A 56633-nucleotide genomic window follows, 5' to 3' on the forward strand; every position below is an offset into this window, starting at 1 on the left:
GCCTATTGCCTCCGCGGGGCGGGCCGCTTACCTCCGTGGGGCGGGCCGCGCCGAGGCGGCCACGGGGGCCCCCCGCCCCCGCACGGGTGCCGGGCCGCCCCCGCGCGGATGCCTGGCCGCCCCCACCGATACCGCCCCTCAGGCCCCCGGCGGGCCCGGCTCGTCGTCCGGCCCCTGGTGGGGCAGGGCGGGCTGGAGCACCAGCATGCGCTCCACCAGGCGCAGGAACATCGCGGTGGCGCGCAGCAGATCGTCCGCGTCCCGCGGGCTCGCGGCGCCCTGTATCCCCGCCTCGGCGCGGGCGCGGCGCTCGGCGCCGGAGGCGAACAGGGCGCTCCACTCGGTCAGTTCGGGCGCGACCTCGGGCAGCACCTCCCAGGCGCTGCGGATCCGGACGCGGCGGCGCGCGGTGGACTCGGGGCGACCGCGCACGGCGAGCACGGCGGCGGCCGTGCGCAGCGCGGCCAGATGCGCGGCCGCGAAGCGCTCGTTGGCGGTCTCGAGCGCGGCGGCCTCCTCAAGACCCTCATGGGCCTGGGTGAGGAGGGCCGCGGCGGCGGGCGGGGCGGACGCGCGGCGCAGCACGGGGTGGACATCGGTCGCGGGACCGGTCAACGAGGGGGCAGGGGCGGCGGCACGGTGCCGGCGCGCTGCGGCGGTACTGGCCATGACGAACCTCCTGTCGTCGCGTGACGGCCGCTCGTGTGGTAGAGCGACCGCCGTATAGGGCCATCGTGGGGCACACCACTGACAATCGGCCCTGACCAGCGCGAACGACCCGGTCTTCGGCCTCGCCCCGCCATGCTCCATACTTGTTTTTGCACTGACCAGTCAGTTCAAAAGTCAAGGAAGTGATCTGTGTGGGGGGCACCCCAGAAGCGGAGACCGGGGCGGCGGTGACGGCCTCGGGGCTCGGCGTCAAGGGGCCGCGCGGCTGGGCGTTCCGCGGTGCCGACATCGCCGCCGACCCGGGTGCGCTGATCGCGGTCGAGGGCCCGTCCGGCTCGGGCCGCACCTCCCTGCTGCTGACGCTCACCGGCCGGATGCGCCCCACCGAGGGAGACTGCGGTGTCGATGGCTTCCGGGTGCCCCAACAAATGGCGCGCATACGCCGGATCAGCGCGCTCGCGCACGTGCCGGGCGTCTCCGAGCTCGACCCGGTGCTCACGGTCGCCGAGCACCTGCGCGAGCGGGCCCTGCTGCGGCGCCGGTTCGCCGACTCCCCGCGCGGGCTGCTGCGCCCGCGCCGGGAGCGGGCCGCCGCGTCACGGGCCGCGATCGACGCCGCCCTTACGGCCGCCGGGCTGAACCTCGACACACTGCCCAAGGGGCCGCGTACGGCCGTACGGGACCTGGAGCGGCTGGAGGCGCTGCGGCTGTCGATCGCCCTCGCGCTCATCGCCCGGCCCCGGCTGCTGGCCGTCGACGACGCCGACCTGAAGCTCTCGGACGCCGACCGCGCGGTGGCCTGGGCGCTGTTGCGCGGGGTCGCAGAGGACGGCACCACGGTCCTCGCGGTGTGCAGCCAGGCCCCGCCCGGGGCGGTCGTGGTCCGCACCGCGCGCACCAGCGCCGCCGAGAGCGGCGGGACGGCCCGCCGGACCCAGAAGGCCGACGCGCCCGCCACCGACGAACACGAACACGAAGAGAACGAGGAGGGGTCGGCGGATGCGCTCGCCGAAGCTCGCCGCGCTTGAGCTGAAGCGGTTCGGGAGGGGCAAGCTGCCGCGCGCGGCGCTCGCCGCCCTGCTCCTGCTGCCGCTGCTCTACGGCGCGCTGTACCTGTGGTCCTTCTGGGATCCGTACGGCAAGCTCGACAAGATCCCGGTCGCCCTGGTCAACTCGGACACCGGCGCCACCGTGAAGGGCGAGCGCCTCACCGCGGGCGACGACATCACCGGCAAGCTGCTCGACAGCGAGACCTTCGACTGGCGCCCCACGAGCGCCGCCGAGGCCCGTAAGGGCGTCGCGAACGGCACGTACTACCTCTCGCTGACCGTCCCCCCGGACTTCAGCCGCCAGATCGCCTCCAGCTCCGGGAAGTCCCCGGAGACCGGCGCCCTCAAGGTGCGCACCAACGACGCCAACAACTACATCGTCGGCCAGATCTCCCGCTCGGTCTTCGCCGAGGTGCGCTCCGCGGCCTCCACCAAGGCGTCCCGCGGCTTCTACGACAACATCTTCATCTCCTTCGCCGACATCCACGGCGAGACGGAGAAGGCGGCCAAGAGCGCCGACAAGCTCGGTCAGGGCATCGGCAGGGCCAAGAAGGGCGCGGACGACCTCGCCAAGGGCCTGGTGAAGGCCAAGGAGGGCAGCCGCGATCTGAAGTCGGGGCTCGGCACGCTCTACAAGGGCTCCGGGACGCTCCGGGCCGGCGCGGGCGGGGTCGCCGACGGCACCCAGTCCCTGTCCGACAAGGTCAACGACGTGGCGGCCAAGGTCCGCCCGTTCCTCAAGGAGCACGGCAAGGAGATCGGCGACATTTCCCAACTGGTCGCCGACGCCTCCCAGAAGGCGTCCGACAACCTCGACACCCTGCCCGAGAAGACCTCCACGGCGGCCACCAAGGCCCGCAAGGCGTCCGATGGCCTCGCCGCCGACTACCGGACCCGCTGCGAGGGCGCGGTGTCCCTCGGCCCGGACTGCCCCGCGCTGAAGAAGTCGGTGACGGCGGCCGACACCGCCGCCGATGTGGCCGAGGACGTCAACGAGCTGGTCCAGGACCACACCGGACAACTCGACACCCTGGGCGGCCAGCTGGACGATCTGCACGGCCAGGCGCTCTGGCTCGCGCACCACGCCCCGCACCTGGACACCGACCTCGACTCCGCCGTACGGAAGATCAACACCCTCAACTCCGGGGCGCGGAAGGTCGCCAAGGGCGCCGGAACCCTGCACACCGGGCTGAGCACCGCCAAGACCGGCGCGTCCGATCTCGACAGCGGCGTCGGTAAGGCGCGCGGCGGCGCGGACACCCTGGGCGGCGGGATGTACCGGCTCGTGGACGGCTCCGGGAAGCTCTCCGGCGGTCTGCACGACGGCGCCGCCAAGATCCCCGACTACGGCAAGCAGGACCGTGACGCCCGTACGGAGGTCATGTCCGATCCGGTACGGCTGGTCAACCAGGCGCTGCACAAGGCGCCCAACTACGGCACGGGCTTCGCCCCGTACTTCATCCCGCTCTCCCTGTGGGTCGGCGCGATGGTGGCCTACATGCTGATCCAGCCGCTCAACGGGCGCGCGCTCGCGGCGGGCGCCTCCTCCTGGCGGATCGCGTTCGCGGGCTGGCTCCCGGTCGCCGCGATCGGCGTGTTCCAGACGCTGGCCCTGATGGCGGTGTTGCACTGGGCGATCGGCCTCGACATGGTGCGGGCCGCCGGCACGCTCGGCTTCCTGACGTTGGTGACCGTGTGTTTCGCGGCGATCGTGCAGTGGCTGAACGCCCGCTTCGGACCGGCCGGCCGGATCCTGGTGCTGGCCCTGCTGATGCTCCAGCTGACCTCGGCGGGCGGCACCTATCCGGTACAGACCAGTCCGCGCTTCTTCAACGCCATCCACCCCTTCCTGCCGATGACCTACGTGGTGGACGGGCTGCGCCGACTGATCACCGGCGGCGGGCTGGGACCGGTGTGGCTGGCCTGCGGAGTGCTCATCGGATTCACCGTGGCCGCCCTGGCGCTCACCGCGTGGTCGGCACGGCGCCGACAGGTGTGGACGGTGGACCGGTTGCACCCGGAGCTGAGCCTGTAAGCGGGAGAACAGCGGCAACGGGCAGAATCGGCGCCATGGACAGCAGCACGCGCCGCCAGGCCACCCGGCAGAAACTCTTCGAGGCAGCGGTCACCCTCATCGCCGAACAGGGCTTCTCCTCCACCACCGTGGACGAGATCGCCGAGCGGGCCGGGGTGGCCAAGGGCACGGTCTACTACAACTTCGCCAGCAAGACCGTGCTCTTCGAGGAGCTGCTGCAGCACGGCATCGAGCTGCTGACCGCTTCCCTCCAGACCGCCGCCGACGAGAACGCCGAGCGCGGCGGCAGCCATGTGGACGCCCTGGACGCCATGGTCCGGGCCGGGCTGGACTTCATCTCCCGCTATCCGTCGCTGACCCAGCTGTACGTGGCCGAGCTGTGGCGCACCAACCGCGCCTGGCAGTCCACCTTGATGATGGTCAGGCAGCGGGCCATAGCGGTGATCGAGGCCGAGCTGCGGGCCGGGGTGGCCGCGCGGGAACTCAGCGAGGACATCGACATCCCGCTGACGGCCTCGGCGCTGTTCGGGATGGTGCTGGTGGCGGCGCTCGACTGGCAGTCCTATCAGCCGGAGCGTTCGCTGGAGGATGTGCACGCGGCGCTGTCACGGCTGCTGCAGGGCCGCGTCGGCGGGACCGTGGCCTCGGGGTGAATCCGTGGGCCCCGGGGTGAAAGCAGAAGGCGCTGTTCCGGCAGACCGACTCTCATCGGCCTGACCGGAACAGCGCCTCCCCCCGTAACTCCCCCGTACTTCCCCCGTTGGAGGCTCCTGGTCCAGAGACTCCCGGTGACTCCCACCTTTCGTCCGGGCCCGCGCCGTTCCGCCGCCCCGTGCCGGCGGTGCGGCGCGTGGCCCTTCCGTGGTCCCCACTCTCCCGTCCGCGCAGGTGGCGGCCCATCCGCACGGCTACTCATCTCCCCGGCTGAGTACGCGTACTCAGCTCTGCGCGCTCGTCCCCAGGCACGGTGACCCGGCTGTCGGTGGGGGCGGATACAGTCACGGTCATGGCACGGATTGTGGTGATCGGCTCCGGGGTGGGCGCCATGGCGGCGGCCGCCCGGCTGGCCGTGGCGGGCCACCGGGTGGTGGTGTACGAGCGCGGGCGCACCCATGGCGGCGGGGTCGGCCGCTTCGAGCGGGACGGCTTCCGCTTCGACACGGGCCCGGGGCTGCTGCAGCTGCCCGCCGTCCACCGGGACCTGTTCGTGAAGACGGGCAAGCAGACCCTGGAGCAGAGCGTCGAGCTCGTCCAGGTCGACCCGGCGGTCCGGCACCTCTTCGCCGACGGCACGGACGTCCGGCTGCCCAACGCCTCGCGGGCCGGGGTGGTCCGGGCGCTGGACGCCGCCTTCGGCGCGGGCGCGGGCGAGCGCTGGAGCGATCTGCTCAACCGGGCGCGCGAGGTGTGGGACGCCACCCGCAGACCGCTCCTGGAGGAGCCGCTGCGCGCCGACTGGCGGGTCCTGGGCCGCGATCCCTATCCGGCCGTCCCCGTGCGGCGCGGCCGGTTGGGCGGGCTGTTCCGCCGGGGCGGCGCCGACGGGCCGCCCACGCTCGCCGAGGTGGCCCGGCGCGAGCTGGGGGATCCGCGCGCGGTGGCCCTCCTGGAGAGCCATGCGCTGGCGCACGGCCTGGACCCGCGCGCCGCCCCCGCCGCGGCCACCGTGCTGCCGTATGTGGAGCAGACGTTCGGCACCTGGTACGTGCGCGGAGGGATGCGGGCGCTCGCCGATGCCGTCCATGAGCGCTGCCGCCAGCGGAAGGTGGAGTTCCACTTCGAGGCCGAAGTCACCGGCATCGTGGAGAAGGACGGCCGTGCGGCGGGTGTGGAGCTGGCCGACGGCACCGTCGCGGAGGCCGATTCGGTGATCTCGGGCATCGACCCCGCGCTGCTGCCCCCGCTGCTCGGCGGGGCGGGGCCCTGGCGGGAGGGGGACGTGCGGCCGGAGCCCGGTGCGGGCGGCGGCACACCGGGGCGGCTGACCGTCCTTCTGGCGCTGCGCGGCGCCCGCCCCGAGGGCACCGCGCACCGCACCGTGGTCCACGCCCCGGACCGCGACGCGGAGTTGGCCGCCGTCTTCGGCGACGGCCCGGGGCTCCGCGAGCCCTGCCCCCGCCCCACGGTGACGGTCTTGCGCCCGGACGACCCCGCGGTGCGCCCGGACGCGGAGCACGAGGCCGTCACCCTCACCGCGGTCGTCGCCCCGCACGGCCCGGTGGACTGGACGGACCGCGCGGCGGCGGAGCAGGACGCCCAGCGGCTGATCACGGCCGCCGAGGTGGCGATACCGGAGCTGCGGGGGCGGCTCCTGTGGCATGAGGTCCGCACACCCGCCGACACCGCGGCGCAGACGGGCGCCCGGGGCGGTGGCGTTCCTGGCCCGGTGCTCGCGGGAGCGGACGGCGCGTTTCTGCGGCCCGCCAACGCCACCCGGATACCGGGCCTGTATCTGGCGGGCGGCTGGGCCCACCCGGGCGGCGGGCTCGCCCACGCCGGGATGTCGGGCGCACTGGTGGCCGGGCTGATCGTCGAGGGCAAGGACTGGCACGGCTCCCAGTGACAGCGGCTCCCCGCGGCGCGGGGCCGAGCGGCGCCTCCCCGCCGTAGGGCGGGCCTCGGCGGGGCGGACCGGCCGTAGCGCGAGGCCGAGCGGCGCCTCCCCCGCGCAGCGCGGGGGCCGGGTGGCGGGTCCCCGCCGTGGCGGGCGGCCGGGCGGCGCGGTCTGACCGCAGTGCGGGACCCGGCGGGGCAGCGAGCGCGAGCCCCGCAAAACGCGTGGGCGGGGGCCGCTCGCCGGAGCGGCAACTACCTGTCGGGGGAGGTCAGTAGCGGTATTGCTCGTCGAACCCCTGGGGGTAGCCCTGCTGCTGGTACGGGTACGCCTGCTGGTCCGCCGGGGGTGCGGCGTCGCCCTCGCGCTGCTGTGGCACCCAGGGCCCGCCGGACTGCATCACGTCGTACGCCGGGTCCGGCGCGGGGTAACCGGCCTCGGCCGCCCAGTGGTCGCCACCGCCGTAGGCCCCGCCGTACGGATCCTGCTGACCGTAGGCCGCGTACTGGTCGGCGTACTGCTGCTGGCCGTACGCCTGTTGGTCGTACGCCTGCTGGTCGTAGGCGGACTGGTCATAGGGCTGGGCCTGGGGCTGGGCGCCGCCGTACGGGTCCTGGCCGTAGGCCGCGTACGCCTCGTTCCCATAGCCGTACTGCCCGGCCTGGCTCATCTGGTCCGCGTAGACGTCCTGGCCGTAGCCGTGGCCCTGCCCCTGGCTGTGGTCCTGCTGCTGCGCGCCGTAGCCCCCGTACGTCTCGTACGGGCTGTAGCCGTCCGCCGCCGCGTCGCTGTACGTGCCCGAGGCCGGGGTGAAGGGCGACGGCTCCTCGTAGACGCCGTACTCACCGGTGTCGTCGGGCATCGGCTGCGGCTGGTAGGCGGGCGGCTCCGGCTGGGGCTGCGGCTGATAGACGGGCCGCTCCGGCTGCGCCGCCGGAACCGTCTCCAGGTCGGAGACCTCGAGGATCGGCTCCTTGTCCGCGTCGTCCGGCCGGATGCTCCTCCCCTCGCGCCCGAGCAGCCCCGGCAGCCCGCCGCGCAGCGCCCAGCCCGCCGCGAAACCGCGCCGGAAGGAGAGCGTCACATACGTCTGGCCGATGGCGAAGGCGATCGCGCCCACCCCGATCACCGGAACCGACGGGATCAGCACACCGACGACCACGCCCAGGAAGCCGACGAAGGCCAGCAGCCGCCAGCGGAGTCGCGCCTTGTACTGCAGGAGGACCTCTCCCAGCAGCCACAGCGCGACGACGCCGAATGCGATGTAGAGGACCGTCCAGCCCATGCCCGCCCCTCTCAGTGCGGCCGCCCGTCGGCTGCCGTCATCAGGACCGCTGATGCAGTCCCAGATTCTCGTAGATTTCCAGCGTCGCCGTGGAGTGGTTCAGGGTAATGAAGTGCAGCCCGGGGATCTCCTCGGCCATCAACCGCGCACACAGCTTCGTGGCGTAGTCGATCCCGATCGAGCGTACAGCCGCCGGGTCGTCCTTCACCGCCAGGATCCGCTCAGCCAGTTCGGGCGGGAACGCCGCATTGCTGAGCTGCGCGAACCGCTCGATCTGCTTGACGTTCGTGACCGGCATGATTTCAGGGATGATCGGTGTCGTACAGCCCGCTGCGGCGACCCGGTCACGCAGCCGCAGATAGTCCTCGGGGTAGAAGAACATCTGCGTGATGGCGAAGTCGGCGCCCGCGCGGCACTTGTCGATGAAGTGACGGATGTCGGTGTCCCAGTCCGTCGAGCGGGGGTGCATCTCGGGGAACGCGGCCACGCCGACGCAGAAGTCGCCGGACTCCTTGATCAGCCGGACCAGATCGGCGGCGTAGGTGAGACCGTCGGGGTGCTGGATCCACTCCCCCAGGGGGTCGCCCGGCGGGTCGCCGCGCAGGGCCAGCATGTTCCGGATCCCGGCGCCCGCGTACTGCCCGATGATGTTGCGCAGCTCGGCCCGGGAGTGATTGACCGCGGTCAGATGGGCGACGGGGGTGAGCGTGGTGTCCGTCGCGATGCGCTCGGTGGCGCGCACGGTGCCCTCGCGGGAGGAACCGCCGGCTCCGTAGGTCACGGACACGAAGGTGGGCGAGACGGCTTCCAGCCTGCGGATGGCGTTCCACAGCGTCTGCTCGCCCTTCGCCGTTTTGGGGGCGAAGAATTCGAAGGAATACGACTGCTCGCCCGACGCGAGCAGATCGCGCACGGTCCGGGCGCGATCGGTCCTGGTGGAAGCGGTGCCTAGGGCCATATGTGCAGGCTATCGACCCGGCCGGGCTACGCCCACCCGGCCCCGGAGATATGGGGGTTTTGCCAGCTCACTTTCCCGCAGCGCGGACGGCTCTGTCCGGGCCGGACCCCGGTCAGGTCGCCGTACGGACCCCGGTCAGGTCGCCGTACGGACCCGCTTCGCCAGCTCCGCCGTCGCCCCCGCCGGATCGTCGGCGGCCGTGATGGCCCGGACCACGACGATGCGGCGGGCGCCCGCCTCCAGGACCTGGTCCAGGTTGGCGGCGTCGATTCCGCCGATGGCGAACCACGGCCGCTCCGTGCCCAGCGCGGCGGCGTGGCGCACCAGGGACAGCCCCGGCGCCGGGCGGCCCGGCTTGGTGGGGGTGGGCCAGCAGGGGCCGGTGCAGAAATAGTCCACACCGGGCTGGACCGCCGCCTCGTCCACCTCGGCCTCCGCGTGGGTGGAGCGCCCTATCAGCACGTCCTCGCCGAGGATCGCGCGCGCCGCTGGCACCGGCAGATCGCCCTGGCCCAGATGAAGCACGTCCGAGCCGATGGCATGCGCGATATCGGCCCGGTCGTTGACCGCCAGCAGCCTGCCGTGCCGACGGCAGGCGTCGGCGAAGACCTGGAGGTGGTCCAGCTCCTCCGCCGCCTCCATCTCCTTCTCCCGCAGCTGGACGATGTCCACCCCCGCCCCCAGGACGGCGTCCAGGAACTCCTGCAGATCGCCCTGGCGCTTCCGGGCGTCGGTGCACAGATAGAGGCGGGCGTCGGCCAGCCGCTCCCGAGCGGAGACGGTGGCGGCAGTGGCGCTGGCGGACATGGGCTCCCCCGGAGGGTCGGGCGGCGTACGGGCCGTGATGGAGCCCGGCCCGTACGCCAGGTGCGAGGCGATCAGCTGCGATCAGGTGCGATCAGGTGCGATGACGACGGCGAGGGTCAGACGGCGAGAGCCTGAGCGCGCCGCTTCACTTCCGTGCCGCGATTCTCGCTCAGCGCCCGTGCCGGGGTGCCGGGCAGGCTTGGGTCAGGGGTGAAAAGCCACTCCAGCATCTCTTCGTCGCTGAAGCCGTCGTCCTTCAGAAGCGTCAAGGTCCCCACGAGGCCCTTGACGACCTTTCCGTCACCGATGAACTCCTCGGGCACCTGAAGGACCCGGTTCTCACCACGGCGCACGGCGATCAGCTGGCCCTCCTTGACCAGCTGCCGGACGCGCGTCACCTCGACCCCCAGCCGTTCGGCGACATCGGGGAGGGTGAGCCAGGCGGGGACGAGAGCATCGATCTTTGCGTCAATCTCGGTCACGGAACAAGCCTGCCATCTGGGACTGACAGTGGGTAGCCGGGCGCCCGCCACGCGGACCGCCCGCCCCGCCCCGGGCACCCCGGCCGACGGCCGACCGGCGGTCGGTCCACCGGTCAGAGTACGGCCGACTTCAGCGGCACCGAGGGGTCCTCGGCCCGCGTCCGGTCCAGCCAGGCACCGCGCTCGATCAGCTTGCGCCCCTGGGCCAGATCGCGCGGACGGCCGACGGCCAGCAGGGCGACCAAGGCGCCCTCGCGCAGCCAGCACACCGACCAGGCGGCACCGGCCGGATCGCCGCGCCAGACCAGCTCGTCGGCCTCCGAGTGGTGCCCGGCGTACTGCACGAAGCGCCCGAACTGCTCGGACCAGAAGTAGGGCACCGGGTCGTAGACCACACCGGGGAAGTGGGCGGCGGTCCGGCTTCCGACCACGTTGGCGGCGACGGTGCGCGGCCCCTGGAGCGCGTTGTCCCAGTGGTGCACCAGCAGTCGCGTTCCGTAGCGGGCGGACGGGAAGGAGGCGCAGTCGCCGACCGCGTAGACGTCCGGCGCGGAGGTGCGCAGCCGGTCGTCGGCGGCGACGGAACGGTCCCCGGCCAGCTCCACGCCCGAGCCCGCCAGCCAGTCCGTGGCGGGCCGGGCGCCGATCCCGACGACCACCGCGCCCACGCGCAGCCGGGTGCCGTCGCCGAGCAGCAGCCCGTTCTCGTCCACGGCGGCCACTCGGGCGCCCGTGACCAGCCGGGCGCCGTAGTCCGCGTACCAGGCCGCCATGGGGGCCGCGACCTCGGCCGGGAGCGCGCCCGCCAGCGGCCGGTCGGCGGCCTCGACGACGGTGACGGCGCAGCCCGCCTCGCGTGCGGCGGTGGCGAACTCGGCGCCGATCCAGCCCGCGCCCACGACCGCGATCTCGCGCTGCCGGGCGAGCACCGGGCGCAGCCGCTCGGCGTCGTCCAGCGTGCGCAGCAGATGGACGCGGGGCTCGGCGCGGGGCTCGGCGCCGGGCTCTGCTTCGCCGCCCGGCAGCGGGATCGGCTCGGCGCCGGTGGCGATCACCAGGACGTCGTACGGAAGCTGGCCGGTCGCGGTCTCGACGAGTCGCTTGTCCGGGCGCAGGCCGGTGACCTGGACGCCCAGGCGCAGGCCGATGCCGAGCCCGGCGAAGTCGACGTCGAGCGTCGAGCCCTCGGCCTTTCCGAGCAGTACGGCCTTGGACAGCGGCGGCCGGTCGTAGGGCTGGTGGGGCTCCGCGCCCAGCAGGACGATCTCCCCGGTCCAGCCCTGTTCGCGCAGCGCGACGGCGGTTTGTACGCCGGCCATGCCCGCTCCGACGATCACCACGCGCTGTCCGCCGCCGTTCGAGGACGGCTTCGTCGTCGTCTTCGTCGTCGTCTCATCGTCGCTCACACGATCACTGTATTGCGGCTGGTGGGGCGGACTGGAGAGCGGCTTGCGAGAGGTCGGACACAGAGCGGTTCCCGAGAGGGGGCTCCGCCCCCTTCTCCCCCGCCGGGGCTCCGCCCCGGACCCCGCTCCTCAAACGCCGGAGGGGCTGAAATATGCGGCTCACGTCCCAGACCCGGCTCAAACGCCGGAGGGGCTGAAATATGCGGCTCACGTCCCAGACCCGGCTCAAACGCCGGAGGGGCTGAAATATGCGATTCACGTCCCGAACCCGGCTCAAGCGCCGGAGGGGCTGGATAGACGCGCCCGGGGGCTGGGTCTCCTGGGGTGTGGTCGCTCTTTCGGGTCATTCGGGGCACGTACTAGGGTGGCGGCACAGAGCACTCGCGGGAGCCCGGGCGGACCGGGCTGAGAGGGAGGCTGGAACGGCCTCCGACCGTACGAACCTGATCCGGGTCATGCCGGCGAAGGGAGGGGCAGCGTGTCCACGCACGCACCAGGTCACGACGACGGGCCTCACACATCGGGCGGGTCGCCACCCGGCGGCGGACGCTACGACGCCCTCGTCAGACGCTACGACGCCCTCGTCATCGGAGGCGGCGTCATCGGGCTGGTCACGGCCTGGCGGGCGGCCCAGCGGGGGCTGCGTACCGCGCTCGTCGACCCGGCGCCCGGCGGCGGAGCCGCCTGGGTCGCGGCCGGGATGCTGGCGGCCGTCACCGAGCTGCACTACGGCGAGCAGACCCTGCTCGGCCTCAATATGGCCTCCGCGCGCCGCTATCCGGACTTCGTGACCGAGCTGGAGGAGGCCAGCGGCCAGGACGTGGGCCACCGCGCGTGCGGCACGCTCGCCGTCGCGTTCGACGCCGACGACCGCGCCCATCTGCGCGAGCTCCACACCTTCCAGCAGGGGCTCGGGCTGGAGTCCGAGTGGCTGACGGGTCGCGAATGCCGCCGTCTGGAGCCGATGCTCTCGCCGGGCGTGCACGGCGGGCTGCGGGTCGCCGGTGACCACCAGGTGGATCCGCGGCGGCTGACCGCGGCGCTGCTCACCGCGTGTGAGCGGGCCGGGGTCGCCTTCCACCGCGACCGCGCGGAGCGGCTGCTGCTGAATGGCAACGGCGGCGGTGACCGCGCCGCCGGGGTCGAGCTGACCGGGGGTACCCGCCTGGCCGCCGAGCGCACCGTACTGGCCGCGGGCAGCCTCAGCGGACGGTTCGCGGGCGTCCCCGACGACGTCCTGCCGCCCGTACGGCCCGTCAAGGGACAGGTGGTGCGGCTGTCGGTGCCCGAGCGGTACGCGCCGTTCCTCTCCCGTACCGTACGGGCCGTGGTGCGCGGCGGGCCGGTCTACCTGGTGCCCCGCGAGAACGGCGAGCTGGTCATCGGCGCGACCAGCGAGGAGCTGGGCTGGGACACCACGGTCACCGCGGGCGGGGTGTACGAACTGCTGCGGGACGCCCATGAAGTGGTGCCAGGCATCACCGAACTGCCGCTGGTGGAGACGTCCGCCGGGCTGCGCCCCGGCTCCCCCGACAACGCCCCGATGCTCGGCCCGACCGCGCTGCCGGGGCTGTTGCTGGCCACCGGCCACTTCCGCAACGGGGTGCTCCTCACCCCGATCACCGGCGATGTCATGGCCGAGGCCCTGACCAGCGGAGAACTCCCCCCGGAAGCCCGGCCGTTCACCCCCCGGCGCTTCACGGCCCCGCCGGACACCGCGGCGGCCCCGGCCGCCCCCGGTGCCGCGCACTCCCCCGTAGGTGCCGCGCACTCCCCCGTACAGGAGCAGCACACATGACCGTCTCCGTCAACGGCGAGCCTCGTGAGGTGCCCGAGGGCACCACGCTCGACCGGCTCGTCGCGACCCTCACCCAGGCGCCCTCGGGCGTCGCCGCCGCCGTCAACGAGACGGTCGTCCCGCGCACGCGGTGGTCCGAGACCCCGCTCGGCGACGGTGATCGCGTCGAGGTCCTCACCGCGGTCCAAGGAGGCTGATCCCACCCATGGCTCCCAGCACGAGCACTGTGAGCAGCACAGCCATCCCCGCCGCCCACGGCGCCGCCGACCGCGCGTCGCTCGCCGTGCCCGATCCGCTCACCATCGCCGGGACCGACTTCGGCTCCCGGCTGATCATGGGCACCGGCGGTGCGCCCAGTCTGGAGATCCTGGAGCGTTCGCTAATGGCCTCCGGCACCGAGCTGACGACCGTCGCGATGCGGCGGCTCGACCCCACGGTGCAGGGGTCGGTGCTCTCCGTGCTCACTCGGCACGGGATCCGCCCACTGCCCAACACCGCCGGGTGTTTCACCGCCGGTGAGGCCGTACTCACCGCCCGCCTCGCCCGGGAAGCCCTGGGCACGGACTGGGTCAAGCTGGAGGTGGTCGCCGACGAGCGCACCCTGCTCCCGGATCCGATCGAGCTGCTGGACGCCGCCGAGACCCTGGTGGACGACGGGTTCGCGGTCCTGCCGTACACCAACGACGATCCGGTCCTGGCCCGGAAGCTGGAGGACGTCGGCTGTGCCGCGATCATGCCGCTCGGCTCCCCGATCGGCTCCGGGCTCGGCATCCGCAATCCGCACAACTTCCAGCTGATCACCGAGCGCGCCACCGTGCCGGTGATCCTGGACGCGGGCGCGGGTACGGCGTCGGACGCCGCGCTGGCCATGGAGCTGGGGTGCGCGGCGGTGATGCTCGCCTCGGCCGTCACCCGGGCCCAGGAGCCGGAGCTGATGGCGGCGGCGATGCGGCACGCGGTGGAGGCGGGGCGGCTGGCCCACCGGGCGGGCCGGATCCCGCGCCGCCACTTCGCCGAGGCGTCGAGCCCGGCCGAGGGCCTGGCCGCCCTGGACCCCGAGCGCCCGGCCTTCGGCTAGGCCCCGGGCGCTCGCCCCCGGTCTCCCGGCGCGGCGAGACCCTACCGTGGAGGGAGGGAGCAGCCCACAGCCCGGAGGTGGTCACCGTGACCCTGACCGTGGACGACCGGATCGAGCGCGAGGTGTACGTACCGGCGCCGACCGACCGGGTGTGGCGGGTGCTGACGACGCCCGAGCACATCCGCGCCTGGTACGCCCCCGGCGGCTGCGAGATCGACCCCCGCCCCGGCGGGCGGCTCCGGTTCCGCTGGGACGAGCGCGGAGAGTTCCACGGCCGGGTCGAGCGCGCGGTCCCGGACGCCCTCTTCCGGTTCCGGCTGGCCCTGGAGCCCGATCACGCCCCCTCGGACCCCGGCGCGGCCACCCTCGTGGAGTTCGCGCTCGCGCCCGAGGGGCGGGGCACCCGGCTGCGGTTCGCGGAGAGCGGCATCCGCGCCCTGGCCATCCCCGACGACGCCAAGGCCAAGCACGCCGAGTACGCCACGCTGTCCTGGACCTCCGCCCTGGAGGAGCTGGCCGCGATCGCCGCCGCGTCGCACAACTGACCCGCCGCGGCAACCGTCCCCGCCTCCCCGCGACCACCGTCCCCGGTTCGCCGTGGCTGCCGTCCCCGGTTGGCCGCGGCCACCGATTCCGGCTCGCCGCGGCCGCCGTCCCCGACCCGCCGCGGTCACCGGAACCGGCCCGTCCCTGTCACCGTTCCGCTGCAGTACCCGTCCCACCTGGGGCGGGCGGTCCTGGCCGATATCGGCGCCTCGTAGACTTCCCCCGTGGATACGACCCTCCAGGACCCCCTCGTCGGGCAGGAGCTCGACGGCCGCTACCGCATCGAGGCGCGCATCGCCGTTGGCGGGATGGCGACGGTCTACCGGGCCGTCGACACCCGGCTGGACCGTGTGCTCGCGCTGAAGGTGATGCATCAGAGCCTCGCCTCCGACGCCGCCTTCGTCGAGCGCTTCATCCGGGAGGCGAAGTCCGTCGCGAGACTCGCGCACGCCAATGTGGTCGCCGTCTACGACCAGGGCACCGACGGCAGCCATGTCTATCTGGCCATGGAGTACGTCTCCGGCTGCACCCTGCGCGATGTGCTCCGCGGGCGCGGGGCCCTGCGTCCGCGCGCCGCGCTGGACATCCTGGAGCCGGTACTGGCCGCGCTCGGGGCGGCCCACCGCGCCGGTTTCGTCCACCGCGACATGAAGCCAGAGAACGTGCTGATCGGGGACGACGGCCGGGTCAAGGTCGCCGACTTCGGCCTGGTCCGGGCCGTGGACACCAACACCAGCGCCTCCACGGGCAGCGTCCTCGGCACCGTCTCGTATCTCGCGCCCGAGCAGATCGAGTACGGCACGGCCGACACCCGCGCCGATGTCTACGCCTGCGGTGTGGTGCTCTACGAGATGCTGACCGGCGCCAAGCCGCACGGCGGCAGCACCCCGGCGCAGGTCCTCTATCAGCATCTGAACGAGGACGTCCCGCCGCCCTCCGCCCTCGCGCCCGGGGTCGCCCCGGAGCTGGACGCGCTGGTGGCCTCGGCCACCGCGCGCGCCGTCGAGGGGCGCCCCGCCGACGCCGTCGCGCTGCTGAGCACGGCCCGGGCGGTACGGGCCGCGCTGACCGACGCCCAGCTGGACGCGGTGCCGCCGCAGGCCAAGGAGGACCTCTCGGCCGGATCCGAGAACCGTACGGCGGTGATTCCGCGCCCGGCGGGGGCCGTCGACGACCAGGACCAGTTCCACCACACCAGCCGTCTGGAGCTGCCCCTGGAACCGCCCCGGCAGGAGGGGCACCGCCGGGGCGGCCGCGGCGGCCGGGGCCGGTTGCCGCGCCGCGCGATCGTGACGATCGCCGCCGCGGTGCTGCTGGCGATCGCCCTGGGCATCGGGGTCTGGTACGTCAGCGCGGGCCAGTTCACCGAGGTCCCGCCGGTGCTGCGGAAGACCCAGGCGGAGGCCGAGAAGAAGCTGCACGGCGCGGGTCTCGAGGTGAAGGTCGTCAATGAGTTCAGCGACGTCATCCCCAAGGGGAAGGTCATCGGCTCCAAGCCCGGCCCTGGTGACCGTGTCCGTGACAGCGGCACCGTGACCATCCGGGTATCCCAGGGGCCGCCGCGGGCCGAGGTGCCCAATGTGGTGGGCATGCCGCTGGCCGAGGCCAAGCGGAAGATCGCGGACCAGGGGCTCACGGTCGGCAAGGTCACCGGCAGCTTCAGCAGTGAGACGGCCCAGGGCTCGGTCCTCTCCACCAGCCCGCGCCCGGACTCCGTGCGCCGCCCCGAGACGCCCGTGTCGATCGTGGTCAGCAAGGGCCAGCCGATCGACATCCCGGACGTGGTGGGCGATTCGGTCGACGAGGCCCGGTCCACGCTGGAGGACGCGGGCTTCAAGGTGAAGATCGCCGAACGGCAGGTGTTCTCGGAGGAGGACAAGGGCTCGGTCGCCGAGCAGTCCCCGTCGGCGGACGACGAGGACGCCAAGGGGGCCAAGGGCGACACGGTGACCCTGACGGTCTCCAAGGGTGCGCAGATGGTCGAGGTGCCGGACGTCACGGGGATGAACGTGGACGACGCCAAGGCGGAGTTGGAGGACGCCGGGTTCGAGGTGGACGTCAAGAAGGCGCTGCTGTTCCCCGGGGATACGGTGCGGGACCAGTCGGTCGAGGGCGGCGACGAGGCGCCCAAGGGCAGCACGATCACCATCAGGACCAAGGGCGGCGTGTTCTGAGGCCCCACGGCGGGCCCCGGCCCGGGGGCCATCACCTCGCACAGGACAAGACGAGGGACAGCGCGGGCCCCCGCACCCCGTCGCACCTGGGACCCTTGATGACGTGAGCACACATCGCATCCGCAACCCCATCGGTGGCCATATCCGGGTGGCCGGTGGCCTCGCCACCGTCGGTCTGGCGCACGCCGCCGACATCGGCGCCGAGACCGTCCAGGTCTTCGTCGCCAATCCGCGCGGCTGGGCCACCCCGGCCGGTACGCCCGCCCAGGACGAGGCGTTCCGCGCCGGCTGCGCCGAGCGGTCGATACCGGCGTACGTCCACGCCCCGTACTTGATCAACTTCGGTTCGCACACCGGGGCCACGGCCGAACGCTCCGTGGAGTCCCTGCGCCATTCGCTCCGGCGCGGCCGGGAGATCGGCGCGCTGGGCGTGGTCGTCCACACCGGCTCGGCGACCGGCGGACGCCCCCGCGCCACGGCGATCGCGCAGGTACGGGAGCGGGTGCTGCCGCTGCTGGACGAGCTGACCCGGGACGACGACCCCTGGCTGCTGCTGGAGCCGACCGCGGGGCAGGGCACCTCGCTGTGCGCGCTGGTGGAGGACCTGGGCCCGTATGTCCAGGCGCTCGACCGGCATCCCCGGCTCGGGGTCTGCCTGGACACCTGCCATGTGTTCGCGGCGGGCCATGACCTCGCCGCCCCGGGCGGTGTGAAGCAGACCCTGGACGAGCTGGTGGCCGTCGCCGGTGCGGGGCGGCTCAGGCTGATCCACGCCAATGACTCCAAGGACGTGGTCGGCGCCCACAAGGACCGGCACGCGAACATCGGCGCCGGGCACATCGGGGCGGAGCCGTTCCGCGAGCTGTTCACCCACCCCGCGACCGACGGGGTGCCGCTGGTGATCGAGACGCCGGGCGGTACGGAGGGGCATGCGGCGGATGTGGCCCGGCTGAAGGAACTGCGCGCCGGGGTGGCCTGAGAGCGCGCCCGGCGCAACGCGAAAGGAATACCCCTAGGGGGTATAGCGTTGACAGTGGTCGACTGATCCGCGATCGCCGCTGGGGGTATGGACATGCGACAGCATGAGCAGCACACGCAGAGCGGACCTCATGAGCGCCATGAGCGCCATGAGCGCCATGAGCGCAATGAGCGCAATGAGCGCAATGAGCGCAATGGGCACGATGGGCACGATGGGCACCGCGTGGGCGCGACCAGCTGGCCGATGGCCGCCCAGGCCACCCTGCACTGCCTCACCGGCTGCGCCATCGGCGAGGTCGCGGGCATGGCCATCGGCACGGCCCTGGCCTGGCACAACGTCCCGACCATGGTCCTCGCGATCGTGCTCGCCTTCGTCTTCGGCTACTCCCTGACGATGCGGGGCGTGCTGCGGGCGGGGCTGGGGCTGCGCAGCGCGCTGCGGGTGGCGCTGGCGGCCGACACCGTATCGATCACGATCATGGAGCTGGCCGACAACGCGACGATCGCCGTCTTCCCTGGCGCGATGGACGCGACGCTGTCGGACGCCCTCTTCTGGCTCAGCCTGGCCCTGTCGTTCGTGGTGGCGTTCCTGGTCACCACGCCGGTCAACAGGTGGATGATCGGGCGGGGCAAGGGGCATGCGGTGGTCCACCAGTACCACTGACTGGGCCCTGCAACCGGGGCCCCGCCCCAGACCCCGGGAACCGGGGGCGAGGCCCCTGCCGTACGGCGGAGCCCCTAGAACTCCGGGCCGTCGCCCGGCTCCTCCTGGTAGGAGTAGCGCTGCTCCGCCCAGGGGTCGCCGATGTTGTGATAGCCGCGCTCCTCCCAGAATCCGCGGCGGTCGGCGGTCATGTACTCCACCCCGCGCACCCATTTCGGGCCCTTCCAGGCGTACAGATGGGGCACCACCAGTCGCGCCGGAAAGCCATGCTCCGCGGTGAGCAGCTCGCCGTCCTTGTGGGTGGCGAAAATCGTGGACTTCGCCATGAAGTCCGCCAGCCGCAGATTCGAGCTGAACCCGTATTCGGCCCACACCATCACATGGGTGACGTCGGGCGCGGGCGGTGCGAGCTTCGCGATCTCCAGTGCGGAAACCCCGCCCCATTCGGCGTCGAGCATGCTGAATTTGGTGACGCAGTGCAGATCGGCGACGACCGTCGAGTACGGGAGGGCCGAGAACTCCTCATGCGTCCAGCAGTGTTTTTCGCCATCGGCCGTGGCGCCGAAGACCCGGAACTCCCAGCGGTCCGGCCTGAACTTGGGAACCGGCCCATAGTGCGTAACCGGCCAACCGCGCTGCAGTCGCTGCCCAGGGGGCAGCTTCGCGAGCTCCCCCTCGCGGCTTTCCGACTGACCCATGGGCTCCATGGTCTCAGACCGCCAGGGGTGGTCGTGACCAGGGCATCAAGGACAGGCACAACTCGTACTAAGCGTGCACTTACTGGACGCCCCAACAGGCGCGGTGCAACGATGCGCGGAACCTGCCGTTCCCGATCGGATTGGAAGGAGCCCCTCCGATGCAGGGTGACCCCGAGGTCCTTGAGTTCCTCAACGAACAGCTGACCGGCGAGCTGACCGCCATCAATCAGTACTTTCTGCACTCAAAGATGCAGGACCACTTTGGCTGGACTCGGCTTGCCAAATACACCCGGTCGGAGTCTTTCGACGAGATGAAGCATGCGGAGATCATCACCGACCGCATCCTTCTTCTGGACGGGCTGCCCAATTACCAGCGGCTGTTCCATGTCCGGGTGGGCCAGACGCTGACCGAGATGTTCCAGGCCGACCGGCAGGTGGAGATCGAGGCGATCGACCGCCTCAAGCGGGGCATCGAGCTGATGCGCTCCAAGTCGGACATCACCTCGGCGAATCTCTTCGAGTACATCCTCGCCGATGAGGAACTCCACATCGACTATCTCGACACCCAGCTGGAGCTGATCGAGAAACTCGGTGAGCCCCTGTACATCGCCCAGCAGATCGAGCAGCCCAGCGATAGCGGCGACAACTACTCCGGGAGCGGCAAGGGCCACTGAGCCCGCGGCGGCGGAACGCTCGGCGGCGACCGGACCGGTCCGCCGGTCAGGCCGCCTCGGCCGCCGCCGTCACGGATGCCGCCGTCACAGCCGTGGCCGTCGCAGCCGTGGTCGTGGCCGTCGTCAGGACGACCGGGTCCGGCGCCTCGCGCCGGGGGCACCCGCCGCGGCCCAGCAGCGCCTGGATCTTCCGCACACACGATCCGCAGTCCGTGCCCGCCTTACAGGCACCGGCGATCTGGCGCGGAGTGCACGCGCCCGTATCCGCGTGCTCACGCACCTGCTGCTCGGTGATCCCGAAGCATGAGCAGACGTACACGGGCTCTCCAGCGGGGCGTCGACGATGGCGTTGATCAGTGAGGTAACCCTTACCTTACCTGTCGCGCCGGACCCCCACAACGCACGGCGGGCGCGGATCCATGTGATCCGCGCCCCACCCGCGTCCATGCGGTCTCTACCGAAACAAGATCTCTACTGGTCCCGGTACATCTCCGCCACCAGGAACGCCAGGTCCAGCGACTGGCTGCGGTTGAGCCGCGGGTCGCACGCCGTCTCATAGCGCTGGTGCAGATCGTCGACGAAGATCTCGTCGCCACCGCCCACGCACTCCGTGACATCGTCGCCGGTCAGCTCCACATGGATGCCGCCCGGATGGGTGCCCAGCTCCTTGTGGACCTCGAAGAAGCCCTTGACCTCGTCCAGCACATCGTCGAAGCGGCGGGTCTTGTGCCCGGACGCCGCCTCGAAGGTGTTGCCGTGCATCGGGTCGCAGACCCAGACGACCTCCGCACCGGAGGCGGTCACCTTCTCCACCAGGTTGGGCAGCTTGTCGCGGATCTTGTCCGCGCCCATCCGGGTAATGAAGGTCAGCCGTCCCGGCTCGCGGTCCGGGTCGATCCGCTCGATCAGCGACAGCGCCTCTTCCGGCGTGGTCGTCGGGCCCAGCTTCACGCCCACCGGGTTGCGGACCTTGGAGGCGAACTCGATATGCGCCCCGTCCAGCTGCCGGGTGCGCTCGCCGATCCAGACCATGTGCCCGGAGACGTCGTACAGCTCACCGGTGCGGGAGTCGGTGCGGGTCATCGCGGTCTCGTAGTCGAGGATCAGCGCCTCGTGCGAGGAGAAGAACTCGACGGTCTTGAACTCCTCGGGGTCCACCCCGCAGGCGTTCATGAAGGACAGCGCCCGGTCGATCTCGCGCGCCAGCGCCTCGTAGCGCTGGCCCGAGGGCGAGGACTTCACGAAGTCCTGGTTCCAGGCGTGCACCTGCCGCAGGTCCGCGTAGCCGCCGGTGGTGAAGGCGCGCACCAGGTTCAGCGTGGAGGCCGACGCCTGGTACATCCGCTTCAGCCGCTGCGGGTCCGGGATCCGCGCCTCGGGGGTGAACTCGAACCCGTTGACGGAGTCGCCGCGGTAGGTGGGCAGGGTCACACCGTCCCGGGTCTCGGTCGGCTTGGAGCGCGGCTTGCTGTACTGCCCGGCGATCCGGCCCACCTTCACCACCGGGACCGACCCGGCGTAGGTCAGCACGGCGCCCATCTGGAGGAGGGTCTTGAGCTTGTTCCGGATCTGGTCGGCGCCCACGCCGTCGAACGCTTCGGCGCAGTCTCCGCCCTGCAGCAGAAACGCCTCGCCCCGCGCCACGGCCCCCAGGCGGTGCCGCAGCGCGTCGCACTCGCCCGCGAAGACGATCGGCGGATAGGACTCGAGCTCAGCGATCACATCGCGCAGAGCCGCTCGGTCCGGCCAGTCGGGCTGCTGCGCCGCGGGAAGAGACTGCCAGGTGTGGCCACCGGCGTGGGTTTCAGCGTTCACGGTCACCCGCACAAGGTTACGGGGTCTTCATGGCCGTCCAGCCCGCTGCCCAAGGGATGAGACACCTTTCCGTCACGCCGTGGACCGCCCGTCCCGTCCGGGATCATCGGCACGCACTCCACCCGACCCGGCGGCCGCCCCTGGGGTACAGTCCGTTCCATGTTCGCGCGACTGACCATGACCTGGTGGTGGACCGCTCATCCGGCGGCCCACTGATATCGCGCACTCTCAAGAGATCTCGCGAAGGCCGCCCGAGGGGCGGCCTTCGGTGTTTCCGCGGGTCGTTCCTTATTCCGGAAGGAATCATCCGCCATGCAGAACCCTGATGCTCAGGCCGTCGTCGCACGACTGCTCTCCGACGACGCGCCGCCCTTCGCCCTGCTGCACCGCCACACCCCCGGCCGCGCGCCCGACACCGTCGAGGTGCTGCTCGGCCCGGTCGGCGAGGTGGAGCGGCTGACCGACATCCCGCTGCCGACCGGGGCTCCACGGGGCGGCGCCCCGGTGGCGGACGCCCTCGCGCTGGTGCCGTTCCGGCAGATCCGCGAGCGCGGGTTCGAGGTGCGCGACGACGGGACGCCGCTGGCCGTGCTGCGCCCGGAGGAGAGCTACGAGCTGCCGCTCGCCGAGGCGCTTGAGGCGCTGCCCGCCCACCCGGTGCGGGTCGAGGACGGGGCGTTCGACGTGACCGACGACGCGTACGCGGAGATCGTGAGCCGGGTCATTGAGGACGAGATCGGCACCGGCGAGGGCGCCAACTTCGTCATCCGGAGGACGTTCCGGGGCGAGATCCCGGGGTTCGGGAGTACCGACGCGCTCGCGCTCTTCCGGCGGCTGCTGGCCGGTGAGCGGGGCGCCTACTGGACGTATGTGGTGCGGCTGGCGGACGGGCGGACGCTGGTGGGGGCCAGCCCCGAGGTCCATGTGCGGATGTCGGGGAGAACGGTCGTGATGAACCCGATCAGCGGGACGTACCGCTATCCCGAGGGCGGGCCGGGCGCCGACGGCCTGCTGGAGTTCCTGCACGACCGCAAGGAGGTGGAGGAGCTGTCCATGGTCGTGGACGAGGAGCTGAAGATGATGTGCACCGTCGGCGACATGGGCGGCACGGTGATCGGGCCCCGGCTCAAGGAGATGGCGCATCTCGCGCACACCGAGTACGAGCTGCGCGGCCGCTCCTCGCTAGACGTCCGGGAGGTGCTGCGCGAGACGATGTTCGCCGCGACCGTCACCGGCTCCCCGGTGCAGAACGCGTGCCGGGTGATCGAGCGCTACGAGCCCGGTGGCCGCGGCTACTACGCGGGGGCGCTCGCACTGATCGGACGGGACGGCGGCGGCGCCCAGACCCTGGACTCGCCGATCCTGATCCGCACCGCCGACATCGACCCCGGCGGATCGCTGAAGGTGGCGGTCGGCGCCACGCTGGTCCGCCACTCGGACCCGCGCGGCGAAGTGGCCGAGACCCATGCGAAGGCGGCCGGGGTGCTGACCGCGCTGGGCGTACGGCCCGCGCCCGTACGGCCGGAGGGGGCGGGGCCACGGCCGGGGCTCGCGGACGATCCGCGGGTACGGGCGGCGCTGGACGCGCGGCGGGCGGACCTGGCGCCGTTCTGGCTGCGGATGCAGCATCCCGAGCGCCCCGAGGAGCCCCAGCCCGGAGGGCTGTCCGGACACGCCCTGGTGATCGACGCCGAGGACACGTTCACCGCGATGCTCGCGCATCTGCTGCGCACCTCGGGGCTGACCGTGACCGTGCGGCGGTACGACGAGCCGGGGGTCCGGGAGGCGGCGCTGGCGCATCAGGGACCCGTGGTGCTCGGGCCCGGCCCCGGCGACCCGGGTGACACGGCCGACCCGAAGATGCGGTTCCTGCGGGCGCTGGCCGCCGAGCTGCTGGCCGGGCACCGGCACGGGCTGCTGGGGGTGTGCCTGGGGAACGAGCTGATCGCGGCCGAGCTGGGGCTGGAGATCGTACGCAAGGACGTGCCGTTCCAGGGCGCCCAGGAGCGGATCGACTTCTTCGGGCGCGAGGAGACCGTCGGCTTCTACAACACCTTCACGGCACGCTGCGAGGAGGCGGCGGAAGCGGAGCTGGCGATGCACCGCGTGGAGCTGAGCCGGGACGCGGTGAGCGGGGATGTGCACGCGCTGCGCGGGCCGGGGTTCGCGGGGGTGCAGTTCCATCCGGAGTCGGTGCTGTCACTGAATGGCGCGGCGCTCGTGGCGGAACTGCTGGCGGCCGTGCTGGTCTGAATTCAAATCATTCCGTGGAGATCGCGTCGCCATAGCGCCCTCCAGAGAAGTGACGGTCCCTTAGATAAATAACCCTATGGCAACTGACGAATGACTGCTATTCTCATCGCACGTTGCCGGAACACGGTGCCCATTGCCAACGTTCCGACGGCGCATCAGTTGTCGAGAGGAAGGAACGGGGAACATGAGCCTGAAGATCGACATTCGTCCGCTGGACAAGAAGGAAACCACTCAGAAGTGCGGCGGAGCCTAATCGCGAGGTTGGCCCGCGCAGTAGCTGATGCTGGTTGAGGTGTGTACCCTCCGGGAAATCGGAGGGTACACACCTCGCACACGTGAGAGGCGGATGGTGTGGACTCATATGCTCGTGGCGCTGCGGCGTTTCGCCCCCGGATCAAGCCCGAGCACCGGGCGTACCGCACGACCGAGGGGCATGTACGCATCGGTAGCGTGGTCTATGGCATCGGCGCCGAGGTCAAGGACCCGGACGGCTGGGTGTGGGCGCTGGTGGAAGCGCTCGACGGGTCGCTGACGGTCGATGAGGTGGTCGGGAAGACCGGCGCCCGATTTCCCGAACTGCCCGGTGATGCCATACGGCAGGCGATAACGGACCTCCAGGCGGCCGGATTTATCGACGATGCCCGCGCCGACGTCCCGGAGGGATTCTCGGAACAGGAGCGGATCCGGTACAGCAGGGGCGTCCCACTGATGCGCTGGATGGATCTTTCACCCCGCACCAATGCCTGGGAAATACAGCAGGAGCTGCGTGCCGCGAAGGTCCTCCTGGTGGGCGTCGGAGGCACGGGCGGGTATGCGGCGCACGGCCTTGTCGCATCGGGGGTCGGGCACCTCCACTGTGTGGACTCGGATGTCGTTGAGCTTTCCAACCTGAATCGTCAGCCACTTTTCCGCGAAGGCGATATCGGCAAGGGTAAGGTTGACGCCGCGGTGGCCGCGCTGCGTGAAGTGAACTCCCATGTCCGGGTCACCGGCGCCCGGTGCGAGATATCCGGACCGGACGATCTGGCGGAATTGCTCGCCATGGGCACTCCGGGCGAGGGCGCGGGGTTCGATCTGCTGGTGCTGGCGGCTGACCGGCCTCCCGTCATCCGCGGTTGGGCGAATCGCGTATGCCTCGATCGCCGGCTTCCGTGGGTGGCCGCCGGATATGAGGGACCGCAGGTCCTGGTCGGCGTGCACGTGCCGTACCGGGGCGCCTGCTGGGAGTGTCTGCAGCTGGCGGAGCGCGACCGTGTGGACCTGCGGGTGGCTCCCGGGCAGGGCGACGATGTGGCCTCGGCGCGGATGCCGTGGAATCCGGTCACCGCGGTCACCGCCGGCCTCTCCGGCGGTCTCCTGACGCATGCGGCGCTGTCCCTCCTCACCGGGGTGCCCGCCCTGGAGCCTGGCCTGCGCTTCGGCATGAATCTCATGGCCCTGGAAGAGACCATCACCCTGCGCTCCCCCCGTCGCGACGACTGCCCGGCCTGCGGAACGGACAGTGCCCGGCGGGACCGTGTGGCCGCTCATGACCGCGTCGGCTGACCCCGTGCCCGTCCCCGGGCCCACCGCGGACACGACCGTACTGCTGCACGAGCTGGTGGTCCGGACCGAGGGCGAGGAATCGATCGTCGGCCGCAGGGAGGCGAGAACGTTCGTGGCCCTGCCTCCGGTGGGGGTCCGGGCGCTGGAACTGCTCGGCCAGGGACGCACCGCGGGAGAGACCGGGGACGTACTCCGCGCCGAGACCGGCGAGGACGTCGATGTCGTCGACTTCATCGACGGTCTGAAGGCCCTGGAGTTCGTACGGGAGCAGGACGGCCGTACGGTGGCCACCTCGACTCCCCTCCCCGCGTCCCTCCGCTGGCTGCGTCCCCGGCATGTGCGGTTCACCCTGAGCCCGCTTTTGCCGCCGTTGATCGGAGCGTTCATCGCCGCGGCCGCCGTCGTGGTGGTGCTCACCCCGGACATCTCGCTCAGCTATCGCGCCCTGCTGTGGAGCGAGCACGGAAGCGTGAACCTCGCCTTCATGGCACTGGTCGAACTGATCCTCCTGGCGCTCCACGAGGGGGCGCACCTGGTGACGGCCAGGGCCGCGGGGGTCCCTGGGCGGTTCTCGCTGGGCACGAGGCTCCAGTTCCTCGTCGCCCAGACGGACATCAGCGGTATCGAACTCGCTCCCCGCCGCCATCGGATCACCGCCTATCTGTCCGGCATCGCGGTCGACCTGCTGTGCTCGGCGACCGCCGCGCTGGCCCTGCTCTTCGTGGACGGGGGGACGAGGCTCCATCACCTGCTGAACGCGGTCGTCGTGCTGGCGCTCCTCCCCCTGTCGTTCCAGGCGATGATCTTCATGCGGACCGATGTGTACTTCGTCCTCCAGGACCTCACCGGCTGCCGCGACCTCTTCAGTGACAGCGCCGCCTACGCCAAGTACCGACTGCGGCGCGGCCTGGCGGCGCTCACCCTCCGCACGGTCACGGTGGGGGACCCCAGCGCGGATCTGCCGCCCGCGGAGCGGCGCACCGTCCGGATCTACAGCACGGTGCAGGTCATCGGGACCGTGGTCTGCCTCGCGGTGCTCGCCGTGATCACGCTGCCCGCGAACGTCGCGGTCGTCGCTGACGCCGTCACCCATCTCGGCCCCCAGCACTCGCCGGCCCGCAACGGCGACTCCGCCGTGGTGCTGCTCCTCCTGGGCACCACGTCCGTGCTCTGGCTCATCGCCCGCCGGAACGCCCGCCGGAAGCGCAGGGCATCCGTCCGCTAGCCCGGATCTCCCGGCTAGCCCGGACCGGGCTAGCCGGTCAGCCCGGTTCAAAGCCGGTCAGCCGACGAGTGCCGCCTCGCTCTCCGGGTCCTCGACCAGGCGGATCTGTGTCGCGGCCAGCCGCGACGCGCTGATCTCGGAGAACTGCACCGTTCCCTCGGATACGACGAGATAGGTGGGCCACACCTCCGCGCCGATGTCCTCGGCAAGCGTGGACGAGGGGTCCGCCTGCGTGATCCTGGCCAGCTCGCCCAGCTCGGTCCGGTAGAGCTCGGCACCCTCCGGCTCGCCGGACACCATGATGATGACCCGGTCGGGAGAAACGCCCAGTGATGTGACCCACTTCTTGAATGTGGGCAGCTGCTGCTTGCACCCGGGGCATCCGGCGGAAAGGAAGGTGAGCAGCCAGAGGCCCGTCGTGTCCGCCGCGGGGAACCGGAACGTCTCGCCCTTGTGGTCGGTGAGGATTCCGGCATCGGGCACGCGAACTCCGGGGCGAATCGGCTGGGGGCGGTCCTGACTCTTCGTGACCCCCTCCTCGATCAGCGGGTCCAGGATTTTCTTCACGCGCAACGCGACGGCGAGTGAGAGCGCGAGGCTGAGCGCCGCGAAGAGCGCCGCCAAGAATGCGAGTACGGTTGTCATCCCGTGACCTTCTTTACAGGGGACAGAAAAGGGAACGCGGGGGCCCTGCCCGGCCAGGAGGGGCCGGCCGGGCAGGGCAGCAGAGCAGGGCGTGACTACGCCCGTGGCGCGGCGACATCAAGGCGCCGCGCACGACCACCCGAAGAGGACTTCGGGCGGGTCCGGTAAGTCAGGCGCACTTGCTGGTGCAGTCGGGCTTGTGGCAGCAGCGGGTGATGCAGTACTCGCTGTCCGCCCCGCAGCTGGGAAGTCCCATGCCACACTTCGCGCACCAGCAGTCCGGGGCGCAGCCCGCGGCCGCCTCGGTGTGCGGAAGCACCAGTTCGGCAATGCGCGAGCCCAGGTTCCTGAATCCCGTCAACATCGATTTCTCCTTATTTAACGGCGGAGGCGGAGTTTCCGCTCTCCTTGGGAGCCGTCGGCCAGAATCTTGCAGACATTCGCGCCGGCTGTCCATAGGGTGAGGCAATTTGAATTTCCATGCAGAGAAATTCATAACGATGCCCACAAGGGCATGCCAAAGCCCGGTGGCACTCCGGGCCGGATGGTGTTCGCAATTACTCGGCCGTGGCTGGCGTCCTTGAATTGAGGCGCCTGCGCACGACTCCGACGACTTCATCGGCGGAAAAAGTGCCGAGCTGCCGCGAGTCGAGACTCACGGGAAGGTTGTCGCCGAGCAGGTAGTATTCGCCCGAGCGCACCTCGCCCCTGATGTGAGTCGCCGTTTCCCCGTTCCAGGAACCCGGTGGCGCCACGCGTTTGATCAGGAAATCGGGATTCCCGTCACCAGTTGATTCGTCTAAACCGTCGAATCCCGTCCTCGGGAACTCCTTCCGCGAGGTGGACGCGACCACCACCTGCCCGATGCGCGGCACCGCTCCCCTCCGCACCAGCAGGCGGTCGCCGTCCGCCAGTCCCGGCGCCATGCTCCTTCCTCGCACGGTCACGACCAGGTAGCGCCTCCGCAGACAGAGGACCGACAGCGGAATGAGCAGGAGACCCAGGAGAAGAAACTTCACAGCGCCTCCTGGGGCACCGCCGAAGGGACCCTCTCTTCCGGTTCCCCCGCCGCGTCCTGGTACCCGGACGCCTGGATGGTGAAGAGGCGTGCGTACTCGCCGCCCGCGGCCATGAGTGCGGCGTGGCTGCCGTTCTCCAGGATGCGCCCCTCCGACAGCACCGCGATGTGGTCGGCGCTGCGCACGGCGGCCAGGCGGTGCGAGATGAGCACGCTCGTGCTGTCCCGCCGATGGCGTCGCAGAGCGTTGTGTATCTCGTACTCGGCTTCGGCGTCCAGGCCGGCGGACGGTTCGTCCAGGATCATCAGATCGCTCTGGCTCCGCATAAAGCCGCGGGCCAGCGCCACCCGCTGCCACTGGCCTCCGGACAGCTGGACGCCCTGCTCGGCGTCGTCAAGGCTGCCCGAGAAGAAGGTGCGGGTCAGCATCGTGTCGTAGCCGTCCGGGAGTTTCGTGATGGCATCGTGCATCCCGGAGAGCCGCGCGGCGGCACGGATGCGCTCGCCGTCGTCGAACGATCCCATCTCGCCCATCCCGATGTTCTCATGGGCCGTCATCTCATAGCTCATGAAGTCCTGGAATATCGCGCTGATGCGAGCCCTCAGTTCCCGCGGGTCCGCCGTGCGGATGTCGACCCCGTCCCACAGGACCGCGCCCTTGGTGGGATCGTAAAGCCGGCAGAGCAGCTTGACGAGGGTCGACTTCCCGGCGCCGTTGAGCCCGACCAGCGCCAGGCTCTGGCCGCGCGGGATGAACAGATTCACCCCCTTCAGCACCCACGCCTGGTCGTCCGCGTAGCGGAACCACACATCGCGCAGTTCAATCCCCTGCCGCAGCGTGTGAATGCGCTCGGGGGTCTCACTGACCGGAAGATCGGGTCCAGCCCCGATGATCGCTTGGTAGTGCCCGAACAGCAGCAGCGAATGGTGGACACGCGCCACTTCGGTGGAGAGCTGGGCCAGAGCGGCCTGCACTCCCGCGGTGGCCGCGATGAACAGGGCGATATCGCCCACGGAGATCTCACCGGAGCGGCTGGCGTAGGCGACCCAGAGGATGCCGCACCCCGAGGCGAGCGCGGCGAGCACGCTGAGCAGCGTCTGTACCCTCATCTCCCTGCGCTCGACCGCCTTGGTGGCTTCATTGGCGAAACGCCGCTCGGAGAGCATCCGGCCCTGGAGGAAGTCGCCGATCCCGAAGAGCCGGACTTCCTTCGCCGCTTCCACCTGTGAGAGCAGTTCACCGTAGAAGAACTCACGCCGCTCCGCAGGGGTGATGGTGCGGATCATGCGCGCCCTGCGGCGTGAAATGCTGATCTCCGAGATCAGGATGATCACGCCGAAGACGACCATGAACGCGGCCATCAGCGGGCTGATCACGAAGAGCGAGGACAAGAACCCGATCACCACGGTGCCAGAACGCATCGAGTTCAGGGACGCCTCCACCAGGAACCCGGGAGCGGGGCCACCCGAGCGCTGTGCGAGGCGGAGCCGGTCCAGAAAGTCGGGGTCCTCGAATCGGCCGATCCCGACGAAGGTGTTGAGCGTGCCGAACAGCCGCGCCTGAGAATGGATGCCGATCCTTCTCTTTATCTCTTCCCTGAGGTAGGTGGAGATGTGCTGGGCGGCGCCCACGGCTATGCCCGCGACGGCCAGCGCCGCGGCCACCGCGACGATGTCCGCGATATCGGCCTTCTGTGTCAGACGGTCCAGCATGACTTTCGTGAGCCATGCCGTGAGGACCGGGAGCACCCCCGTGACCAGCGCCTGTGCCGCATAGGCGATCAGCGGCCACTTGGCGGACGTGAAGGCGAGGGAGCAGGCGGCAGCGAACCGCGACAGATTCTGCCGCACCGTCTCGCGGTCGTACCGCTTTCTTCCTCTCATGCGGTTCCGCCCGCGAGAGCGGGTGTGCTCTCCGGCTCCTGGAACAGAGCGCCGTCGATTCGGGCCAGCCGGGAAGAACTCAGCGCGGAGTACTGGACCTTGCCCTCCGAGATGACCAGGTAGGCCGGCCACACATCCACGCCCATGTTCTCGACGAAGGGGGACGAAGTGTCCAGGTGGGTCACCCTGCTCAGTTCGCCGAGTTCGGTCTTGTACTGCTCGACACCGTCGGATTCGTCGCCTGTCACCACGGTGATGACCCGGTCGGGAGAGATTCCGAGCGAGTCGACCCACTTCTTGTACCGGGGGAGCTGGACCTTGCACCCGGGGCATTCGGAAGAGAGAAAGGCGAGGAGCCATCGGCCGGAGGCGTCCGCCGCGGGCAGTTCGAACGCCGCGCCGTTGTGGTCGATGAGTTCCCCGGCCTCGGGCACGGTCATACCCGTGGGGACCGCTGAAATGTGTTCCTGTCCGGTCACGGAGCGCATCCCCGTCACGGGGTCGAGCACCTTCTTCACGCGCAGCGCGACAAAGAGCGCGAGCACAAGGCTGAGTGCGGAGAGAAACACTGCCGAAGAAGCGAGTACGGTCGTCATCTCGTGTCTTCCTACGTGGGTTTACTTGGGCCGGAGAGCCGGCGCGGCGGACGGGCGGAAGAAGGCGGCCAGCTCGTCCAGGTAGAGCAGACCGGCCCCGACCGGAACGGCGGGTCCCGCCGCCACGGCGTACTGGACCGGGCTCACCCCGCCCTCGCTCATCGCCCCGAAGCCACCTGCGAGGCAGAGCAGCAGGAAAACCGCGTTGCGGTACAGATGAACCTTGGAGGCCGGCTGTGCGGCCCTCCCGACACAACCGCAGGACGCACCGCTTCCCGACCGGATGATCACGGCCAGATAGACCGTGAACGAGAGGAAGAGGACAAAGGCGAGCGCGAATCCCGCAAGGGGGTAAGGCGACAACACCATTGCCAGCGCGGCGACTTCGGCGCCGGGTATGGCATAGCCGGTCGTTTTGATCAGATATCCGGGGAGCGGAAGGGTTTCGCGCAACTGCTCCCGGAAGAGCTCGGGGCCCTTCAGCTTGTGCACTGCGGATATCGCGAAGGTTACGGCGATCGCGACAGCACAGAAGGCTGTGACAACACCCATGACTGAGGCCTTACCTGAGATGGTTCCGGGCAGGGGTGAGAACGGCCCGACGACGCGGCGGGCAGTGGATCAGGATTCGGGGTGTCGCGTCAGCCGTTGCCCGCAAACACGGACTTGGCCGCGAAAACCGCCTGGATGAGACCCAGGCCAGGATCGGTACCCCGTGTAATCAGATACCCGATTTCAGTAACCATCAACTTCTCCCCGTTTACACAGCGGAGCGACTTGGTAGCGGTCCGCTGCTTTTGTGCGTTCACGGTTTTGAGTGGTCTTTCCAAAACCGTTCCGCGGGACTCTGACAGAGCACTCACTCCGTTGTCCAGGGGTTAACCTAAAGCAGTCCCATTTGCCCTCCCGTCGCCGTTTGGGAGGATTTAGCCGTGATGTCGCGATGGGCCGGACGCGACATCCGCACCCGGCCCATCGCCGTACTGCACCCAGACGGCCTCAGCCGAAGAAGACCTCGGCCTCGGCGTAGAGCGAGGGATCGACCGTCTTGAGCCGTGCGGTCGCCTCGGCAAGCGGTACCCGGACGATGTCGGTGCCGCGCAGCGCGACCATCTTTCCGAAGTCCTCGTCCCGGACCGCGTCGATGGCGTGCAGCCCGAAGCGGGTGGCCAGCCAGCGGTCGAAGGCGCTGGGCGTGCCCCCGCGCTGGACATGGCCGAGGACGGTGGTGCGGGCCTCCTTGCCGGTGCGCTTCTCGATCTCCTTGGCCAGCCACTCGCCGACCCCGGAGAGCCGGACATGGCCGAAGGAGTCCAGCGTGTCGTCCTTGAGGACCGCGTCGCCGTCCCTGGGCATCGCCCCCTCGGCGATGACCACGATCGGGGCGTAGCGGATCTTGAAGCGGGATTCGACCCAGCCGCAGACCTGGTCCACGTCGAAGCGCTGTTCCGGCAGGAGGATGACATTGGCGCCGCCGGCCAGCCCCGAGTGCAGGGCGATCCATCCGGCGTGCCGGCCCATCACCTCGACGACGAGCACGCGCATATGCGATTCGGCGGTGGTGTGGAGCCGGTCGATGGCCTCGGTGGCGATGTTGACGGCGGTGTCGAAGCCGAAGGTGTAGTCGGTGGCTGACAGGTCGTTGTCGATGGTCTTGGGGACGCCGACACAGTGGAGGCCGTAGTCGCCGGAGAGCCGCGCGGCGACGCCGAGGGTGTCCTCGCCGCCGATCGCGATCAGCGCGTCGACCTCCTGTTTGACCAGGGTCTCCTTGACCCGGCGGATGCCGTCCTCGCTCTTGAGGGGGTTGGTGCGGGAGGAGCCGAGGATGGTGCCGCCGCGTGGCAGGATGCCGCGCACCGCGCGGATGTCGAGGGGAACGGTGTCGTTCTCGAGAGGGCCGCGCCAGCCGTCCCGGAAGCCGATGAAGTCATAGCCGTATTCCTGTACGCCCTTGCGCACGACGGCGCGGATGACCGCGTTGAGTCCGGGGCAGTCACCGCCGCCGGTCAGCACTCCGACCCGCATCGTTTCTTCCCTTCTCCCGTGGAATCCCGTGATTGGGCCCGGTACGGAGAGCCACGCTAACGGTGATCCAGGTCACACGGGATGGGGCGTCGGACGATTCCCGTGTGAACGAAGGGAGTTGGTTTTGAACTTCACCCGTACGAGGGAGGTGACGCGATGTCACCGCCCCCGGCCGGACGGTGTCAGCCGTCGTCCAGGCCTCGCTCGATGGCGTAGCGGACCAGCTCCACGCGATTGTGCAGCTGGAGCTTGCCGAGGGTGTTCTGGACGTGGTTCTGCACCGTGCGGTGCGAGATGACCAGCCGTTCGGCGATCTGCTTGTACGAGAGCCCCTTGGCCACCAGCCGCAGCACCTCCGTCTCACGCTCGGTGAGCTGCGGGACGGCGGGCTGGTCGGCGGCGGCGGGGGCGGGCTCGCCCGCGAGCCGCCGGTACTCACCGAGCACCAGGCCCGCGAGGCCGGGGGTGAACACCGGGTCGCCGGCCGCCGTACGGCGCACCGCGTCCAGCAGTTCCACGGTGCTGGCCGACTTCAGCAGATAGCCGGTGGCCCCGGACTTGACCGCCTCCAGGACGTCCGCGTGCTCACCGCTCGCGGAGAGCACCAGCACCCGCAGCTCGGGGCGGTCGGCAAGGACCTCCTTGCACACCTCGACCCCCGGCAGCCCGGGCAGGTTGAGGTCGAGCACCAGGACGTCGGGCCCGGTGGCCTTGGCCCGGCGGACCGCCTGTGGTCCGTCCCCGGCCGTGGCCACCACGTCCAGCCCGGCCTCTGACAGGTCCCGGGCCACCGCGTCGCGCCACATCGGATGGTCGTCGACCACCATCACCGTCACCGGGCGGCCGTCGTGCTGAGCGGTCATCGCGCCGCTTCCCCCTTCCGTATCGCCTTCTTCGCCGACGCCTTCGGAACCGTCAACTCCACTTCGGTGCCCTGCCCCGGCGCCGAGATCCACTCGGCGGTGCCCCCGAGGTCGCGCAGCCGTCCCCGGATCGACAGGGCCACCCCCAGGCGGCCCTCCGCCTCCGCGTCCGCCAGCCGCCCCTCGGGGATGCCGGGGCCGTCGTCCCGTACGGTCACCATCACCGCGTCCGGCTCGTCCTCCAGCAGGATCCAGGCGTGGGCGTCCTCCCCGGCGTGGACCCGTACGTTGTCCAGGGCGGCGCCGACCGCGGCGGCCAACTCCGCGGCCACGCCCGCCGGGAGGAGCACCGGGGCGCCCGGCTCGGAGAAGGTGACCCGGGAGCCCGCGTGCGGGGCCAGCAGGGCCCGCAGATCGCAGGGGCCGCCGTCGGAGCGCTCCCCGGGCGCACAGGGCGGGACCGGTGGGCCGTCAGCGCCCGCCAGAGCGTCCGGGAGGGCGTCCGGGCCGACGGTGGTCTCCGTCCCGTCCCCCGTGCGCGGCCGGGACACCAGACCGGTGGAGACCAGGGTGCGCAGCGCGATCTCCTGCTCCCCCGCCATCCGGCCGAGTTCGGCCGCCTCGCCGCCGATCGCGGCACCGCGCCGCTGCACCATGGCGAGCACCTGGAGGACGCTGTCGTGGATGTCGCGGGCCAGCCGCTCCCGCTCCCGGGTGGCCGCCTCGATGCGCAGCGCGCGGGCGAGGGTGCGCTCACTGGCGCGGGCCACCTCGATCACATAGCCGATGCCCACGCTCGCCACCCACACCAGCGCCAGCATGTGGATGGTGTCCTGGGCGAACGCGCCGCGCTCGATCACATTGGCGGCGCAGACCACGGTGGCGGCCGAGGCGCCCCAGCGCCAGCCGCCCTTGATGGCGAAGCCGAGGACCGCGCCCATCGTCCATATGGAGGGCAGCGTGGGCGTGCCCTCGGCGATCCGGTCGTGGCTGTCCACGAGCGGGGTGAGCAGAATGCCGGTCACCGCGATGCCGAGGTCGCCGACGAGGAACCGCCGGGTGCAGTGCTCGGCCGAGGCGACCATCCGGAAGGTGAGCGCCGTCCACAGCGTCAGCACCGCCATATAGACGACGGCGCCGACCGGATGATCGTAGTCGTCGAAGGAGAGGACGCACAGGCCGAGCGCGTAGAGCAGGGTGAGCACCCGGTAGGCGGTCAGCGCCTGCCACAGCGGCTGCTCGACGGACATCCGCACCACGCGCTCGCCCCCGGTGCGCTCCCGTCCGGGCCGCTCCCTGGACCGCTCGGTCAACGTCCCCCACCCCCGGTGCCGGCGCGGCTAGGCGCCGGACTTGTGTTTGTCCTTACCCTTCGCGGCCTTCTCCTTCGCGGCCCTGTCCTTCTCGGCCTTCTCCCTTTCGGCCTTCTCCTTCTCCGCCTGCTTCTTCTCGGCCTGCTTACGGGCCGCCTCCGCGTCCGCGATCTGCCGCTTGGCGGCGGTGGCGTAGACGTCCACGTACTCCTGGCCGGAGAGCTTCATGATCTCGTACATGACCTCGTCGGTCACCGAGCGCAGGATGAAGCGGTCGCCGTCCATGCCGTGGTAGCGGCTGAAGTCCAGCGGCTTGCCGATCCGGATGCCGGGCCGCATCAGCTTCGGCATGACCTTGCCGGGGGGCTGGATCTTCTCGGTGTCGATCATCGCCACGGGGATCACCGGGGCGCCGGTCGCCAGCGCGACCCGTGCCAGACCACCCGGCTTGCCCCGGTACAGCCGCCCGTCGGGCGAACGGGTGCCCTCGGGGTAGATGCCGAAGAGCTCACCGCGCCTGACCACCTCGATGCCCGCCTTGATGGCGGCCTCTCCGGCGCCGCGCGAACCCGAGCGGTCCACCGGCAGCTGCCCGACGCCCTTGAAGAAGGCCGCCGTGAGCCGCCCCTTGACCCCGGGGGTGGTGAAGTACTCCTGCTTGGCGATGAAGGTGACCTTGCGGTCGAGCACCGCTGGCAGGAAGAAGGAGTCGGAGAAGGAGAGGTGGTTGCTCGCGAGGATGGCCGGACCCTCGGCGGGAATGTGCTCCAACCCCTCCACCCAGGGCCGGAAGGTGAGCTTCAAGGCGCCACCCACCGACAGCTTCATTGCGCTGTAGAACAACCGGGACCTCCTGTATCCGACGAGGAGACCTTAACCTGCCTACCCCGTATGCGGCGCGCCGCGTACGCTGAGGACGTCGAGCCCACTTCCCCAGCGAACGGAGATCCGTGGTGCCGCTCCTGCCCGGAGCCGAGCCGTTCCGCCACGACGGCGGAGAGATCGGCGTCCTCGTCTGTCACGGATTCACCGGCTCCCCGCAGTCCGTGCGGCCGTGGGCCGACCATCTCGCGGCCCGTGGTCTGACCGTCTCACTGCCGCTGCTTCCCGGCCATGGCACCCGCTGGCAGGATCTCGCCGTCACCGGCTGGCAGGACTGGTACGCGGAGGTGGACCGCGAGCTGGCCAGGCTCTCCCGGGCCTGCGTGCGGGTCTTCGTCTGCGGTCTGTCCATGGGCGGGGCGCTCGCGCTGCGGCTGGCCGCCCAGCACGGCGCGGCGATCAGCGGGGTGGCCGTCGTGAATCCGGCCAACCGCATCCACGATCCGCTGGCCGTGGCCCTTCCGGTGCTGCGTCATCTGGTGCCGTCGGTGAAGGGCATCGTGAGCGACATCGCCAAGCCGGGGGCGCGGGAGTCGGGTTACGAGCGGATGCCGCTGCACGCCGTGCACTCGATGCGCCGCTTCTACCGGGTGGTGGACGCCGAACTGCCGCAGGTGACCCAGCCGCTGCTGGTGATGCACAGCCCCCGGGACCATGTGGTGCCGCCGGCCGACTCCGAGCGCGTCCTGAGCCAGGTGTCCTCGCGGGACGTCACCGAGCGGCTGCTGGAGCGCAGCTACCACGTGGCGACGCTGGACCACGACGCCGAGTTCATCTTCGAGGAGACGGACACGTTCATCACCCGGCTGACGGCGGGTATGGGTGAGGACACCGCCCGGACCGGCCCCGGGAAGGGCAGCGGAAAGGAGGGGGCGGCGGCCAGTGGCTGAGCGTGACTCGAATGAGAACGAGGCGGATGCGCGGCGGGACGACGACGCCGCCTTCGCCGCGATCGTCGCCGCGTACGGGGAGGAGCCGTCGGACCCGCCGGGCGCCGAGCGATGGCCGGCCGCCGAGAACCTCGACGGGGAGCGGGATGGCCGGTCCCCGGAGACGGATGACGACACCGACACCCACGCCGAGACCGAGACCGAGGCCGATGGGTCCGGTGACGGGGAGGCGGCCACGGGCGGGCTGACCAAGCCCGACAAGGCCGAGCGGCCGGGCGGCTTCATCGTCTACGCCCCGGGGGTCGGCCCCCGGGACTGGGAGCCCGACGAGCCGTCCGACGACGACTTCGACGAGACCGACGAGGGCCATTTCGTCCCGCCCGAGCCACCGCCGCTGCCCGAGTCCGACACCACGTCCCGGTTCGCCTGGCTCGGTGTGCTGGGCGGGCCGCTGCTGCTGCTCGGAGTGGTGCTGTTCCAGGTGGAGATGGTCTGGTGGATCGCCACGCTGGGCGTCGGCGGCTTCCTCGGCGGCTTCGTCACCTTGGTACTGCGGATGAAGGACGACGACGAGGACGAGGACGACGACCCGGGGCGCGGCGCCGTCGTCTGAGCCCGGCACTCCGGAGCCGGGCCCGCCCCGGCTCCGCCCCCTCCGTCCGCTCAGACCGCAAAGACCCTGGGCAGCCTGAGCGCGGCCAGCACCGGGAGGTGGTCCGTGGCCGCGCGGAGGTCCGCGTCGGTGATGCCCGGCAGCCCGGCCGGGACCCCACAGCCGATGATCTCGATGCCCTCCGAGGCGAAGACCCCGTCGATGCGCCGACGCGGGTTCTCGGGGGAGAAGGTGGCCTCGTTGCCCCAGGGCTCGGTGGTCCAGCCGTCCCGCAGCTTCCGCGCGATCCGGCGGAAGGCGCGGCCGTCCGGCCGGTCGTTGATGTCACCGGCGGCGATGGCGTACGGGACGTCCAGCGCGGTCAGGTGGTCGAGCAGCATCCCGGCCTGTTCGTAGCGCTCGGCCTCGGCGAGGCTCAGATGGCAGCTGACCACGCCGAGCCGGACGCCGTTGCCACTGCCCGGACCGCCGGTGTCGCGGTGGCCGCCGCCGAAGCGCAGCACGGCGGTGGCGAAGCCGCGCTGGTGCAGCCCGGGGACGCGGGGCAGCAGGGTGTCCTCGGCGCGCTCCACATGGGCGCGCAGCGAGGTGAGGATCATCGGGCCCGCGGCGGTGGCCCCGCCCGTGGTGTAGACGAGTCCGGTCTCCCGGGCCAGCCAGGCGGCGGCCTTGCGCCAGCGGAAGAAGCGCGGCGCCTCCTGGACGCAGACGACATCGGGGGCGCAGGCCCGGATCACCCGGGCCAGCGCCTCGCGGTCGTCCCGCATCGAGCGGATGTTGTAGCTGAGCACCCGCACCACCGCGCCGTCCGGGCCGGTGGTGGATCCGGGCAGGTCCGCGAGCGGCACTCTCCCCCCTCGCGGCTCAGCCCTGGCGGGCCAGGTCGGCGGCGCCGACGAGCCCGGCCTTGCCGCCGAGCTGGGCGGCGAGCACCTGGGCGTGCGGACGCCACTGATTGCCCACCAGCCAGCGCCGGAAGGACTTGCGGATCGGCTCCAGGACGAGATCGCCCTCGTCGGAGACCCCGCCGCCGACGATGAACGCCGAGGGGTCGAAGAGCGAGGCGAGGTCGGCGAGCCCGGCCCCGGCCCAGCGGGCCAGCTCACGGAAGGAGTCGATGGCGACGGGGTCGCCCTGGCGGGCGGCGTCGCTGATGTGCTTGCCCTCGATGCCCTCGGCGGTGCCGTCGCCGAGGCCGAGCAGGACCGTGGCGTTCTCCGGGGTGGCGGCGGCGCGCTGCTGGGCGTAGCGGACCAGGGCGCGGCCGGAGGCGTACTGCTCCCAGCAGCCCTGGCTGCCGCAGCCGCACAGCAGTCCGTCCGGGACCACCCTTATGTGGCCGAACTCGGCCGCGACGCCGAACCGGCCGCGGTGCAGCTTGCCGCCGATGATGATGCCGCCGCCGAGGCCGGTGCCGAGCGTGATGCAGACGACATCGTCATGGCCGACTCCGGCGCCGAAGCGGTACTCGCCCCAGGCCGCCGCGTTGGCGTCGTTCTCCACCACGACGGGCAGGCCGACGCGCTGCTCGACCTTGTCCTTAAGCGCCTCGTGCCGCCAGTTGATGTTGGGCGCGAAGAGCACGGTGGCGCGCTTGTCGTCCACATAACCGGCCGCGCCGATGCCGACGGCCTCGATGTCATGACCCTCGCTGACGATGCGCACCGCGTCCGCGATGGCGTCGACGACTCCCTCGGGAGTCTGCGGGGTCGAAACCTGGCTCGTCTCGAGAATCGAGCCCTCTTCGTCGACCACGCCGGCCGCGATCTTCGTGCCGCCGATGTCGACGCCGATGGTGAGTCCCATGAGTCCCTCAGTTATTTGGTCGAACCCCGCCGACGCTAACGGTACCGGAGGTGGCGCTCAGTCGAGGTCGATGTGTTCACTACTCGAACTCTCGGATTCTCCGCCGCCGCCCTTGGAGTCGCCCTCGGCGCCCTGGGTCCAGCGTCGCTCCTGGCCGGTCACGGCGGCACGGTAGGCGGCGAGCAGCTCGGATCCGGCGCTGGCGAGGTGTTCGAAAACCTCTGGGTTGCGCTCTATGACCGGTTCTACGTTGGCTTTCGCCTGTGCAATCAATTGTTGTACGGCCCCTTGAACCGCCGCTCCGGCGATCGGCGCCTGGGCGACCTTCTCGGCGAGCGCGTCGGCCAGCTTGAGGAACTCCTCGGCCACGCTCCCGGGCTCCTCGGTGGTCTGCCGGGCCCGCTGCCTGGCCCGCTCGGCGGCCAGGTCCTCCTCACAGGCCCGCTCCCAGGCGTCGGGGTCGATCTCGGTGACCGGCACATCGGTGACCGGGGGCTCCGGGGGGCGCTCGGTGGCATCGCTCATGGCGAACTCCTGCGGCGGGGATGCTGGCTGCCCGGTGACGTTCATCCGGGCTTGTGACCGACGTTACCCGAAGGAGGGGGGCGGGGTCAGAGCCGGAGACCGGCCGTCCTGGACGCGGGCGTCGGGGCCGGGTACCGATCTTCGTGGACGCGGGCGTCGCGGCCGGATACCGATCGTCGCGCGCACGGCGTCAGAGCCGCTTCGGCCACAGGTCCGGGTCGGGGGTGAAGCGCACCTGGAGCCATCCGTCGCGCAGCCCGGCGCCGGAGACCGTGCAGCGGCGCAGCGCGGACGGCAGCGGCAGCACCCGGTGGAACGGCGCGACGGTGACGATCAGTTCGTCGCCCCGGCGCACCAGGGAGAGCCCGTCGCGGTCAGCGCCGGGCAGCGGCAGCCGCCACAGCAGCACCCCGTCCTCGGCCAGCCGGTCCTCGACGGTCCAGGGGTCGGGGACGGGCCGGTCCGGCCGCGCCCCAGGGGGCCCTACGGTCCCGGCGAGGTCGGCGAGGTCGGCGGGCCCGGCCGGGGCGCGCCGGGCGGCGTCGCCGAGGCGCCGCTCGGTGGGGCGGCGCGGCTCGGCGGAGTGCGGCTGGCCGGAGTCGGGGTCCGGCTCGGCGGGCCGCGGGTCGCCGAGGCCATGCGGATCGCGGCCCAGATGCGGCAGCTCACGCACCGGAACGGCGGGGGCCCACTGCTCGTACAGCTCCTTGAGCGCGTCCTGCTGCTGGCCCGACAGCGCGGCGAGCCACGGGTCGGAGCTCCCGGTCGGCAGCAGCCGGTTGGCGATCAACGCCTCCACCCGGCAGCCGTGCAGCGCGAGACCGACGCGGGCGGTGCGCAGCGCGCGGTCGGCGAGCGGTCCGGGCTCCACGACCAGCCGTACGGTGGTCGCCTCGGACTCGATGACTCCCTGGACGGCGGCCAGCTCCCGCTCCCAGCGCTCGGCCGTCTCGTACAGCTTCTGCGCGGGCATCGGGACCCCCGCCAGCTGGGCGAGCATCGGCCGCAGCGCACGGGCCGCCTGCCGCTCGGCGGGCAGCAGCCGCCGCAGATACCGCCGCAGCTGCTCGGGCAGCGCGAGCAGCGCGACGGTATCGGGCGCGGGGGGCATGTCGACGACGAGGACGTCCCAGCCGGTGCCGGGCGGGGCGGTCTGGGCGGCGCGCAGGGCACGCAGCAGCGCGATGGCCTCCACCCCGGGCAGGGCGGTCAGCTCCTCGCCGTCCAGCGGGGTGGCGCCGAGCAGGTCGAGCAGGCCGTGGCCGCGGTCCTGGAGGGCGGTCAGCTCACCGCGGAACCACTCGTCCGTGACGACCCGCGCGGCCCACAGCCCCGGCGCCAGCTCGGCGGGTACGGACCACGGCAGCCGGTCCGCCGGGCGCCCGGGCACGGACCGCGGCGCGCCGATGCCGAGCAGCGCCTCGGGGGTGCCGTCGGCGTCGGCGGTGAGCAGCAGCGTCCGCTGCCCCTCGCGGGCGGCGGCGAGGGCGGTCGCGGCGGCCACGGTGGTGCGGCCCGCGCCGCCGGTACCGGTGACGAGGACCGTACGCATGAGCAGAGCCTCCGGCAGGGGTTATGTCGGTGTGCGCGGCGCGGGTCCGGCGATCCGCACCCGCCGGAGCGTACCCCGCGCCGTGGCGCGCCCCGGGCACCGCCGGGGCCCGGGGTGGCCCGGTCCGGACGGCCCGGGGGACTCCGGGCGGGTCAGGCGGCGCCCTCGACGCGCTTCTTCAGGCCCGCGAGCGCACGGTCGATGATGACCTTCTCGGCCTTGCGCTTGATCATGCCCAGCATGGGGATCTTGACGTCGACCGTGAGCTGGTACGTCACCTCGGTGCTCTTGCCGCCGTCGCGCGCCGAGAGCCGGTAGGAGCCGTCAAGGGTGCGCAGCATCTGGGACTTGACCAGGGACCAGTTGACCTGGTCGTCCCCGGTCCAGGTGTACTGCAGGGTGTAGTCGTCCTTGATCGCGCCGGCGTCGAGCAGCATCCGCACCTGCTCGGCGCGCCCCCGGCCGTCCTTGGTGAGGATGTCGGCCTCCTTCACCTCACCGGACCACTCCGGGTAACGGTCGAAGTCGGCGATCACCTCCATCACGTCGGCCGGGGCCGCCTCGATCGTGATGCTCGAGCTGGTGTGTTCCGCCATCGCCGTGGCTCCTCCGTACCGGTCCGCCGCATGGGTCCTCTGCGGCTGAAGGCTACCGCGCGCGGGTCACCACTCCAGGGTCCAGGGGGTGCCGGAGGAGGCGAAGTGTCCGACATTGACGCACTCGGTGGCCCCGATCCGCATACGGCGGACGAGCGGCTGATGGACGTGGCCGAAGAGGGCGTACTTGGGACGGACCGCGTGGATCGCCTCCAGCAGGGCGGCGCTGCCGCGCTCGAAGCGGCGGGCGACGGTGTCGTAGCAGAGGTCGGGCACATCGGGCGGGATGTGGGTGCAGATCACGTCCACCTCACCGAGGGCAGCGACCTTCGCGGCGTAGGTCTCGTCGTCGATCTCATAGGGGGTGCGCATCGGCGTGCGCAGCCCGCCGCCGACGAAGCCGAAGACCAGGCCGCCGATCTCGACGCGCTCGCCGTCCAGGACGGTGGTGCCCGGCCGGGCGTACTCCGGCCACAGAGACGGCATATCGACATTTCCGTAGGTGGCGTACGTCGGGGTGGGGAACGCGGCAAAGAGCTCGGCGTACTGGCGGCGGACCCCGGCCTCTATGGCCGCGTTGCGGTCAAGTCCCTCCCACAGCCGGTTGCCGAGCTCCCTGGCCTCCTCGAAGCGGCGGGCGGTGCGCAGTTCGACCAGCCGGTCGGCGTTCTCGACCCCGAAGAGATCGGGGAAGATGCCACGTGAGTGATCGGCGTAGTCGAGGAAGAGAACGAGGTCGCCGAGGCAGATCAGGGCGTCCGCCCCGGCACCGGCCTTCTCCAGGTCCTCACCGTTGCCATGCACGTCACTCACCACGTGGACTCGCATGCGTGTCACCCTAAGACGTAAGGGCCCGCGCCCGTAAGGTGTTCCGCCTGCACCGCCCCGCGTCTACCTGCGGTTCCTTAGCGGACGCGGCGCCCGTCGACTAGTCTGCGGACAGCACGAAGGCGGTGTGTGACGCATCAAACATCTGGGCGGCTACCCCTATCCCGGAAGGCGTACCGATGGGTAACGTCCGGGCCGTCCATCACCCCCCATGCCCTGTAGCGGCGCCGGCGCCCCACGAGGAGCAGCAGTCTTGCGCGAGTTCAGCCTTCCGGCCCTGTACGAGGTTCCGGCCGACGGCAATCTGACGGATCTCATCCGCCGCAATGCCGCACAGCATCCCGATGTCGCCGTGGTCGGCCGCAAGGTCGACGACCGATGGGAGGACGTGACCGCGACCGCGTTCCTGGCGGAGGTGCGCACCGCCGCCAAGGGCCTGATCGCGGCCGGTGTGGAGCCGGGCGACCGGGTCGGCCTGATGTCCAGAACACGCTATGAATGGACGCTGCTGGACTTCGCCATCTGGAGCGCGGGCGGGGTCACCGTGCCGGTGTACGAGACGAGTTCACCGGAGCAGGTCCAGTGGATCCTCAGCGATTCGGGCGCGGTGGCCGCCCTGGTCGAGACCGGCGTCCACGAGGCCGCCGTCGAGGCCGTCAGGGACACCCTGCCCGCCCTGAAGCACGTCTGGCGGATCGAGGGCGACGCCATCGGGACGCTGCGGAAGCTGGGCGATGACGTGTCCGAGGAGAAGGTGGACGAGCGCTCCTCGATCGCCAACGCCGACTCCCCCGCCACCATCGTCTACACCTCGGGCACCACCGGCCGCCCCAAGGGCTGTGTGCTCTCCCACCGCAGCTTCTTCGCCGAATGCGGCAACGCGGTGGCACGGCTCAAGCCGATCTTCCACACCGGTGAGTCATCGGTGCTGCTGTTCCTCCCCGAGGCCCATGTCTTCGGGCGGCTGGTGGAGATCGCGGCGGTGCTGGCGCCGATCAAGCTCGGCCATGTGCCGGACGTGAAGTCCCTGACCGATGAACTCGCCGCGTTCCGGCCCACGTTGGTGCTGGGCGTGCCGCGCGTCTTCGAGAAGGTCTACAACTCGGCGCGGGCGAAGGCCCAGTCCGAGGGCAAGGGCAAGATCTTCGACAAGGCGGCGGACACCGCGATCGAGTACAGCAAGGCGCTGGACGCCCCGGGCGGGCCGTCCTTCGGGCTCCGCTTCAAGCACAAGGTCTTCGACCGGCTGGTCTACAGCAAGCTGCGGGCGGTGCTGGGCGGCCGGGCCACCCACGCCATCTCCGGCGGGGCGCCGCTTGGCGAGCGGCTGGGCCACTTCTACCGGGGCATCGGCTTCACGGTGCTCGAGGGGTATGGCCTGACGGAGTCCTGCGCGGCGACCACCTTCAACCCCTGGGACCGGCAGAAGATCGGCTCGGTCGGGCAGCCGATGCCGGGCTCGGTGGTGCGCATCGCCGACGACGGCGAGGTGCTGCTGCACGGTGACCACCTCTTCACCGAGTACTGGAACAACGAGACGGCCACGGCGGAGGCGCTGTCGGACGGCTGGTTCCACACCGGGGACGTGGGCACGCTCGACGAGGACGGCTACCTCACCATCACCGGCCGGAAGAAGGAGATCATCATCACCGCGGGCGGCAAGAACGTCGCCCCCGCGGTGATAGAGGACCGGATCCGGGCGCATGCCCTGGTGGCCGAGTGCATGGTCGTCGGCGACGGCCGCCCCTTCGTGGGCGCGCTGGTCACGGTGGACGAGGAGTTCCTGCCCCGCTGGGCGGCCGAGCACGGCAAGCCCGAGGGTGTGACGGTGGCCGAGCTGCGGGAGGACCCGGACCTGCTGGCGGAGATCCAGCAGGCGGTGGACGACGGCAACGCGGCGGTGTCCAAGGCGGAGTCGATCCGGAAGTTCCGGATCCTGGCAACGCAGTTCACCGAGGATTCCGGGCATGTGACGCCCTCGCTGAAGCTGAAGCGGAACGTGGTGGCGAAGGATTTCGCCCCGGAGATCGAGGCCATCTACCAAGGCTGACGACGGCCGCCAGGCCGCGGGGCCCGGGGCCGCACCCCCGGGCCCCGCGGCCCGCACCACCGACACACGACCCCGCCGCGCGGCAGGGCCCCGCCCCCTTGGGCCCCGGAGGCTGGGGCGGGGCCTCCCCCACACGGCCGAGCCGCGTAGCGAAGCCTCCCGCCCCGCGGACTGCCCACAGCACCGACACACGACCCCGCCGCGCGGCAGTAGCCTCGGCCCTTGAGGCCCCGGGGTCTGGGGCGGAGCCCCAGTTGTGGGGAGGGGCGGGGAGGGGAACAGCCCGCCGCAGGCGTTACAGCAGTGACTTCAGGCGGTCGGCCAGCAGGTCCCAGCGCCAGCGCTCCTCCACCCAGGCGCGGCCCCGCTCACCCATGCGGCGGCGCAGCTCGGCGTCCTCCAGCAGGGTCACGACGCGCTCGGCGCACTGCTCGGCGGAGTCGCCCCGTACCACCCAGCCGGTCTCACCGTCCAGCACCGCGTCCGGCGCCCCGCCGGAGTCCCCGGCCACGACCGGCAGACCGGTCGCGGACGCCTCCAGGTAGACGATGCCAAGGCCCTCGACGTCCAGCCCGCCGCGGCGGGTGCGGCAGGGCATGGCGAAGACGTTGCCCGCGCCGTAGTGGGCGGGCAGCTCCTCCCAGGGGACGGGCCCGGTGAACCGCACCGACTCGGCCACGCCCATCGTCTCCGCGAGGCGGCGCAGATCCTTCTCGTACGGCCCGCCACCGACGATCAGCAGCACCGCGTCCGGCACCCGCCGGAGGATCCGCGGCATGGCCCGGATCAGCGTGTCCTGCCCCTTGCGCGGCACCAGCCGGGAGACACAGACCACGACGGGCCGCCCGGCCAGGCCGAGGCGGGCCCGGACCGCGTCGCCGCCCGAGCCGGGGTGGAAGGTCTTCTCGTCCACACCGGGCGGGAGTTGGACCATCCGGTCGGCGTCCCGGGGGTCGAGCGCGGCGGCGATCCGGGTGCGGGTGTACTCACCGAGATAGGTGAGGGTGTCCGTGGCCGCGCCGATCCGCCGCAGCAGTCGCCGTGAGCCTGGCAGCTGCGCCCAGGCGGCCTCGTGGCCGTGCGTCGTGGCCACCAGCCGCCGCGCCCCGGCCGCGCGCAGCGCGGGAGCCATCAGCCCGAGCGGGGCGGCGGCGCCGAACCACACCGCGGTGCACCCGTGCTCGCGCAGCAGCGCCGTCGCCCGCCGGGTGACGCGCGGGGTGGGCAGCAGCATGGTCGTCCGGTCCCGGACGACCGGGTACGGCTGCTCGGCGTCGAAGCGTGCGGTGGCCTCGGCGCCCTCCCGGCCGTGCTTCCAGGTGGAGGCGTAGACGACGATCCGGTCCGGGTCCAGGCGCAGCGCGATGTTGTGCAGAAACGCCTGGATGCCGCCGGGGCGGGGCGGAAAGTCGTTGGTCACGAGCAGGGTCTTCTCCATCCCCGCCGACAGTACCGGCTGCCATGAGAAGCCAGCCCCATCCCACCCGGGCCGGGCCGGGCCGGACCACAGAGCCACACTCAGCCCAGCTCAGCCGCCACGTACTTCCGCCAGCGCGCCGTGAACTCCCCCGTGCTCAGCCCGAACACCTTCCGCAGCGCGGACTCCACCGCACCCGAGCGCTCATGGGCACGGCCAACCGTGCGGTAGAAGTCGACCAGCTTCTTCTCACCCCATGCGCCCGCGATCAGGCGGCAGGCGAGCCAGCCCTGTTCATAGGCGCGGGAGAGGCGGTCGGGGTCGCTGCCGAAGCGGAAGTCGTCGTCGCGCGGGAGCGCCGTGGGCAGGTGTCCGGCGGTGACGGCGTCGGCGAGTTCGGGGGCGATCTGGCGGGGGGTGCGGCCCGGGGTGCGGTAGCCCACCCAGTCGGCGAAGCCCTCGGAGAGCCAGAGCGGGGTGGAGGCGCTGGTGGCGGTGCGGGTGGCCACATGGGCCGTCTCATGGGTGATCACGACGCGTCGGCCGAAGTCGCCGAGCACCTGGTACGCGTCGGGGTTGACGATCACGCGGTCGGCGGGCGTCGCGTCACCCACCCCGCCGACCTCGCCCGTGGTGACGGCGGCGATCCCGCGGTAGCCGTCCGCGGAGGCGCCGAGCAGGGCGGCCATCCGGCCCAGGGAGGCGGGGACCTCGACCACGACGCGCCCGGCCCACTCATGGGGCCAGACCTTGTCCAGGACGGGCACCGCCCGGTCCGCGGTGTCGGCGACCGCGCGCAGCACCCGCCGGTCCTGGCCGACGCCGAGGACGAGGCTGTGGGCGCCGCGGACGACGTCCACCGTGCCCTGGTCCCACAGCTGCTCCGTACCGCGCCTGCCGTCCACCACACCGTCGTCCGAGGCCACGTACCACTGCCCGGCGCGCCGGGCGAGGGTGAGGTACTGGGCGGAGACCACCGGGGCGGTGTCGTACCCCTTCAGCCGGTACCGGAGTTCGACCTGTGCGGCGAGGCCGCGGCCGCCGACCCGCGCGGGCTCGAAGCCGCCGGTGCGCACCAGGCGGTAGGTCCAGGAGCGCAGCGGTACGGCGGACATCTGCCGGAACACCCGCCGCTGCTCGGCCAGATAGCCCGCGGAGCCCCGGTCGACGGTGGCGAGGAAGGCGTCCGCGTCCCGCTCCCGGACCGCCGCCGCCCGCTGGTCAAGCATGTGCTGCACGGCCCGGCCGTCGCGCCCCTCGGGGTCGTCGGGCGCGGCGACGGGGCCGCAGCCGCTCAGCGCGCTCAGCACGGTCAGCGCGAACGCGCCCACCAGCGGCAGGCACAGCAGCGCCCGCCATCCACCCGATCTCCACCGACCCGCCACGTCTTAGATCGTACGAGCCCGCGCGCCGGTTCAGACGCGGGTGATGGAAGAGATCGGCAGCATGCCCACGGGGTCGTAGCGGACCCGCGCCCCGGGGTAAGGGGCGTGGATCACCTGCCCGTTGCCCGCGTACATGGCCACATGGCTGGCGTCGGAGCGGTAGACCACCAGATCGCCGGGGCGGGCCCGGGACAGCGGCACCGACTGCCCGGCGTGCGCCTGGGCCTGGGAGGTGCGCGGGATGGCCACCCCGGCATGGGCGTACGCCCATTGGGTCAGCCCGGAGCAGTCGAACGCGGTGGGACCGGCCTGGCCCCATGCGTACGGCAGCCCCAGGGCCGCCCGTGCCGCGCCGAACGCCGCGGCGGCGTGCCCGGAGGACGGTTCGGCGTGCGGCCCGTCGCCGTGGCCGCCAGGGGGCTCCCCGGGGCCGTAACCGGAATCGGGAGCGGAACCGGAACGGCGGCCGTCCGGAAGGGCGGTCGGCACCAGCCCGGCGAGGGCGCCGTGCTCCCGTACGCCGGCCCGTGAGGCGCGGCGTGCGTAGCTCTCCCACTCCCCCGGCGGCAGCGCGTTGACCAGCCGCCGCGCCGTGGCCAGCCGCCGCTGGACCGCCCGCTTATGGCGGGCCACCTCCTTACGGCTGTGCTCCAGCTTCACCAGCTTGGCCGCGGCCTCCGCCCGCTGCTGCCGCAGCGTCCGCTGGGTGCCCTGGAGCACCCGCAGTTGGGCGGCCTGACGGCCGGTGATCCGCTGCAGCGTGGCGGCACGGTCGAGGTACTGGTCCGGGTCCCCGGACAGCAGCAGGGCGAGGCCCGGGTCGATCCCGCCGGTGCGGTACTGGCCGCCCGCGAGGGCGCCGAGCGCCGTCCGCATCCGGTTGACCCGCCCCTGGCCGCGGGCGACCCGGTCCTGGATCCTGCCGACCTGGCGGCGCAGGGCCCGGGCGCGCGTCTCCGCCGCGTTGTAGCGCTCGGTGGCCCGCTCGGCCTGGGCGTAGAGCGTGACGATCCGTTCACCGGCGGACCGGGCGGACGGACGGCCCGCCGGGCCGTGCGGCTCGGCACCGGCCGGTACGGCGGACAGCGCGGCGGCGGAGGCCACCACGGCCGCCGAGGCGGCGGCCTTGACGGTGGCCCCTCCGGACCGGGGTTTCGCGACGCGGCGACAGGACGCCATGGGAAGCCGCACTCCCTTCCGCAGTGTCGGGCTGAGAACTGCGGGCAGACAGTAGCCGCGGCGTTGGCCACGGTCCAACGGCCGTGAGGTGCGGGCACACTGACGCCCCGCCGACTGAACGCAGGTCACCGGCGGGGCGGGGGATCAGCGAGGGCGCTGGAGATTCGCCCGAAAGGATGGCAGTTGAGGCGGTTTGAACCCCGGTTCGTGGGATGTCCGGATCAGACCCGGACGCCGTTCCGAGTCAGACCCGGACGCCGAACTGGAACGGCATGTTGTCCATCGACTCGTAGCGCACACCGGCACCGGGCTTGGGCGCGTGCAGCACCTGGCCGTTGCCCGCATAGAGGCCTATGTGGTGCAGATCGCCGTAGAAGAGCACCAGGTCGCCCGGCTTGAGCTCACCGCGGCCGATGCGGGCGCCCGCGTTCGCCTGGTCCTGGGAGATCCGCGGCAGCTGCACCCCGGCCTGCTGGTAGGCCCAGCCGGTGAGCCCGGAGCAGTCGAAGGAGGACGGACCGGTCGCGCCCCAGACGTACGGGAGGCCGATCTTCGTCTTGGCGGCGGCGAGCGCGGCGGCGGCACGCCCCGACTCCGGCACCTCGTTGCCCAGGTCGACGCGCTCGCTGGAGCGGTTGGCGCGCTCGGCGTCCTGGGCCGCCAGCTTGGCGCGCTCCTTGGCGGTGAGGGTGTTGAGGAGGTTCCGGGCCTTGGACAGCTTGCCCTGGATCTCGTCCTTCTTCTTGCCGAGCGCCTTACGGGTGTCGGCGAGGTCCGTCAGCTTGGTGGACGCCTCCTCGCGCTGCTGCTTGAGGGTGCGCTGCTTGTCGGCGATCTTCCGCAGGGACTCGGCCTGCTTGCCGCTCAACTGGCTGAGGGTGGACGCCTTCTCGAGGTAGGTGTCCGGGTCGGAGGAGAGGAGCAGCTGCACCGAGGGGTCGATCCCGCCGGAGCGGTACTGGGCGGTGGCCATCGAACCCAGGCCGTTGCGCAGCGTGTTCAGGTCCTCCTGACCGCGCGCCACCTTGTCCTGGAGCTCGCCGACCTGCTTCTCCAGCTTCTGCTGCTTCTCCTTGGCGCCGTTGTACTTCTCGGTCGCCTGCTCCGCCTCTTCGTAGAGCTTGTCGACCTGCTCCTTGACGTCCTTCTTGTCCTGCTTCGGAGCGGCCTGCGCGGCCTGGGACGTGAGAGCGACGGCGGCGGCCGCGGTCGCGGTGAGGACGGTTACCCGAGTGCGGCTCGGCTGCTTGGGTCGACGGTGGGACGCCACGAAGGCGAGCTCCTTCTTCCTCCAGCCGCCTACCGGGAGTTGGGGGGTTGTGAGGCCCCGGCTCCGCGACGGGGCGCGGACTCGGCGGTACCTCCGCTGTCACCCCGGATGGGTGATCGACCGCGCGAAGGTTCGAGCTGACCTTAGTGACCCCGCCGTGATCCGTTCAAATCCCGACGGCAAAAAAGTGGGTTCGCGCGGGCATATTTTACAAATATCGCACAGCCAGTGATGACCGATGACGCTCCGCTGACACCACAAGTGCCCCGGGTCAGACTTGTGAAGCCATTCGAAGTGTTTCGGTCACTTCGGTCGTGGAACGGAGAAACGGGTCAACCGGGATACGGGGAGGGTCGATTCGGCCCATGACGGCTCAGGTGCGGGCAAGTCGCTTCAGCAGCAGCGCCGATGCCACCGGGCGCGCTCCGGCGCGCGCCACCCCGTCGGCCACCTCGCGGTCGGTGGACACCACCACCACCGGACGGCCCGGCGGCTCGGCCCGCACCAGCTGCCGGATCAACTCATCCGCCGTCACACCCGGCTTGCTGAACAGCACCCGCACCCCGCGCGGCGGCGCGAGCAGCACCGGAGCGGCCAGCTCCGCCCCGTCGAAGACACAGGTCATCTCCGCACCGGTCTGGGCCGCGAGCACCGCGAGACCGCCCAGCAGCCGCAGCCGCTGCTTCTCCAACGGCATCGTGGGATAGCCGGTCTTGGTGACGTTGTAGCCGTCCACCACCAGATGCGCCTGCGGCAGCGCGAGCAGCTGGTCCAGCAGGGCCGGGTCCATCTCCGACAGCGCCCTGGTCGCTATGTCCTTCGGCGTCATCTTCCCCGGCTCCACGGCGTCCACCGTGTCCGCCGGGCGCATCGACGCGGGCGGCAGGGCCAGTTCGCGCCGCAGCCCCTGCGCCGCGTCCAGCACCGTGTCCAGCAGCAGCCGCAGCCGCATGTCCTCCACGCTGCGGCCCTCGCGCACCGCCCGGCGGCTGGCCTCCAGCGCCGACTCCGCCTCCGCGAGCCGGGACCGCAGCCGCCGCGCCTCGCCGTCCGCCGTGGCCTGACGGGCCGCCGCCTCCGACCGTACGGACTCAAGCTCCGCCTCGACCTTGCGCAGCGCGGCCGCGCCCCGCTTCACATCGCTCTGCGCGCTGCGCAGCTTGCGCTGGAGCACATCGTTGTCCTTACGGGCCGACTCCAGCTCGGTGCGCGTCCGCTCGGTCTCGTGCCGGACCGCCGCCTTGGCCTCGGCCAGCTCGTCGCGCAGCCGCTGGAGCTCGCGCGCCGCCTCCTCACCGGCCCGCTCGGCGGAGGCCCGCTGGGCCTCCTCGCCCGCCGCCTCGACCAGCTTGACCCAGCCCATCGGGCGCAGCACATACGCCACCGCCGCGACGTCCACCGGATCGGCCGCGGCGGGCGGCGACCCGCCCTCGATCGCCTCGGCCAGCTCCCGCTGGGTCTCCCGCAGCCGTCCCGCGATCCGCTGCCGGAAGACGGGGTCGCTCTCCACCGCGGCGGCCATCGCGTTGCCCGCGAACTTGGCGCGGCGGGTCGGGGTGAAACGGGCGTACTGCCGCAGCTGGGTGGGCAGCTCGGTGACCGTCAGACCGCCGAAGGCATCCGCGACCAGCGCCACCACACGCCGTCGCACCCCTTCCGGCAGCGGGCGGTCCAGCGCCTCGGGGACGCCATCGGCGTCACCGGCCGCCCCGGGGTCACCGGTCCGCTCCACCACCTGTCACCGCTCCGTTCTCAGGCGCTCTGGCCGGTGCTCGGACGATCCACGAGTTCGACCTGGTCGACCGCGTTGCACCAGCGACAACGCACTGACTCAATGGTCTCACTGAGCACCTCGCGTTCCTCGACTCTGGGTTCCCCCGCCAAGTCGAGATGCACATATTCCACGGCTCTGCTCGCGCGGGTCACGTCAAACCGGGTGAGATTGCCGCACAGTGTGCAACGCCAGCGGGTCTGGGCGGTCGGCAGGGGCACGGCCATGGTTGCGGGTCCTCGCTTCTCGGCTCATCGGCGGCGTCCTGTAACCCTACGGCCTGAGCCCTGGCCCGCGCCGGGCCCTTCCACCCCAGCCCGCACCGGGTCCGTCCGCCCTGGCCCGCACCGGGACCGTCCGCCCCAAGACCCGGCGGGGCGCGGCGAGGCGCTCTGTGGAGGTTGCGCCCGGTACGGAATGATCTGCTCATGATCGAGACGTCGTCGGGGCGCCACCGCCCCTGGATGGCGGGGCCCGGCCGCCCCTGGATGACGTACGGCCTGATCGTCAGCTGCTGCCTGATCTTCGTCCTCGGACCGGCCTCGGGGCTCAACCCCGGCTATGGCTCGGGCGGGCGGCTGGTGGAGGCCCAGTCCACGTACTTCGAGCGCTGGGGGGTGGTGCCCAGCGCCCTGTGGAGCGGCGGCCCCGATCAGCCGCTCGCCCCGCTGACCGCGCTGTTCGTGCACGGCAACTGGCTGCATCTGCTCGGCAACATGCTGTTCCTCTATGTGTTCGGGGCGATGGCCGAGGAGCGGATGGGCCGTCTCCAGTTCGCCGTCTTCTACCTCGCCACCGGCTATCTGGCGCTGCTCGGGTACGCCGCCGCGCACGCCGACTCGCCCCAGTCGCTGGTGGGCGCCTCCGGGGCGATCTCCGGGGTGCTCGGGGCCTTTCTGTGGCTGTTCCCCCGGGCCCGGGTGACCAGCCTCTTCCCGTTCCTGTTCTTCCTCCCGCTGCGGTTTCCTGCCTGGGCGGTGCTGATCTTCTGGGTGGCCCTCCAGTGGCTGGCCGCCCGCCAGGCCGACGACCGCCCCGGCGTCGCCTACCTCGCCCATCTCGTGGGCTTCACGCTCGGCTTTCTCTACGCGTGGGCCCGGTTCGGGCGGAGGGCTAGAGTGGGCGGCGCCGCAGCCAGGGCCAGTGAGGGAGAAAGCCAGCCGTGATCACTTCGATCGTGCTCATCAAGACCGACGTGGACCAGATCCCGGAGACCGCCGAGAAGATCGCCGCGCTGGAGGGTGTGAGCGAGGTCTACTCGGTCACCGGTGCGCACGATCTCATCGCGATGGTGCGGGTGGCCCGGCACGACGACCTCGCGGACATCATCACGGGCCAGATCAGCAAGCTGCCGGGGGTGGCCTCGACCGAGACCCACATCGCCTTCCGGACGTACTCGCAGCACGATCTGGAGGCGGCGTTCGCGATTGGTCTGGACGGCTGAGCTGGGTGGCTGAGGGGGTCCGGGGGCTTGTGCCGCCTGCGGCGGGCTGTTCCCCTCCCCGCCCCTTCCCGAAACTGGGGCCCCGCCCCAGCCCCCGGAACCACACGGCCAGCACGCCACAAGCGGCCCGACCGCTGAGCTGACCACGGCGAGGGGCCGAGACCCAGGGCGAAGCGAAACCGGACCCCAGCCCGACAACCCGGGATCCACGCAGGCATTCACGCCCTCACCACCCACCACAAACAGCCCCGCCCCGCGAACACCCACGCCACCAGCCAACCGACCGACCACCGCACCGCAGGCGGCGGTGGCCCGTCGGGCCATGGGGTCCAGGGGCGGAGCCCCTGGTTACGGGAAGGGGCGGGGAGGGGAAAGGTCCGCCGTACGGCCCCGCGCCCACGAACCAGTGGTGGGGCTCAGCCCCGGTCCGGAACGCAGCGGCCGTCCTCCGTGCGGTAGCTCCAGCGGGCGCCGTCACGCACCAGTTCCTTCACGGCGCCCACGAAACGCTCCACATGCTCATCCGGCGTGCCCGCCCCAAAGCTGACCCGGATCGCGTTCAGCGACCGCTCCCCCGGTGCGGCCTCGGGCGCGCCGCACTCACCCGGCTCGTCGGGCTCGCTGTCCAGCAGGGTGCGGACCAGCGGATGGGCGCAGAACAGCCCGTCGCGCACGCCGATGCCGTACTCCGCGGAGAGGGCCGCCGCGAAGTGGGAGCTGTTCCAGCCCTCCACCACGAACGACAGCACGCCGACCCGGGGCGCGTCCTCGCCGAACAGCGAGAGCACGCGCACCTCGGGCACCTCGGCAAGGCCCGCCCGTACCTTCTCGATCAGCCGCCGCTCACGGGCGACCAAACCCTCGAAACCGGCCTCGGCCAGCGCCTTGCAGGCCGACGCGATCGCGTAGACGCCGATGACGTTCGGCGAGCCCGCCTCGTGCCGGGCCGCGGTGGTGTGCCACTCGACGTCGATGCCGCCGTCCTCCCCGCGCGTCACCTTACGGCTGGCGCCGCCGCCCGCCAGATATGGCCGGGCGTCCCGCAGCCAGTCCGCCCGCCCGGCCAGCACTCCGGCCCCGAAGGGCGCGTACAGCTTGTGCCCGGAGAAGGCCACCCAGTCGACGTCCGCCTCCGCGATGTCCACGGGGTGGTGCGGGGCCAGCTGCGCGGCGTCCAGGACGATACGGGCGCCGTGGGCGTGCGCGGCCGCGGCCAGCTCCCGCACCGGCCACAGCTCGCCGGTCACATTGGACGCACCGGTCACGCACACCAGCGCCGGGCCCCCGGCGCGCCCCGCGAGCGCCTTCTCCAGCGTCTCCACCGCCTGCCGCGGCGAGCGCGGGGCGCTGAGGTAGCGGACGGTGGCGTCCGCCCGCTGCTCCCAGGGCAGCAGCGAGGCGTGGTGCTCGGTCTCGAAGACGAAGACCTCGGTGCCCCGGGGCGCCACGGCGGCCAGGAGGTTGAGCGAATCGGTGGTGGAGCGGGTGAAGACGACCTGGTCGTCCTCGCGGCAGCCCAGGAAGGCGGCGACGTCCTTACGGCTGTTCTCGAAGAGGTCGGTGGACAGCTGCGAGAGGTAGCCAGCCCCGCGGTGCACGCTGCCGTAGTAGGGCGCGTACGCGGCGATGTCGTCCCAGACCCGCCGCAGTGCGGGGGCGCTGGCGGCGTAGTCGAGCGCCGCGTACGTCACCTCGCCGCCGGTGACGAGGGGCACCAGGACATCGCCGCCCAGCACGGGCAGTGGCTCACAGGCGGCGGAGGAGTCGGGGGCGGAGGTGGTGGCGGAGGTGGCAGCAGGGCGTGCGGACATGGCGAAGTCTCCCGGAAGGGTCGAAGTCGAAGGAGTGCGTGACGCGCACGGAAACGGCGGCGGTGAGCCAGCCGAGTCGTGAGGGCGCGGAAAACGGCTCGACGCACGGCCGCACCGCGCGGAGCACATGAGGAGAGACGGGCCGCTCGGCCCTAGCGCATTCGCTGCATCACGGAAGAACTCCCTCGACCACCAGGACCCCTAGTGCGAGGGGTCCGCGCTTGCCGCCGACCTCGCTGCCTGGCGGCCTGGTCATCACCCGGGGCACCCCGCCACGGACGGAGGGTTGCCGGACAGCGGGCCGGGGCCGTAGTCGCTGTCGCTCGTGACCTGCGCAGGAGTATGCCATGTCAGGGGCCGACGCCCATACTCGCGTCCGCATCCCGGACACGGCATGAGCACCGTAAGGGCGCCGACGCGCGCGTGGGGCCCGGCGGTTCTTCCCCCACCCCGCCCCTTCCCGAATCTGGAGCTCCGCCCCAGCCCCCACCGGGGCTCCGCCACGCGGTGCCGCCACAGACAGGCCGAAGCCCCGGTCCGAGGTACGGGGCGGCCCGCCCATCGGCGCCCCGCGAAAGGAACAGAGGCCCGATCCGTGGCCGGGCCGGACCCCACCGGTCCCGAGGCGGAGCCCACCGGGGCCCGGGGTGAAGCCCGGCGGAGTCCGGGACGGAGCCCCAACGGGGCCGCAGCGAAGCCACCACGGAGCCCGAGGCGAGATCTCACCGAGGCCCGAGGCTGACCCCGGCGGGGGCCCGTGCGGGGCTTCGGTCTTGGGGAAAGGGGCGGGGAGGGGGACAGTCCGCCGCGTATCCGCTACGCGTGGGTCGCCCGGACCCACCGTTCCAGGACGTCCCGCGCCGCCCCGGAGTCGATCGACTCGGCGGCGCGCGCCACGCCCGCGCCGATCCGGTCCGTCAGGGGCTGGCCCCCCGGCTCCCGCTCGAGCGCCACCAGCGCCGCCGCCGAGTTCAGCAGCACCGCGTCCCGGACGGGGCCCCGCTCGCCCGCCAGCAGCCGACGGGCCACATCGGCGTTGTACGAGGCGTCCGCGCCCCGCAGGGCCTCCACGGGGGCCCGCTCGACGCCCACCTCCCGGGGGTCGAAGGTCTCCTGGCGCACGGCCCCGTCCCGGACCTCCCACACCTGGGAGGTCGTGGTCACGGTGAGCTCGTCCAGCCCGTCGTCGCCCCGGACGACCAGCGCGGAGGAGCCCCGCTCGGCCAGCACCCCGGCGATGATGGGCGCCATACGGGCGTCGGCGACCCCGGTCGCCTGGCACTTCACCCGCGCCGGATTGGTCAGCGGGCCGAGCAGGTTGAACGGGGTGGCGACGCCCAACTCGCGCCGGGCCGAGGCCACATGCCGCAGCGAGGGGTGGAACTTCACCGCGAAGCAGAAGGTGATCCCCGCCTCCTCCGCGACCTCGACCACCCGCTCGGGGGTGATGTCCAGATTGACGCCGAGCTTCTCCAGCACATCGGAGGCACCGCTGGCGGAGGACGCGGCGCGGTTGCCGTGCTTGACCACCCGCGCGCCCGCCCCGGCGACGACCAGCGCGGACATGGTGGAGA

The 56633-nt window shown here is 71.7% G+C and carries 54 protein-coding genes and 2 riboswitches (1 of these 56 running past the window's edge); of the genes, 21 read left to right on the forward strand and 33 right to left on the reverse strand.

Annotation, left to right across the window (positions count from 1 at the left end; all coding sequences use genetic code 11):
* Nucleotides 1-138: 138 nt before the first annotated feature.
* Nucleotides 139-669, reverse strand: coding sequence for an SAV_6107 family HEPN domain-containing protein (locus VT50_RS16975; RefSeq protein WP_046086134.1), 531 nt, complete (start codon nt 667-669; stop codon nt 139-141).
* 191 nt (nt 670-860) lie between these two features.
* On the opposite strand from VT50_RS16975, the gene VT50_RS16980 reads away from it, so the two are divergent.
* From VT50_RS16980 to VT50_RS16995, 4 genes are all read left to right on the forward strand, one after another.
* Nucleotides 861-1697: an ATP-binding cassette domain-containing protein gene (locus VT50_RS16980; protein WP_046086133.1), complete on the forward strand. Its 837-nt coding sequence runs from the start codon at nt 861-863 to the stop codon at nt 1695-1697.
* Nucleotides 1669-3753: a YhgE/Pip family protein gene (locus VT50_RS16985; RefSeq protein ID WP_046086132.1), complete on the forward strand. Its 2085-nt coding sequence runs from the start codon at nt 1669-1671 to the stop codon at nt 3751-3753. Before VT50_RS16980 ends, VT50_RS16985 begins: the two co-directional genes overlap by 29 nt.
* Before the next feature lie 35 nt (nt 3754-3788).
* Entirely contained in the window at nt 3789-4406 is a 618-nt protein-coding gene (locus VT50_RS16990; protein ID WP_046086131.1) for a TetR/AcrR family transcriptional regulator, read from the forward strand.
* A gap of 353 nt (nt 4407-4759) precedes the next feature.
* Nucleotides 4760-6316: a phytoene desaturase family protein gene (locus VT50_RS16995; protein WP_046086130.1), complete on the forward strand. Its 1557-nt coding sequence runs from the start codon at nt 4760-4762 to the stop codon at nt 6314-6316.
* 262 nt (nt 6317-6578) lie between these two features.
* Here VT50_RS16995 and VT50_RS17000 read toward each other — a convergent pair whose 3' ends face one another.
* From VT50_RS17000 to VT50_RS17020, 5 genes are all read right to left on the reverse strand, one after another.
* The gene (locus VT50_RS17000; protein WP_046086129.1) at nt 6579-7592 is read right to left on the reverse strand and encodes a hypothetical protein; all 1014 of its coding nucleotides are present in this window, start codon (nt 7590-7592) and stop codon (nt 6579-6581) included.
* Between the two features lie 40 nt (nt 7593-7632).
* Complete coding sequence (gene metF / locus VT50_RS17005) at nt 7633-8550, reverse strand: methylenetetrahydrofolate reductase [NAD(P)H] (RefSeq protein WP_046086128.1); 918 nt, start codon at nt 8548-8550, stop codon at nt 7633-7635.
* Nucleotides 8551-8685: 135 nt separating this feature from the next.
* A complete protein-coding gene (gene thiE, locus VT50_RS17010) occupies nt 8686-9357 on the reverse strand; it encodes a thiamine phosphate synthase (protein WP_046086127.1) in 672 nt (223 codons plus the stop codon).
* Nucleotides 9358-9473: 116 nt separating this feature from the next.
* Nucleotides 9474-9839, reverse strand: a complete 366-nt coding sequence (locus VT50_RS17015; protein ID WP_037949046.1) for an Rv2175c family DNA-binding protein — start codon at nt 9837-9839, stop codon at nt 9474-9476.
* Nucleotides 9840-9952: 113 nt separating this feature from the next.
* Nucleotides 9953-11158 carry an NAD(P)/FAD-dependent oxidoreductase gene (locus VT50_RS17020; RefSeq protein ID WP_046086151.1) on the reverse strand — a complete coding sequence of 402 codons (1206 nt, stop codon included), beginning with the start codon at nt 11156-11158 and terminating at the stop codon, nt 9953-9955.
* 460 nt (nt 11159-11618) lie between these two features.
* A riboswitch (TPP riboswitch) is annotated at nt 11619-11732 on the forward strand.
* Between the two features lie 99 nt (nt 11733-11831).
* Between VT50_RS17020 and thiO the strand changes: the two genes are divergently transcribed.
* The 7 genes from thiO (at nt 11832) to VT50_RS17055 (ending at nt 18483) form a co-directional block, all read left to right on the forward strand.
* Nucleotides 11832-13043 (forward strand): glycine oxidase ThiO, encoded by a 1212-nt coding sequence (gene thiO, locus VT50_RS17025; RefSeq protein ID WP_078840701.1) that lies wholly within the window; start codon nt 11832-11834, stop codon nt 13041-13043.
* Nucleotides 13040-13240, forward strand: coding sequence for a sulfur carrier protein ThiS (thiS, locus tag VT50_RS17030; protein WP_046086126.1), 201 nt, complete (start codon nt 13040-13042; stop codon nt 13238-13240). Before thiO ends, thiS begins: the two co-directional genes overlap by 4 nt.
* A gap of 137 nt (nt 13241-13377) precedes the next feature.
* A complete protein-coding gene (locus VT50_RS17035; RefSeq protein ID WP_046086149.1) occupies nt 13378-14121 on the forward strand; it encodes a thiazole synthase in 744 nt (247 codons plus the stop codon).
* A gap of 86 nt (nt 14122-14207) precedes the next feature.
* A complete protein-coding gene (locus tag VT50_RS17040; protein ID WP_053048555.1) occupies nt 14208-14666 on the forward strand; it encodes an SRPBCC domain-containing protein in 459 nt (152 codons plus the stop codon).
* A 225-nt stretch (nt 14667-14891) separates the two neighbouring features.
* Entirely contained in the window at nt 14892-16841 is a 1950-nt protein-coding gene (gene pknB / locus VT50_RS17045; RefSeq protein WP_046086125.1) for a Stk1 family PASTA domain-containing Ser/Thr kinase, read from the forward strand.
* 103 nt (nt 16842-16944) lie between these two features.
* On the forward strand, nt 16945-17820 hold the full coding sequence (locus VT50_RS17050; RefSeq protein WP_046086124.1) for a deoxyribonuclease IV: 876 nt from the start codon (nt 16945-16947) through the stop codon (nt 17818-17820).
* A gap of 87 nt (nt 17821-17907) precedes the next feature.
* Complete coding sequence (locus tag VT50_RS17055) at nt 17908-18483, forward strand: DUF4396 domain-containing protein (RefSeq protein WP_046086123.1); 576 nt, start codon at nt 17908-17910, stop codon at nt 18481-18483.
* A 74-nt stretch (nt 18484-18557) separates the two neighbouring features.
* Here VT50_RS17055 and VT50_RS17060 read toward each other — a convergent pair whose 3' ends face one another.
* Nucleotides 18558-19181 (reverse strand): sulfite oxidase-like oxidoreductase, encoded by a 624-nt coding sequence (locus tag VT50_RS17060; RefSeq protein ID WP_046086122.1) that lies wholly within the window; start codon nt 19179-19181, stop codon nt 18558-18560.
* Between the two features lie 158 nt (nt 19182-19339).
* Between VT50_RS17060 and bfr the strand changes: the two genes are divergently transcribed.
* Nucleotides 19340-19855: a bacterioferritin gene (gene bfr, locus VT50_RS17065; RefSeq protein ID WP_046086121.1), complete on the forward strand. Its 516-nt coding sequence runs from the start codon at nt 19340-19342 to the stop codon at nt 19853-19855.
* 46 nt (nt 19856-19901) lie between these two features.
* Here bfr and VT50_RS17070 read toward each other — a convergent pair whose 3' ends face one another.
* Complete coding sequence (locus VT50_RS17070) at nt 19902-20174, reverse strand: (2Fe-2S)-binding protein (RefSeq protein ID WP_046086120.1); 273 nt, start codon at nt 20172-20174, stop codon at nt 19902-19904.
* A gap of 152 nt (nt 20175-20326) precedes the next feature.
* Entirely contained in the window at nt 20327-21676 is a 1350-nt protein-coding gene (locus tag VT50_RS17075; RefSeq protein ID WP_046086147.1) for a class II 3-deoxy-7-phosphoheptulonate synthase, read from the reverse strand.
* A 153-nt stretch (nt 21677-21829) separates the two neighbouring features.
* Between VT50_RS17075 and VT50_RS41375 the strand changes: the two genes are divergently transcribed.
* From VT50_RS41375 to VT50_RS17090, 4 genes are all read left to right on the forward strand, one after another.
* Complete coding sequence (locus VT50_RS41375; RefSeq protein WP_106516695.1) at nt 21830-21886, forward strand: trp operon leader peptide; 57 nt, start codon at nt 21830-21832, stop codon at nt 21884-21886.
* A gap of 96 nt (nt 21887-21982) precedes the next feature.
* Nucleotides 21983-23923: an anthranilate synthase family protein gene (locus VT50_RS17080; protein ID WP_046086119.1), complete on the forward strand. Its 1941-nt coding sequence runs from the start codon at nt 21983-21985 to the stop codon at nt 23921-23923.
* A gap of 450 nt (nt 23924-24373) precedes the next feature.
* Complete coding sequence (locus VT50_RS17085) at nt 24374-25468, forward strand: HesA/MoeB/ThiF family protein (protein ID WP_338058327.1); 1095 nt, start codon at nt 24374-24376, stop codon at nt 25466-25468.
* On the forward strand, nt 25452-26693 hold the full coding sequence (locus tag VT50_RS17090; RefSeq protein ID WP_046086145.1) for a hypothetical protein: 1242 nt from the start codon (nt 25452-25454) through the stop codon (nt 26691-26693). The genes VT50_RS17085 and VT50_RS17090 overlap by 17 nt, the downstream gene beginning before the upstream one ends.
* A 57-nt stretch (nt 26694-26750) precedes the next feature.
* Here the strand turns inward: VT50_RS17090 and VT50_RS17095 are convergent, their stop codons facing one another.
* The 10 genes from VT50_RS17095 to VT50_RS17140 all read right to left on the reverse strand — a co-directional run bounded on the left by VT50_RS17095 (nt 26751) and on the right by VT50_RS17140 (nt 35868).
* On the reverse strand, nt 26751-27338 hold the full coding sequence (locus tag VT50_RS17095; RefSeq protein WP_046086117.1) for a peroxiredoxin family protein: 588 nt from the start codon (nt 27336-27338) through the stop codon (nt 26751-26753).
* Nucleotides 27339-27507: 169 nt separating this feature from the next.
* Nucleotides 27508-27702, reverse strand: a complete 195-nt coding sequence (locus VT50_RS17100) for a hypothetical protein (RefSeq protein WP_046086116.1) — start codon at nt 27700-27702, stop codon at nt 27508-27510.
* 193 nt (nt 27703-27895) lie between these two features.
* Nucleotides 27896-28357, reverse strand: coding sequence for a S26 family signal peptidase (locus tag VT50_RS17105; protein ID WP_046086115.1), 462 nt, complete (start codon nt 28355-28357; stop codon nt 27896-27898).
* Nucleotides 28354-30240, reverse strand: coding sequence for an ABC transporter ATP-binding protein (locus tag VT50_RS17110; protein WP_046086114.1), 1887 nt, complete (start codon nt 30238-30240; stop codon nt 28354-28356). Before VT50_RS17110 ends, VT50_RS17105 begins: the two co-directional genes overlap by 4 nt.
* Nucleotides 30237-30836, reverse strand: a complete 600-nt coding sequence (locus tag VT50_RS17115; RefSeq protein WP_143645232.1) for a TlpA family protein disulfide reductase — start codon at nt 30834-30836, stop codon at nt 30237-30239. The genes VT50_RS17110 and VT50_RS17115 overlap by 4 nt, the downstream gene beginning before the upstream one ends.
* 21 nt (nt 30837-30857) lie before the next feature.
* Nucleotides 30858-31388, reverse strand: coding sequence for a MauE/DoxX family redox-associated membrane protein (locus VT50_RS17120; protein ID WP_046086112.1), 531 nt, complete (start codon nt 31386-31388; stop codon nt 30858-30860).
* 447 nt (nt 31389-31835) lie between these two features.
* Nucleotides 31836-32864 carry a 6-phosphofructokinase gene (locus tag VT50_RS17125; protein WP_046086111.1) on the reverse strand — a complete coding sequence of 343 codons (1029 nt, stop codon included), beginning with the start codon at nt 32862-32864 and terminating at the stop codon, nt 31836-31838.
* 182 nt (nt 32865-33046) lie between these two features.
* On the reverse strand, nt 33047-33727 hold the full coding sequence (locus VT50_RS17130; protein WP_046086110.1) for a response regulator: 681 nt from the start codon (nt 33725-33727) through the stop codon (nt 33047-33049).
* On the reverse strand, nt 33724-34977 hold the full coding sequence (gene macS, locus VT50_RS17135) for a MacS family sensor histidine kinase (RefSeq protein ID WP_046086144.1): 1254 nt from the start codon (nt 34975-34977) through the stop codon (nt 33724-33726). Before macS ends, VT50_RS17130 begins: the two co-directional genes overlap by 4 nt.
* Nucleotides 34978-35067: 90 nt before the next feature.
* Entirely contained in the window at nt 35068-35868 is an 801-nt protein-coding gene (locus VT50_RS17140) for a lysophospholipid acyltransferase family protein (protein ID WP_046086109.1), read from the reverse strand.
* Nucleotides 35869-35993: 125 nt separating this feature from the next.
* Between VT50_RS17140 and VT50_RS17145 the strand changes: the two genes are divergently transcribed.
* Together VT50_RS17145 and VT50_RS17150 are read left to right on the forward strand one after the other, a co-directional pair.
* Nucleotides 35994-36812 carry an alpha/beta hydrolase gene (locus tag VT50_RS17145; protein ID WP_046086143.1) on the forward strand — a complete coding sequence of 273 codons (819 nt, stop codon included), beginning with the start codon at nt 35994-35996 and terminating at the stop codon, nt 36810-36812.
* Complete coding sequence (locus VT50_RS17150; protein WP_046086108.1) at nt 36805-37425, forward strand: hypothetical protein; 621 nt, start codon at nt 36805-36807, stop codon at nt 37423-37425. The genes VT50_RS17145 and VT50_RS17150 overlap by 8 nt, the downstream gene beginning before the upstream one ends.
* A 50-nt stretch (nt 37426-37475) precedes the next feature.
* Here VT50_RS17150 and VT50_RS17155 read toward each other — a convergent pair whose 3' ends face one another.
* The 6 genes from VT50_RS17155 to VT50_RS17180 form a co-directional block, all read right to left on the reverse strand.
* Complete coding sequence (locus tag VT50_RS17155; RefSeq protein ID WP_046086107.1) at nt 37476-38273, reverse strand: endonuclease/exonuclease/phosphatase family protein; 798 nt, start codon at nt 38271-38273, stop codon at nt 37476-37478.
* A 16-nt stretch (nt 38274-38289) separates the two neighbouring features.
* A complete protein-coding gene (locus tag VT50_RS17160) occupies nt 38290-39231 on the reverse strand; it encodes an ROK family glucokinase (RefSeq protein ID WP_046086106.1) in 942 nt (313 codons plus the stop codon).
* Nucleotides 39232-39288: 57 nt separating this feature from the next.
* Nucleotides 39289-39756 (reverse strand): DUF5304 family protein, encoded by a 468-nt coding sequence (locus tag VT50_RS17165; protein WP_046086105.1) that lies wholly within the window; start codon nt 39754-39756, stop codon nt 39289-39291.
* Nucleotides 39757-39946: 190 nt separating this feature from the next.
* The gene (locus VT50_RS17170) at nt 39947-41308 is read right to left on the reverse strand and encodes an ArsA family ATPase (protein ID WP_046086104.1); all 1362 of its coding nucleotides are present in this window, start codon (nt 41306-41308) and stop codon (nt 39947-39949) included.
* A gap of 152 nt (nt 41309-41460) precedes the next feature.
* Nucleotides 41461-41904: an SRPBCC family protein gene (locus tag VT50_RS17175; RefSeq protein WP_046086103.1), complete on the reverse strand. Its 444-nt coding sequence runs from the start codon at nt 41902-41904 to the stop codon at nt 41461-41463.
* A gap of 66 nt (nt 41905-41970) precedes the next feature.
* Nucleotides 41971-42732, reverse strand: a complete 762-nt coding sequence (locus VT50_RS17180) for a metallophosphoesterase family protein (RefSeq protein WP_046086102.1) — start codon at nt 42730-42732, stop codon at nt 41971-41973.
* Between the two features lie 253 nt (nt 42733-42985).
* On the opposite strand from VT50_RS17180, the gene VT50_RS17185 reads away from it, so the two are divergent.
* Nucleotides 42986-44782, forward strand: a complete 1797-nt coding sequence (locus tag VT50_RS17185; RefSeq protein WP_046086101.1) for an AMP-dependent synthetase/ligase — start codon at nt 42986-42988, stop codon at nt 44780-44782.
* 295 nt (nt 44783-45077) lie between these two features.
* On the opposite strand, the gene VT50_RS17190 is transcribed toward VT50_RS17185, so the two are convergent.
* The 6 genes from VT50_RS17190 to VT50_RS17215 form a co-directional block, all read right to left on the reverse strand.
* A complete protein-coding gene (locus tag VT50_RS17190) occupies nt 45078-46220 on the reverse strand; it encodes a glycosyltransferase family 4 protein (protein ID WP_046089147.1) in 1143 nt (380 codons plus the stop codon).
* A gap of 80 nt (nt 46221-46300) precedes the next feature.
* Entirely contained in the window at nt 46301-47545 is a 1245-nt protein-coding gene (locus VT50_RS17195; protein WP_107424825.1) for a gluzincin family metallopeptidase, read from the reverse strand.
* Between the two features lie 69 nt (nt 47546-47614).
* A complete protein-coding gene (locus VT50_RS17200; RefSeq protein ID WP_063893259.1) occupies nt 47615-48763 on the reverse strand; it encodes a C40 family peptidase in 1149 nt (382 codons plus the stop codon).
* A 244-nt stretch (nt 48764-49007) separates the two neighbouring features.
* On the reverse strand, nt 49008-50033 hold the full coding sequence (locus tag VT50_RS17205) for a C40 family peptidase (protein ID WP_046089148.1): 1026 nt from the start codon (nt 50031-50033) through the stop codon (nt 49008-49010).
* A gap of 373 nt (nt 50034-50406) precedes the next feature.
* Entirely contained in the window at nt 50407-51768 is a 1362-nt protein-coding gene (locus VT50_RS17210) for an NYN domain-containing protein (RefSeq protein ID WP_046089149.1), read from the reverse strand.
* A 17-nt stretch (nt 51769-51785) separates the two neighbouring features.
* The gene (locus VT50_RS17215) at nt 51786-52031 is read right to left on the reverse strand and encodes a hypothetical protein (RefSeq protein ID WP_046089150.1); all 246 of its coding nucleotides are present in this window, start codon (nt 52029-52031) and stop codon (nt 51786-51788) included.
* 201 nt (nt 52032-52232) lie between these two features.
* Between VT50_RS17215 and VT50_RS17220 the strand changes: the two genes are divergently transcribed.
* Together VT50_RS17220 and VT50_RS17225 are read left to right on the forward strand one after the other, a co-directional pair.
* Nucleotides 52233-52970, forward strand: coding sequence for a rhomboid family intramembrane serine protease (locus VT50_RS17220; RefSeq protein ID WP_046089151.1), 738 nt, complete (start codon nt 52233-52235; stop codon nt 52968-52970).
* On the forward strand, nt 52967-53248 hold the full coding sequence (locus VT50_RS17225; protein WP_046089152.1) for an Lrp/AsnC family transcriptional regulator: 282 nt from the start codon (nt 52967-52969) through the stop codon (nt 53246-53248). The genes VT50_RS17220 and VT50_RS17225 overlap by 4 nt, the downstream gene beginning before the upstream one ends.
* Nucleotides 53249-53664: 416 nt before the next feature.
* On the opposite strand, the gene VT50_RS17230 is transcribed toward VT50_RS17225, so the two are convergent.
* Nucleotides 53665-55059: an aminotransferase class V-fold PLP-dependent enzyme gene (locus VT50_RS17230; RefSeq protein ID WP_046091062.1), complete on the reverse strand. Its 1395-nt coding sequence runs from the start codon at nt 55057-55059 to the stop codon at nt 53665-53667.
* Between the two features lie 212 nt (nt 55060-55271).
* Nucleotides 55272-55390, reverse strand: a riboswitch (SAM riboswitch).
* A 485-nt stretch (nt 55391-55875) separates the two neighbouring features.
* Nucleotides 55876-56633, reverse strand: the 3' portion of a protein-coding gene (trpD, locus tag VT50_RS17235; protein WP_046087313.1) for an anthranilate phosphoribosyltransferase. It continues 316 nt past the right edge of the window; only the last 758 of its 1074 coding nucleotides appear in the window; the start codon falls outside the window, past its right edge; the stop codon is at nt 55876-55878.

Source organism: Streptomyces antioxidans (assembly GCF_000968685.2).
Classification (GTDB): Bacteria; Actinomycetota; Actinomycetes; order Streptomycetales; family Streptomycetaceae; genus Streptomyces; species Streptomyces antioxidans.

Coding starts and splice junctions, on each gene's coding strand:
- VT50_RS16975 (WP_046086134.1), bottom strand. CDS start 669: ATGGCCAGTACCGCCGCAGCGCGCCGGCACCGTGCCGCCGCCCCTGCC.
- VT50_RS16985 (WP_046086132.1), top strand. CDS start 1,669: ATGCGCTCGCCGAAGCTCGCCGCGCTTGAGCTGAAGCGGTTCGGGAGG.
- VT50_RS16990 (WP_046086131.1), top strand. CDS start 3,789: ATGGACAGCAGCACGCGCCGCCAGGCCACCCGGCAGAAACTCTTCGAG.
- VT50_RS16995 (WP_046086130.1), top strand. CDS start 4,760: ATGGCACGGATTGTGGTGATCGGCTCCGGGGTGGGCGCCATGGCGGCG.
- VT50_RS17000 (WP_046086129.1), bottom strand. CDS start 7,592: ATGGGCTGGACGGTCCTCTACATCGCATTCGGCGTCGTCGCGCTGTGG.
- metF (WP_046086128.1), bottom strand. CDS start 8,550: ATGGCCCTAGGCACCGCTTCCACCAGGACCGATCGCGCCCGGACCGTG.
- thiE (WP_046086127.1), bottom strand. CDS start 9,357: ATGTCCGCCAGCGCCACTGCCGCCACCGTCTCCGCTCGGGAGCGGCTG.
- VT50_RS17020 (WP_046086151.1), bottom strand. CDS start 11,158: ATGGCCGGCGTACAAACCGCCGTCGCGCTGCGCGAACAGGGCTGGACC.
- thiS (WP_046086126.1), top strand. CDS start 13,040: ATGACCGTCTCCGTCAACGGCGAGCCTCGTGAGGTGCCCGAGGGCACC.
- VT50_RS17035 (WP_046086149.1), top strand. CDS start 13,378: ATGGGCACCGGCGGTGCGCCCAGTCTGGAGATCCTGGAGCGTTCGCTA.
- VT50_RS17055 (WP_046086123.1), top strand. CDS start 17,908: ATGGACATGCGACAGCATGAGCAGCACACGCAGAGCGGACCTCATGAG.
- VT50_RS17060 (WP_046086122.1), bottom strand. CDS start 19,181: ATGGGTCAGTCGGAAAGCCGCGAGGGGGAGCTCGCGAAGCTGCCCCCT.
- bfr (WP_046086121.1), top strand. CDS start 19,340: ATGCAGGGTGACCCCGAGGTCCTTGAGTTCCTCAACGAACAGCTGACC.
- VT50_RS17080 (WP_046086119.1), top strand. CDS start 21,983: ATGCAGAACCCTGATGCTCAGGCCGTCGTCGCACGACTGCTCTCCGAC.
- VT50_RS17090 (WP_046086145.1), top strand. CDS start 25,452: ATGACCGCGTCGGCTGACCCCGTGCCCGTCCCCGGGCCCACCGCGGAC.
- VT50_RS17095 (WP_046086117.1), bottom strand. CDS start 27,338: ATGACAACCGTACTCGCATTCTTGGCGGCGCTCTTCGCGGCGCTCAGC.
- VT50_RS17100 (WP_046086116.1), bottom strand. CDS start 27,702: ATGTTGACGGGATTCAGGAACCTGGGCTCGCGCATTGCCGAACTGGTG.
- VT50_RS17110 (WP_046086114.1), bottom strand. CDS start 30,240: ATGAGAGGAAGAAAGCGGTACGACCGCGAGACGGTGCGGCAGAATCTG.
- VT50_RS17115 (WP_143645232.1), bottom strand. CDS start 30,836: ATGACGACCGTACTCGCTTCTTCGGCAGTGTTTCTCTCCGCACTCAGC.
- VT50_RS17120 (WP_046086112.1), bottom strand. CDS start 31,388: ATGGGTGTTGTCACAGCCTTCTGTGCTGTCGCGATCGCCGTAACCTTC.
- VT50_RS17125 (WP_046086111.1), bottom strand. CDS start 32,864: ATGCGGGTCGGAGTGCTGACCGGCGGCGGTGACTGCCCCGGACTCAAC.
- VT50_RS17130 (WP_046086110.1), bottom strand. CDS start 33,727: ATGACCGCTCAGCACGACGGCCGCCCGGTGACGGTGATGGTGGTCGAC.
- macS (WP_046086144.1), bottom strand. CDS start 34,977: ATGTCCGTCGAGCAGCCGCTGTGGCAGGCGCTGACCGCCTACCGGGTG.
- VT50_RS17140 (WP_046086109.1), bottom strand. CDS start 35,868: ATGAAGCTGTCGGTGGGTGGCGCCTTGAAGCTCACCTTCCGGCCCTGG.
- VT50_RS17160 (WP_046086106.1), bottom strand. CDS start 39,231: ATGGGACTCACCATCGGCGTCGACATCGGCGGCACGAAGATCGCGGCC.
- VT50_RS17165 (WP_046086105.1), bottom strand. CDS start 39,756: ATGAGCGATGCCACCGAGCGCCCCCCGGAGCCCCCGGTCACCGATGTG.
- VT50_RS17170 (WP_046086104.1), bottom strand. CDS start 41,308: ATGCGTACGGTCCTCGTCACCGGTACCGGCGGCGCGGGCCGCACCACC.
- VT50_RS17175 (WP_046086103.1), bottom strand. CDS start 41,904: ATGGCGGAACACACCAGCTCGAGCATCACGATCGAGGCGGCCCCGGCC.
- VT50_RS17180 (WP_046086102.1), bottom strand. CDS start 42,732: ATGCGAGTCCACGTGGTGAGTGACGTGCATGGCAACGGTGAGGACCTG.
- VT50_RS17190 (WP_046089147.1), bottom strand. CDS start 46,220: ATGGAGAAGACCCTGCTCGTGACCAACGACTTTCCGCCCCGCCCCGGC.
- VT50_RS17200 (WP_063893259.1), bottom strand. CDS start 48,763: ATGGCGTCCTGTCGCCGCGTCGCGAAACCCCGGTCCGGAGGGGCCACC.
- VT50_RS17215 (WP_046089150.1), bottom strand. CDS start 52,031: ATGGCCGTGCCCCTGCCGACCGCCCAGACCCGCTGGCGTTGCACACTG.
- VT50_RS17220 (WP_046089151.1), top strand. CDS start 52,233: ATGATCGAGACGTCGTCGGGGCGCCACCGCCCCTGGATGGCGGGGCCC.
- VT50_RS17230 (WP_046091062.1), bottom strand. CDS start 55,059: ATGTCCGCACGCCCTGCTGCCACCTCCGCCACCACCTCCGCCCCCGAC.